At 40.4% G+C, this 57,671-nt stretch carries 54 protein-coding genes, 3 pseudogenes and 1 riboswitch (1 of these 58 running past the window's edge); of the genes and pseudogenes, 15 read left to right on the top strand and 42 right to left on the bottom strand.

Features of this window, described 5'->3' with window-relative positions:
• From OVN23_RS01870 to OVN23_RS01840, 7 genes are all read right to left on the bottom strand, one after another.
• Window positions 1-308 carry the 5' end (the start) of a phosphatase PAP2 family protein gene (locus tag OVN23_RS01870; RefSeq protein WP_173276056.1) on the bottom strand. Its footprint begins 343 nt before the window's first position, so 308 of the gene's 651 nt are visible here — the first part of the coding sequence; its start codon is at window positions 306-308; its stop codon lies off the left edge, out of view.
• Window positions 298-861, bottom strand: coding sequence for an ECF transporter S component (locus OVN23_RS01865; RefSeq protein WP_084861966.1), 564 nt, complete (start codon window positions 859-861; stop codon window positions 298-300). The genes OVN23_RS01870 and OVN23_RS01865 overlap by 11 nt, the downstream gene beginning before the upstream one ends.
• A 163-nt stretch (window positions 862-1,024) precedes the next feature.
• A riboswitch (FMN riboswitch) is annotated at window positions 1,025-1,243 on the bottom strand.
• 59 nt (window positions 1,244-1,302) lie between these two features.
• Window positions 1,303-1,806, bottom strand: coding sequence for a tRNA (cytidine(34)-2'-O)-methyltransferase (locus OVN23_RS01860; RefSeq protein ID WP_000181382.1), 504 nt, complete (start codon window positions 1,804-1,806; stop codon window positions 1,303-1,305).
• 192 nt (window positions 1,807-1,998) lie between these two features.
• Window positions 1,999-2,829 (bottom strand): energy-coupling factor transporter transmembrane component T family protein, encoded by an 831-nt coding sequence (locus OVN23_RS01855; protein ID WP_267240293.1) that lies wholly within the window; start codon window positions 2,827-2,829, stop codon window positions 1,999-2,001.
• Entirely contained in the window at window positions 2,814-4,496 is a 1,683-nt protein-coding gene (locus tag OVN23_RS01850; protein ID WP_267240292.1) for an ABC transporter ATP-binding protein, read from the bottom strand. The genes OVN23_RS01855 and OVN23_RS01850 overlap by 16 nt, the downstream gene beginning before the upstream one ends.
• Before the next feature lie 168 nt (window positions 4,497-4,664).
• Window positions 4,665-5,213, bottom strand: a complete 549-nt coding sequence (locus OVN23_RS01845; RefSeq protein WP_000403162.1) for an ECF-type riboflavin transporter substrate-binding protein — start codon at window positions 5,211-5,213, stop codon at window positions 4,665-4,667.
• Window positions 5,214-5,231: 18 nt separating this feature from the next.
• Window positions 5,232-6,080 (bottom strand): S-adenosyl-l-methionine hydroxide adenosyltransferase family protein, encoded by an 849-nt coding sequence (locus tag OVN23_RS01840; protein ID WP_173217902.1) that lies wholly within the window; start codon window positions 6,078-6,080, stop codon window positions 5,232-5,234.
• A 188-nt stretch (window positions 6,081-6,268) separates the two neighbouring features.
• Between OVN23_RS01840 and trkA the strand changes: the two genes are divergently transcribed.
• Both trkA and OVN23_RS01830 read left to right on the top strand, forming a co-directional pair.
• Window positions 6,269-7,618 (top strand): Trk system potassium transporter TrkA, encoded by a 1,350-nt coding sequence (gene trkA / locus OVN23_RS01835; RefSeq protein ID WP_173217904.1) that lies wholly within the window; start codon window positions 6,269-6,271, stop codon window positions 7,616-7,618.
• Between the two features lie 3 nt (window positions 7,619-7,621).
• Window positions 7,622-9,061 carry a TrkH family potassium uptake protein gene (locus OVN23_RS01830; RefSeq protein WP_173217906.1) on the top strand — a complete coding sequence of 480 codons (1,440 nt, stop codon included), beginning with the start codon at window positions 7,622-7,624 and terminating at the stop codon, window positions 9,059-9,061.
• Window positions 9,062-9,185: 124 nt separating this feature from the next.
• Here the strand turns inward: OVN23_RS01830 and OVN23_RS01825 are convergent, their stop codons facing one another.
• The 5 genes and pseudogenes from OVN23_RS01825 to OVN23_RS01805 form a co-directional block, all read right to left on the bottom strand.
• The gene (locus tag OVN23_RS01825) at window positions 9,186-10,865 is read right to left on the bottom strand and encodes a PTS lactose transporter subunit IIBC (protein ID WP_173217907.1); all 1,680 of its coding nucleotides are present in this window, start codon (window positions 10,863-10,865) and stop codon (window positions 9,186-9,188) included.
• Window positions 10,866-10,933: 68 nt separating this feature from the next.
• Window positions 10,934-12,344 (bottom strand): annotated as a pseudogene (lacG, locus tag OVN23_RS01820) (6-phospho-beta-galactosidase).
• A 9-nt stretch (window positions 12,345-12,353) separates the two neighbouring features.
• Window positions 12,354-12,698, bottom strand: coding sequence for a PTS lactose/cellobiose transporter subunit IIA (locus OVN23_RS01815; protein WP_000836780.1), 345 nt, complete (start codon window positions 12,696-12,698; stop codon window positions 12,354-12,356).
• A 167-nt stretch (window positions 12,699-12,865) separates the two neighbouring features.
• Window positions 12,866-14,752 carry a DUF4838 domain-containing protein gene (locus OVN23_RS01810; RefSeq protein WP_173217911.1) on the bottom strand — a complete coding sequence of 629 codons (1,887 nt, stop codon included), beginning with the start codon at window positions 14,750-14,752 and terminating at the stop codon, window positions 12,866-12,868.
• Between the two features lies 1 nt (window position 14,753).
• Window positions 14,754-16,076 (bottom strand): PTS sugar transporter subunit IIC, encoded by a 1,323-nt coding sequence (locus OVN23_RS01805; protein WP_050090535.1) that lies wholly within the window; start codon window positions 16,074-16,076, stop codon window positions 14,754-14,756.
• Window positions 16,077-16,243: 167 nt separating this feature from the next.
• Between OVN23_RS01805 and OVN23_RS01800 the strand changes: the two genes are divergently transcribed.
• From OVN23_RS01800 to OVN23_RS01790, 3 genes are all read left to right on the top strand, one after another.
• Window positions 16,244-17,467: an ROK family transcriptional regulator gene (locus OVN23_RS01800; RefSeq protein WP_173217913.1), complete on the top strand. Its 1,224-nt coding sequence runs from the start codon at window positions 16,244-16,246 to the stop codon at window positions 17,465-17,467.
• A 1,009-nt stretch (window positions 17,468-18,476) separates the two neighbouring features.
• Window positions 18,477-18,761 (top strand): hypothetical protein, encoded by a 285-nt coding sequence (locus tag OVN23_RS01795; RefSeq protein WP_050259685.1) that lies wholly within the window; start codon window positions 18,477-18,479, stop codon window positions 18,759-18,761.
• Window positions 18,754-19,311, top strand: coding sequence for a DUF6036 family nucleotidyltransferase (locus tag OVN23_RS01790; protein ID WP_173217915.1), 558 nt, complete (start codon window positions 18,754-18,756; stop codon window positions 19,309-19,311). The genes OVN23_RS01795 and OVN23_RS01790 overlap by 8 nt, the downstream gene beginning before the upstream one ends.
• 366 nt (window positions 19,312-19,677) lie before the next feature.
• Here OVN23_RS01790 and pflB read toward each other — a convergent pair whose 3' ends face one another.
• Window positions 19,678-22,002: a formate C-acetyltransferase gene (gene pflB, locus OVN23_RS01785; RefSeq protein WP_267240291.1), complete on the bottom strand. Its 2,325-nt coding sequence runs from the start codon at window positions 22,000-22,002 to the stop codon at window positions 19,678-19,680.
• A 237-nt stretch (window positions 22,003-22,239) separates the two neighbouring features.
• Here pflB and dinB point away from each other — a divergent pair, with 237 nt between their 5' ends.
• Complete coding sequence (gene dinB, locus OVN23_RS01780) at window positions 22,240-23,301, top strand: DNA polymerase IV (protein ID WP_173217917.1); 1,062 nt, start codon at window positions 22,240-22,242, stop codon at window positions 23,299-23,301.
• A gap of 32 nt (window positions 23,302-23,333) precedes the next feature.
• Here the strand turns inward: dinB and OVN23_RS01775 are convergent, their stop codons facing one another.
• Together OVN23_RS01775 and OVN23_RS01770 are read right to left on the bottom strand one after the other, a co-directional pair.
• Window positions 23,334-24,179 (bottom strand): undecaprenyl-diphosphate phosphatase, encoded by an 846-nt coding sequence (locus tag OVN23_RS01775; protein WP_023945368.1) that lies wholly within the window; start codon window positions 24,177-24,179, stop codon window positions 23,334-23,336.
• Window positions 24,180-24,239: 60 nt separating this feature from the next.
• Window positions 24,240-26,129 carry a DUF2207 domain-containing protein gene (locus tag OVN23_RS01770; protein ID WP_261040369.1) on the bottom strand — a complete coding sequence of 630 codons (1,890 nt, stop codon included), beginning with the start codon at window positions 26,127-26,129 and terminating at the stop codon, window positions 24,240-24,242.
• 138 nt (window positions 26,130-26,267) lie between these two features.
• Between OVN23_RS01770 and OVN23_RS01765 the strand changes: the two genes are divergently transcribed.
• Entirely contained in the window at window positions 26,268-27,833 is a 1,566-nt protein-coding gene (locus OVN23_RS01765) for an ABC transporter substrate-binding protein/permease (RefSeq protein ID WP_173253079.1), read from the top strand.
• Complete coding sequence (locus OVN23_RS01760) at window positions 27,833-28,597, top strand: amino acid ABC transporter ATP-binding protein (protein WP_000189476.1); 765 nt, start codon at window positions 27,833-27,835, stop codon at window positions 28,595-28,597. The genes OVN23_RS01765 and OVN23_RS01760 overlap by 1 nt, the downstream gene beginning before the upstream one ends.
• Before the next feature lie 188 nt (window positions 28,598-28,785).
• On the opposite strand, the gene OVN23_RS01755 is transcribed toward OVN23_RS01760, so the two are convergent.
• From OVN23_RS01755 to rpmB, 10 genes and pseudogenes are all read right to left on the bottom strand, one after another.
• Window positions 28,786-29,001: a hypothetical protein gene (locus tag OVN23_RS01755; protein WP_001130036.1), complete on the bottom strand. Its 216-nt coding sequence runs from the start codon at window positions 28,999-29,001 to the stop codon at window positions 28,786-28,788.
• A 106-nt stretch (window positions 29,002-29,107) separates the two neighbouring features.
• Window positions 29,108-29,221 (bottom strand): annotated as a pseudogene (locus tag OVN23_RS01750) (SPFH domain-containing protein); the annotation flags it as partial.
• Window positions 29,222-29,759: 538 nt separating this feature from the next.
• Complete coding sequence (gene ilvA / locus OVN23_RS01745; RefSeq protein WP_000952975.1) at window positions 29,760-31,010, bottom strand: threonine ammonia-lyase IlvA; 1,251 nt, start codon at window positions 31,008-31,010, stop codon at window positions 29,760-29,762.
• 50 nt (window positions 31,011-31,060) lie between these two features.
• Window positions 31,061-31,417 (bottom strand): hypothetical protein, encoded by a 357-nt coding sequence (locus OVN23_RS01740; protein ID WP_001027897.1) that lies wholly within the window; start codon window positions 31,415-31,417, stop codon window positions 31,061-31,063.
• An 83-nt stretch (window positions 31,418-31,500) separates the two neighbouring features.
• Window positions 31,501-32,523, bottom strand: coding sequence for a ketol-acid reductoisomerase (gene ilvC, locus OVN23_RS01735; protein WP_000290683.1), 1,023 nt, complete (start codon window positions 32,521-32,523; stop codon window positions 31,501-31,503).
• 65 nt (window positions 32,524-32,588) lie between these two features.
• Complete coding sequence (gene ilvN, locus OVN23_RS01730) at window positions 32,589-33,065, bottom strand: acetolactate synthase small subunit (RefSeq protein WP_001253803.1); 477 nt, start codon at window positions 33,063-33,065, stop codon at window positions 32,589-32,591.
• The gene (locus OVN23_RS01725; RefSeq protein WP_060805182.1) at window positions 33,058-34,758 is read right to left on the bottom strand and encodes an acetolactate synthase large subunit; all 1,701 of its coding nucleotides are present in this window, start codon (window positions 34,756-34,758) and stop codon (window positions 33,058-33,060) included. The genes ilvN and OVN23_RS01725 overlap by 8 nt, the downstream gene beginning before the upstream one ends.
• A 200-nt stretch (window positions 34,759-34,958) precedes the next feature.
• Complete coding sequence (locus OVN23_RS01720; RefSeq protein ID WP_173217927.1) at window positions 34,959-36,626, bottom strand: DAK2 domain-containing protein; 1,668 nt, start codon at window positions 36,624-36,626, stop codon at window positions 34,959-34,961.
• Between the two features lie 2 nt (window positions 36,627-36,628).
• The gene (locus tag OVN23_RS01715) at window positions 36,629-36,994 is read right to left on the bottom strand and encodes an Asp23/Gls24 family envelope stress response protein (RefSeq protein WP_050089938.1); all 366 of its coding nucleotides are present in this window, start codon (window positions 36,992-36,994) and stop codon (window positions 36,629-36,631) included.
• Window positions 36,995-37,148: 154 nt separating this feature from the next.
• Entirely contained in the window at window positions 37,149-37,337 is a 189-nt protein-coding gene (gene rpmB / locus OVN23_RS01710) for a 50S ribosomal protein L28 (RefSeq protein WP_001140948.1), read from the bottom strand.
• A 203-nt stretch (window positions 37,338-37,540) separates the two neighbouring features.
• Between rpmB and OVN23_RS01705 the strand changes: the two are divergent.
• A pseudogene (locus tag OVN23_RS01705) lies at window positions 37,541-37,702 on the top strand (helix-turn-helix domain-containing protein); the annotation flags it as partial.
• Between the two features lie 130 nt (window positions 37,703-37,832).
• Here the strand turns inward: OVN23_RS01705 and OVN23_RS01700 are convergent.
• On the bottom strand, window positions 37,833-38,099 hold the full coding sequence (locus OVN23_RS01700; RefSeq protein WP_240147164.1) for a glycosyltransferase: 267 nt from the start codon (window positions 38,097-38,099) through the stop codon (window positions 37,833-37,835).
• Window positions 38,100-38,601: 502 nt separating this feature from the next.
• Window positions 38,602-40,146 (bottom strand): peptide chain release factor 3, encoded by a 1,545-nt coding sequence (locus OVN23_RS01695; RefSeq protein ID WP_173218060.1) that lies wholly within the window; start codon window positions 40,144-40,146, stop codon window positions 38,602-38,604.
• A 213-nt stretch (window positions 40,147-40,359) separates the two neighbouring features.
• On the opposite strand from OVN23_RS01695, the gene gatC reads away from it, so the two are divergent.
• From gatC to nusB, 6 genes are all read left to right on the top strand, one after another.
• A complete protein-coding gene (gatC, locus tag OVN23_RS01690) occupies window positions 40,360-40,662 on the top strand; it encodes an Asp-tRNA(Asn)/Glu-tRNA(Gln) amidotransferase subunit GatC (RefSeq protein WP_000705419.1) in 303 nt (100 codons plus the stop codon).
• The gene (gene gatA / locus OVN23_RS01685; protein WP_173253078.1) at window positions 40,662-42,128 is read left to right on the top strand and encodes an Asp-tRNA(Asn)/Glu-tRNA(Gln) amidotransferase subunit GatA; all 1,467 of its coding nucleotides are present in this window, start codon (window positions 40,662-40,664) and stop codon (window positions 42,126-42,128) included. Before gatC ends, gatA begins: the two co-directional genes overlap by 1 nt.
• Window positions 42,128-43,570 carry an Asp-tRNA(Asn)/Glu-tRNA(Gln) amidotransferase subunit GatB gene (gatB, locus tag OVN23_RS01680; RefSeq protein WP_267240271.1) on the top strand — a complete coding sequence of 481 codons (1,443 nt, stop codon included), beginning with the start codon at window positions 42,128-42,130 and terminating at the stop codon, window positions 43,568-43,570. Before gatA ends, gatB begins: the two co-directional genes overlap by 1 nt.
• A gap of 130 nt (window positions 43,571-43,700) precedes the next feature.
• Window positions 43,701-44,261 (top strand): elongation factor P, encoded by a 561-nt coding sequence (gene efp / locus OVN23_RS01675; protein ID WP_173253076.1) that lies wholly within the window; start codon window positions 43,701-43,703, stop codon window positions 44,259-44,261.
• Window positions 44,262-44,282: 21 nt separating this feature from the next.
• Window positions 44,283-44,672 carry an Asp23/Gls24 family envelope stress response protein gene (locus tag OVN23_RS01670; protein WP_000510575.1) on the top strand — a complete coding sequence of 130 codons (390 nt, stop codon included), beginning with the start codon at window positions 44,283-44,285 and terminating at the stop codon, window positions 44,670-44,672.
• Window positions 44,665-45,090: a transcription antitermination factor NusB gene (gene nusB, locus OVN23_RS01665; RefSeq protein WP_173253075.1), complete on the top strand. Its 426-nt coding sequence runs from the start codon at window positions 44,665-44,667 to the stop codon at window positions 45,088-45,090. Before OVN23_RS01670 ends, nusB begins: the two co-directional genes overlap by 8 nt.
• Before the next feature lie 101 nt (window positions 45,091-45,191).
• Here the strand turns inward: nusB and OVN23_RS01660 are convergent, their stop codons facing one another.
• From OVN23_RS01660 to OVN23_RS01590, 15 genes are all read right to left on the bottom strand, one after another.
• The gene (locus OVN23_RS01660; RefSeq protein ID WP_173253074.1) at window positions 45,192-45,959 is read right to left on the bottom strand and encodes an acetyl-CoA carboxylase carboxyl transferase subunit alpha; all 768 of its coding nucleotides are present in this window, start codon (window positions 45,957-45,959) and stop codon (window positions 45,192-45,194) included.
• Complete coding sequence (accD, locus tag OVN23_RS01655; RefSeq protein WP_173253073.1) at window positions 45,956-46,822, bottom strand: acetyl-CoA carboxylase, carboxyltransferase subunit beta; 867 nt, start codon at window positions 46,820-46,822, stop codon at window positions 45,956-45,958. Before accD ends, OVN23_RS01660 begins: the two co-directional genes overlap by 4 nt.
• Window positions 46,823-46,858: 36 nt before the next feature.
• The gene (accC, locus tag OVN23_RS01650; RefSeq protein ID WP_173253072.1) at window positions 46,859-48,226 is read right to left on the bottom strand and encodes an acetyl-CoA carboxylase biotin carboxylase subunit; all 1,368 of its coding nucleotides are present in this window, start codon (window positions 48,224-48,226) and stop codon (window positions 46,859-46,861) included.
• 11 nt (window positions 48,227-48,237) lie between these two features.
• Complete coding sequence (fabZ, locus tag OVN23_RS01645; protein WP_000565515.1) at window positions 48,238-48,660, bottom strand: 3-hydroxyacyl-ACP dehydratase FabZ; 423 nt, start codon at window positions 48,658-48,660, stop codon at window positions 48,238-48,240.
• Window positions 48,657-49,142, bottom strand: coding sequence for an acetyl-CoA carboxylase biotin carboxyl carrier protein (accB, locus tag OVN23_RS01640; protein ID WP_173253071.1), 486 nt, complete (start codon window positions 49,140-49,142; stop codon window positions 48,657-48,659). The genes fabZ and accB overlap by 4 nt, the downstream gene beginning before the upstream one ends.
• A 2-nt stretch (window positions 49,143-49,144) precedes the next feature.
• Window positions 49,145-50,380 carry a beta-ketoacyl-ACP synthase II gene (gene fabF / locus OVN23_RS01635; protein ID WP_173253070.1) on the bottom strand — a complete coding sequence of 412 codons (1,236 nt, stop codon included), beginning with the start codon at window positions 50,378-50,380 and terminating at the stop codon, window positions 49,145-49,147.
• 21 nt (window positions 50,381-50,401) lie between these two features.
• Window positions 50,402-51,133, bottom strand: a complete 732-nt coding sequence (gene fabG / locus OVN23_RS01630; RefSeq protein WP_173217945.1) for a 3-oxoacyl-[acyl-carrier-protein] reductase — start codon at window positions 51,131-51,133, stop codon at window positions 50,402-50,404.
• A gap of 40 nt (window positions 51,134-51,173) precedes the next feature.
• The gene (gene fabD, locus OVN23_RS01625) at window positions 51,174-52,097 is read right to left on the bottom strand and encodes an ACP S-malonyltransferase (RefSeq protein WP_267240269.1); all 924 of its coding nucleotides are present in this window, start codon (window positions 52,095-52,097) and stop codon (window positions 51,174-51,176) included.
• On the bottom strand, window positions 52,090-53,064 hold the full coding sequence (gene fabK / locus OVN23_RS01620; RefSeq protein ID WP_112444397.1) for an enoyl-[acyl-carrier-protein] reductase FabK: 975 nt from the start codon (window positions 53,062-53,064) through the stop codon (window positions 52,090-52,092). The genes fabD and fabK overlap by 8 nt, the downstream gene beginning before the upstream one ends.
• A gap of 116 nt (window positions 53,065-53,180) precedes the next feature.
• On the bottom strand, window positions 53,181-53,405 hold the full coding sequence (locus tag OVN23_RS01615) for an acyl carrier protein (RefSeq protein WP_000257838.1): 225 nt from the start codon (window positions 53,403-53,405) through the stop codon (window positions 53,181-53,183).
• Between the two features lie 58 nt (window positions 53,406-53,463).
• Complete coding sequence (locus OVN23_RS01610) at window positions 53,464-54,438, bottom strand: beta-ketoacyl-ACP synthase III (protein ID WP_173214265.1); 975 nt, start codon at window positions 54,436-54,438, stop codon at window positions 53,464-53,466.
• Window positions 54,438-54,872, bottom strand: a complete 435-nt coding sequence (locus OVN23_RS01605; protein ID WP_173214264.1) for a MarR family winged helix-turn-helix transcriptional regulator — start codon at window positions 54,870-54,872, stop codon at window positions 54,438-54,440. Before OVN23_RS01605 ends, OVN23_RS01610 begins: the two co-directional genes overlap by 1 nt.
• A 93-nt stretch (window positions 54,873-54,965) precedes the next feature.
• Window positions 54,966-55,751, bottom strand: coding sequence for an enoyl-CoA hydratase (locus OVN23_RS01600; RefSeq protein WP_173214263.1), 786 nt, complete (start codon window positions 55,749-55,751; stop codon window positions 54,966-54,968).
• A gap of 59 nt (window positions 55,752-55,810) precedes the next feature.
• Entirely contained in the window at window positions 55,811-55,933 is a 123-nt protein-coding gene (locus OVN23_RS01595; protein WP_001839798.1) for a hypothetical protein, read from the bottom strand.
• 455 nt (window positions 55,934-56,388) lie between these two features.
• A partial coding sequence (locus tag OVN23_RS01590; RefSeq protein ID WP_267240268.1) for a DUF1542 domain-containing protein occupies window positions 56,389-57,671 on the bottom strand: 1,283 nt, incomplete at its 5' end.

Raw genomic sequence — 57,671 nt, 5'->3', positions numbered from 1 at the left:
GTCACGATTAAAAAACCTGCCAAAGCCAAATTTCCCAGCATGAAGAAACTTTCTATCTTCCATCGCTTACGATAAAAGATAAAAGCTGTAATGACAACCCAAGTGATAATCACTGGAATATCAATCAAGCGTGTGATGGTCCTGAAAAGAATAGTCAAGTAATCTGGCAAGTCTCCTCGAACAACAGTCTGTATCGGTTGGTCAAAACCGACCAGCGTGTCAGGGTAAAATTTGACCATGTAGCCAAGAATAACGAAAAGTAAAAGGGCAAAACTGCCCTTCATTAAAAATGTTTGTTTATCTCTCATAATGTTTTAAGGTTGGTTTCAAGAGAACATACAACAACCAGAATGAAACGGCAAAGATTACACCCTCAATCAAGTTAAAAGGTAATACCATGGTCATTAGGTAGTTGGAAAGTCCCAAAATTTTTCCAATATCAAAGTTAGCAAACTTAGCGTACAAAGGAACAGCATAAACATAGTTGAGAACCAACATTGCCACGGTTAAACCAATAGTCCCAGCTAGAGAGCCTAGCAGGAAACGAAGAGTTGTCCGTTCCTTTTTCCAAATCAAAGCAAATACGATGACAAAAACTCCCAAAGCTACGATATTCATTGGCAAACCAATGTAAGTATTCACTCCCTGGCTGTTAAGAAGCAGTTTCAAGAGTGAGCGAAGCAAGAGAACTCCTAGAGCAGCAGGCAAATCCATGACCACCAGACCCACAAGGACTGGCAAGATACTAAATTCGATCTTGAGGAAGGATGCCGCTGGCAAGAGCGGAAAGTCAAAGTACATCAGCACAAATGAGATGGCTGATAGAATTGCAATGGTCGAAAGTCGACGTGTGTTTGTCATAACAGGTTCCTCCAATTTTCTATAAAATCAGAAGAAGTTAGAAAGGATTCCTCTATCTATTCTCACTTTTTATATCCCAAATCTTCCCTCTCACTCTATTAAGAAAATTCAAGCAAGCGGTTACAGTTTAGCTATAAATCTATCAGAACAGACAAAGCTATTCTTTCGTCTTCTCCCATCCAGACTATACTGTCGGTTGTGGAATCTCACCACATCAGCTTACGCTCGCGGACTTATTTGGCTAAGATATTTTATATTTATCTAGGCGTCGCAGTCGAAGATAATACTTAAAGTATATCGAGACAAGACAACGACGAGAAAGCTAAAATAGCTAGTCAAATTTACCGCCGGTCGGGAATTTCACCCTGCCCTGAAGACTCTTTTATCATAACAAAAAACGCTTGCAAGCGCAAGCATTTTGTTCATTTTCATTTTCATTTTTTATTTCAATTTATCCACTTCATAGGTATGAACAAGCTCAAGACCTGCAAAGTTCTGCTGGCGGAGGGCTTCGTAGACAATCATGCAGACGGTATTAGACACATTGAGACTGCGGACATGTTCATCATTCATAGGAATACGGAGAGCTTTCTCAGGATGTTCGCGCATAAAGTCCTCAGGCAAGCCCTTGTCTTCGCGTCCAAAGAGAAAATAATGGTCTTCGTCAGTCGATAAATCCACATCAGAATACACTTTCTCAGCAAATTTTGAGATCAGATAGAGTTTGCCCTTCATCTGAGACATGAAATCCTCCAAACTCTCGTAAAAATAAATCTCTAGTTTATCCCAATAATCCAATCCAGCTCGCTTCATCTTGCGGTCATCAATAGGAAAGCCCATAGGCTTGATGATGTGGAGGGGAGAATTGGTCGCAGCGCAAGTACGCGCGATATTGCCTGTATTTTGTGGAATTTGAGGTTCAAATAATACAATGTGATTTGTCATGACTTGCTTCCTTTCACCATTGCAAAAAAATAGCCACACTGCCCGGAGTCAAGCTCAGCAAACAGCGTGGTTAAGGCATCGTTAACTTACCTCACAACAGGTTTGAAGTAAATCAGCGAAACTACTTTCTTAGTATAACACTTTCAGAATCATTGTCAATAGAAACGACTTGATTTTTTCAATTTTTTCAAGCTATTTCCAAGGGTTGTAAAATCGTCCCTGATTCTGCAAGATAAGTAGTAAACTAGCTACTAAAAACAAGGCTGCCAAGAGCAAGGTAAGATAGTCTCCTTTTTTCAAGGCCTGATAACTATACCAAGTGCGTTTTTTCTCTTTCCCAAAGCGACGAAGCTCCATGGCGGTCGCGATAGTATCAATGCGTTCTAGCGAGCTAAAAATCAAGGGTGTAATAATGCGCAGATTGCCTTTGATTCGTTGCATAAGAGAAGCTTTCTTGGATAATTCCATCCCACGCGCTTCCTGAGACATCTTAATGTTAAAGAATTCTTCCTGCAAATCTGGAATATAGCGTAAGGTCAGGCTGACAGAATAGGCAATCTTATAGGGCACACCAATTTGATTTAAACTGGAAGCAAACTGACTAGGGTGGGTTGTCATCAAAAAGATAATAGCCAGAGGAATGGTGCAAAGGTACTTAATGGCCAGATTTAGCAGATAAAAGAGCTCTTGGCTGGTCAGAGTGTAGGCACCGATTCCCTGCCAAATCACACTTCTCTCTCCATAAAGTCCAACCCCATACTCGGGAGAAAAGAGATAGACCATCAAAACGTTTAAAACGGCAAATACCGTCGCAAAAACGGCCACAAAGGAAACATCTTTAAAGCGGATTTCTGACAAATAGAGGAGAAAGACCGAAAAGATGGCAATCAGAACAAGCAGTCTGGTATCATAGCTAATCATAGCCGCCAATGACACGAGGATGAAAAAAAGGAGTTTCCCAGCTCCTGACAAGCGATGAATCACAGTATCTCTATGCTGGTAACCGATTAATTTAGCTTGCATCCTTCTCTCCTTTCTTTGTAAAATGCCGTTAAAGCAAGTGGATCCACGTCTAGTTTCTTGGCCAAGTTGAAGATTGAAGTTTCTTTTAGGTTGGCTTTTACTAACAGTTCAGGATTGCTCAACAGACTAGCTGGATCAGTATCGGCAATCAATTCCCCATCCACCATGACAAGAGCCCGATCCGAATAATCCAGCATCAATTGCATATCATGCGTAATCATGACAATGGTATGACCTTTTTGATGCAGTTTTTCAAGAAATTCCATAATCTCAGTATAGTTCTTCTGGTCTTGACCTGCAGTCGGTTCATCTAAGAGGATAATTTCAGCTCCTAAGACCAAAATTGATGCAATAGTCACACGTTTTTTCTGACCAAATGACAGGGCAGAAATAGGCCAATTACGGAATTCATAGAGGCCACAGATTTTCAAAGTTTCATAGACTCTCGTTTCAATTTCCTGCTCGTCCACACCTCGCAAACGAAGTCCCAGAGCCACCTCATCAAAAATCATATTGGTTGAAATCATTTGATTAGGATTTTGTAGCACATAGCCTACTCGTTCCGCCCGCTCTGCAACAGAATCGCCTTTTATATCCTGTCCTTCCCAAAGATAGCGGCCTTCCGTCTGAATAAAGCTACTTAAGGCCTTGGCAAGGGTTGATTTCCCTGCTCCATTTTTTCCGACAATGGCAATCTTTTCGCCCTTTTTAATATCCAGATGAATGGATTTCAAAATCGGTCTATCATCATAAGAAAAAGACACATCATCTAGTCTAAAAAGTGACTGCAAATCTGGTATCTCTTTTACCAATTCAGTCTGCAACTGAACCTGGCCTTTTGAGATGGACAAGTTGTCCAAATTTGCTAATTGTTCTTCTTTAGCTAAATCCACACCTAATTGACGTAAAGTGGTTAGATAAAGGGGTTCTCGAATTCCATTTTGGGTCAACAGGTCAGTCGCCAATAACTGATCAGGACTCCCATTAAAGAGGATACGGCCATCGTTTATCAAGACAATCCGATCCACAGGACGATGCAGAACGTCCTCCAAACGGTGCTCGATAATAAGAGTCGTCGTCCCCTCCTCCTTATGAATCTGATCAATCAATTCGATAATATCCTGACCTGACTTGGGATCCAGATTGGCGAGTGGCTCATCAAACAAGAGAATCGGACTCTCATCAATCAAGACACCAGCCAGACTGACTCGCTGCTTTTGTCCACCTGACAAATCCTGGGGACGCTGAGACAGTAAAGAAAGAAGGTCCAGCTTTTCAGCCCATTTATGAACACGGCTTTTCATCTCTTCTAGGGCTGTCACATCATTTTCCAGAGCAAAAGCCAAATCTTCTGCCACGGACAAGCCGATAAACTGCCCATCTGTATCCTGTAAAACTGTGCTGACTAAATGAGATTTATCATAGATGCTCATACCAAAGGCTGCTTGACTCTTGATCAAAAATTCTCCAGACATCTGACCCTTGTAAATATTGGGAATAATACCATTCAAACACTGACCCAAGGTAGATTTACCTGACCCAGATGGTCCAACAATTAAGACTTTCTCTCCCTTGTAAATGGTCAAGTCTACCCCTTGCAAGGTCGGTTCTTGTTGTGTTTCATACCGGAAAGAGAAATCCTTCCACTCAATTATAGCTTCTTTCATCTTACTCTCTTCATTCGCTTCTTAGACTTCTATTTTATCATAAATCGAACCCTTCTTGCAGTCTCTTCTCTTAAAATCTTAGCGCCAAAAAGATTCCTATCCTAGCTTACTTTCCTAACTAATCTATAAACATCGAAAAAGACTGGTTGTCCAGCCTTCCCCATCATTTTAGTCCTTTTTCAAACTTCCTGCACGAGTTTGAGTTCCCGCATAGGCAAGCAAGAGAAGAGTTCCTGCAATAGCTACAGATACACCATTAGCAATTCCCGCAACAATCCCTTGGGCAAATACTTTTTCTGCCGCTTCTTGATAAATCACAACATCTCCAAGTGGCGCCAAGACACCCCAAACAAGGGCATTTGCAAGTAGTTGAATGAGGTTAAAAATAAGAATATCTTTCCAGTCAAAGACACCATTGATCACTCGAACGTACTTTCTAAAAAGTCCCACAACTAAACCAAAGAGGCCGCTAGCGATAATCCAAGTCCACCATAGACCATAGCCAGCAAGAGAGTCCTTGATTGCATGACCAATCAACCCGACAAGCAAACCGATAATCGGTCCAAAAATAATAGAAAGTAGCGCTTGTACCGCATACTGAAGCTGGATGCTTGTATTTGGAACAGGGGTCGGAATGTTGATCATCCCGATGACGACAAAGAGGGCAGCGCCAATTCCGACAGCAACAACTTGTTTAATTGTAAATTTGATTTCCATACTATTTATTCTCCTATTTTATGATTCTATTTTCTTTATTTCAATAGTCCAAGATGAACCGACACCCACATTATAGGCCTTGGCAAAGGAACCTTGATTGATAGCCAAACCTAAACGATAGAGAGAGTTGATGTAAAGGATGGGTTGCCCAATTCTCACATCTGCAAATGATTTACCATAGACAACCTGATTTTGATAGACCAGCATATCAGCGTGATAGATAGTCACTTCAAAACGGTCACCGAATGCTGGTTCCAGCTTGTAAAACTCTTCTCGCGTGATAGAGGTCCAAAGCGAACCAAAACGCACATCCAGAATATCAATAGCTCCCTTCACCCGATGATCTTCAATGATGGTCTCTACGACTGGAAGTTCCACAATCTGATCCACACTGAGCTCTGGCCCCACTTCCTCAAAAGTAATGTGACCGCTGGCTAGTTTAGCACCAGTATAAGCATAAACATCACGACCGTGGAAGGTATAAGAATGCTCTGTGTTTTGACGCCTATTAGCTACCTCAGAAATTTCACGAATGGCTACAATACCAACGTGTTTCTTGATAAAAGAAAGAGTCCCATTATCTGGCGTGACAATATATTGATTTTTTGCAGTCTTGGCAACCACACTCTTACGTTTCGAGCCAACACCTGGATCGACCACCGATACAAATGTCGTTCCCTCAGGCCAGTAATCCACCGTCTGAAAGAGACGGTAACTCCCCTCAAAAATATTATAAGGCGTGATATCGTGCGTCAAGTGATGAATTTTTAAGGTTGGAGATTCTTCTAAAGCCACTCCAATCATAGCCGATACCGCACCATCAACCAGACCAAAGTCTGATTGTAATACCAGTAAATTATTATTCATTTTATCTCCTTGTATATCCTTTATCATACCATATTTCAGAGAAAGGTGCTAATAGCTATTTCAATTGATTAGGGTATAGTTTTACCTTATAGCAAATTTCCTACTAAAAACTCTGGTTATTAGCTAGTAGGTGCATTTTTTCTTGAAAAAAGGTATGATAGTTACATAATGAAGAAGTAGGTTTTATTATGAAAATTATCCTTGTCGGAGGGGGAAAAGTTGGTTCTGCCCTCTGTCGCTCCTTGGTTGCAGAAAAGCATGATGTTTTGCTGATTGAGCAAGACGAAGCTGTCCTCAATCATATTGTCAATCGCTTTGATATCATGGGTATCCTTGGTAACGGGGCCGATTTTACCATCCTTGAGCAAGCCAGTGTCCAGGATTGTGATATCTTTATCGCCCTGACTGAATACGATGAAGTCAACATGATTGCAGCCGTTTTAGCCAAAAAAATGGGAGCTAAAGAGACCATCGTTCGGGTGCGGAACCCTGAATATTCTAACTCTTATTTCAAGGAAAAGAATATTCTCGGTTTTTCTCTTATCGTTAACCCTGAGCTCTTGGCTGCCCGCGCTATCGCCAACATCATTGACTTTCCCAACGCTCTATCTGTCGAACGCTTTGCTGGTGGACGCGTTAGCCTCATGGAATTTGTCGTCAAATCCACTAGCGGTCTTTGCCAAATGCCCATTTCTGATTTTCGGAAAAAATTTGGCAACGTCATTGTCTGCGCCATAGAGAGGGATCATCAAATTATCATCCCAAGTGGTGATATGACCATACATGATAAAGATAGAATCTTTGTCACTGGTAACCGTGTTGATATGATGCTCTTCCATAATTATTTCAAATCTCGTGCTGTGAAGAGCCTTCTCATCGTTGGAGCAGGTAGAATTGCCTATTATCTACTAGGTATTCTCAAAGACAGTCGTATCGATACCAAAGTCATCGAGATTAACTCTGAAAGGGCACGTTTCTTTAGTGAGAAATTCCCTAATCTCTACATCGTTCAAGGAGATGGTACCGCAAAAGATATTCTGCTAGAAGAAAGTGCTCAAAACTATGATGCCGTTGCGACTCTAACAGGAGTCGATGAGGAAAATCTGATTACTTCGATGTTCCTTGACAGGGTAGGTGTACAGAAAAATATTACCAAGGTCAATCGTACCAGTCTCCTCGAAATTATCAATGCGCCTGATTTTTCAAGTATCATCACACCTAAAAGCATCGCTGTAGATACGATTATGCACTTTATTCGTGGTCGTGTTAATGCCCAGTATTCAGACCTTCAAGCCATGCACCATCTAGCCAATGGCCAAATCGAAACCCTGCAATTCCATATCAAGGAAGCCAATAAAATGACTGCCAAACCTCTTTCTCAACTGAAACTAAAAAAAGGAGTTCTTATTGCAGCCATCATTCGAAAGGGCAAGACTATTTTCCCTACTGGGGAGGATATGTTGGAAGTTGGAGACAAGCTCCTAGTAACAACCTTGTTGCCAAACATCACCAAGATTTATGACTTAATCGCGAGGTAAGAAATGAATAAAAGTATGATTCGTTACCTCCTTTCAAAGTTACTTTTGATTGAAGCTGTTCTCCTCTTGGTTCCTGTGTCTGTCGCTGTCTATTACCGTGAATCGAGCCAAGTCTTTACAGCCCTCTTTTCGACCATTGGGATTCTCGTATTACTAGGCGGTTCAGGAATTTTACAAAAGCCAAAAAATCAACGGATTTATGCCAAGGAGGGAGTCTTAATTGTGGCCCTCTGTTGGATCCTTTGGTCTTTCTTTGGCGGTCTCCCCTTTGTCTTTGCTAGACAAATTCCCAGTGTTATAGATGCCTTTTTTGAGATCAGTTCTGGCTTTACAACTACCGGAGCAACTATTCTGAACGACGTTTCGGTCCTCAGTCGTTCCCTCCTCTTCTGGCGAAGTTTTACCCACTTGATTGGAGGGATGGGAGTGCTTGTTTTTGCACTTGCTATTATGGACAATGCCAAAAATAGCCACCTAGAAGTGATGAAGGCTGAGGTTCCTGGTCCCGTCTTCGGTAAGGTTGTATCCAAACTCAAAAATACTGCCCAGATTCTCTATCTCCTTTATCTAGCTCTCTTCTCCCTCTTTGTCATCATCTATTATCTAGCTGGTATGCCCCTATTTGATAGTTTTGTCATTGCCATGGGAACAGCAGGTACAGGAGGATTTACCGTCTATAACGACGGAATTGCTCACTATGGCAGCTCATTGATTACCTATCTGGTTAGTATCGGAGTTCTGGTGTTTGGGGTGAATTTCAACCTCTACTACTACCTCATGCTCCGTCGCGTCAAAGCCTTCTTTGGTGACGAGGAACTTCGTGCTTACTTGGTCATTGTACTGCTTTCTACAGGATTGATTAGCCTCAATACCCTCTATCTCTACCCAGGATTTTCAAAGAGCTTTGAAATGGCCTTCTTCCAGGTTTCCAACATCATTACAACAACTGGTTTTGGATACGGAGATATTACCAACTGGCCCCTCTTCTCCCAGTTTATCCTCCTCTTCCTCATGGTAATCGGTGGCTCTGCTGGATCAACTGCAGGTGGACTCAAGATTATTCGAGGCCTCATCCTTTCAAAAATTGCCAAAAACCAAATTTTGTCAATCCTATCGCCCCACCGTGTTTTGACCCTCCATGTTAATAAAACGGTGATTGACAAAGATACCCAGCATAAGATTCTCAAGTACTTTGTCATCTATTCTATGATTTTGCTAGCGCTTATCTTCATTGTCAGCCTAGATAGCAATGATTTTCTGGTTGTGACCAGCGCTGTCTTTAGCTGTTTCAATAATATCGGACCTATCCTAGGAACCACTTCTAGTTTCTCAATCTTTAGCCCTATCTCAAAAATCCTCCTCTCCTTTGCAATGATTGCAGGGCGCTTGGAGATTTATCCTATCTTACTTCTCTTTATGAAGAGAACTTGGTCTAAGAGATAAAATACAAAATCCCTCTTTTTACAATTGTGAAAGAGGGATTTTTATATTAAAAAGGGGGAACGTTTTTAAATCCAAGCCTGTCTGTAAGCAAAGTCCTTACTCAAATAAAAGATGGAAAAACTTACTACACAGCTTGGTAATGCTCCAATACAAATTGTAAGGCTTTACTTGGATTCTTTGTTAAATGAATATATTCCATTCCTCTGGTAGCAACTATCTGAATACCTAATCTTTCTGCATCCACCTTCATCTCTCTATAATAACTCCGAACTTGTGGAGCCAGAATGATCAAATCATAAACACCCATAATATCATAGTGAGCTCCGTACGCTCCTGAATTCGCAATCACTCTAACTTCTGCTAATTGAGCGCCCTCGTTAATTGCATTGGCTAATTGCGCACTTGTTCCAGATCCTGCACAAAGAACCAGTACTTTCAACTCCTTACTTTTTATTTCATCTAACTCACCAGGCATTATTTCACTTGTATCCTCCTCTAAAATAATATCATTTGAACTTGCAACATCTTCTTTCATCAGTAACTGTCTATCATACGCTCTACAGAATGGCAAATAAATCAATATGTCGACAACTAAAATCAAAAATAAAAATACAAAGGAGATAGGTTGAAAATTCGTTCCAATTAACAATCCCAAGGGTCCAGGAAAGGCCCAAGGTAACTGGATATAAAATCCATTCATTCCAAAGAAATCAATAAAGACCTTTCCTAGAAATACATTCACTGGTGGAGTCATCAAAAAAGGGACAAAAAGATAGGGATTCAAAATAACAGGCATACCAAATAGAAGAGGTTCATTTACCGCAAATAAAACAGGAGTAATTGTAGCTTTACCTACCGATTTTAATTGTTTAGACCGCATAAAGAAAATCAAAATAAATGGTACAACAAAGGTAGCCCCCGTTCCTCCGATAGCAGCGATATAATTCCCGAAATTAGGTGTTAAAGAATGATAAGGGAACTGCCCATTTGCAAGGAGTTGAGCATTCTCTTCCATATTGCTTAGTTGTAAAGCTGTAACAGCAGGTAAGACAATAGATGGTCCATGAATTCCAACAAACCAAAGCAAAGCACACATAAACCAAATCAACATCATAGCAGGATATGATTCTGCTCCCTTAAAAATAGGGGTCAATAGTTGTTGAAATACTTGGGCAAAAGGAACATCTAAACTAAACCGAGATACAATATCTAACAAACCACTAATAAGTAAAATAAAAGAAAAAGGAAAAATATCTCTAAAAGCTTGTGATATAGCCCCAGGAACTTCCTTAGGTAAATAAATAGTAATGTCTCGCTTAATACAGAATCGGTAAACATTTACAGTAATAAAGGCACTGACAAACGAAGTTATCAATCCTTGAGATCCTAAATAGTTTGTCGACAAACTTGTAGATCCCGTCTTCTCATCAACTACAAGCGTTACAGTTAATACCAGATAACTACATATGGCCGCCAACATTGCAGAAGTATCATTTATTACCTTTCCAGGAGGCATTTTTCTATTAACATTTCCAGCCAATGACTTTGCAACTGTCCCTGAAACAATAACACCCAAAACTCCCATGGTTAGCATATATACTTTCCTCATCCAGGCAATAGCTGGACTCGGTAACTCTACTCCGAAATTTTTAGGAATCATAATAATAATCATCAAAAAGCTTGAAAACATAATTAAAGGCATAGTAGCAATGAATCCATCTTTAATAGCCATCATATAATTATTAGTAGAAATTTTTTCAAATTTCCCTTGTTGTTTTTCAATGGCAGCGACTAGCTTATCCATAAAACTCCTCCTATAAAAAATTCAACCTCATATTTAAAACATATTAAACATCATTCAAATCGCTAACCTTAATTCCGTTTTAGCCCTTTTACCCAAAGAGCACTTTTCTTAATATATCTCTTCTGTGTTTCATAATCAACAAAGAAAAGACCATATCGCTTATTGTAGCCATTCGCCCAAGAAAATTGATCTTGCAAAGACCATATAAAATAGCCTTGAATATTGACTCCCCTATTTCGAGCCTCTAAAACTTTGTGTAAATGTTGCTCAATATAACGGATTCTCTTACTGTCATCAATAATATCATTCTCGCCCTCTGGCTTAACCTCTTTAAGGGCTGTACCATTTTCAGTTAAATAAATGACCGGATGTTGAGGATATTCTTCTTTGATACGAAGCAACATATCAAATAACCCTTGAGGATAAATATTCCAATCCCAATCTGTTGTCGGAATACCAGGCTTTTTTACAAATTCACCTAGAGCATTTAATTTAAAAGAAGACTGTCCTTTTATTCCTGTTGAATTAAATTCTTGTCTATTTTTACCTTCGTATTCACGAATAAATTCTGAACGATAATAATTCATCCCAAACATCGTATTAAGAGGTGCAGCTCTTTTCATAATTTCTAAATCACCATCTTCAATAATAAAGCTAGAATTATTAGCTTTATTATTGAAGATGGTGGAAAAGCGTGTCATCACTGTAGTACCCCAAAAAAGTTCCATCTAATAGAAACTTATTATTATAAACATCATACCGTTTAGCTGCTAAAATATTTTCTTTTTTCCCATCAATAGAATAGCCTGGTTTTAAAGCATGAATACAACCTATCTCTCCCTCAATTCCTAATTGATGAAATTCGAGGACTGCACGAGCATGCGCCAACAACATATTATGATTCGCTTGAATTGCTTCAGATAATTGAAAATGGTGATTTGGAGGAAACTGACCTCCTATATATTGACCTGCAGCAAGAGACATCAGTTCATTGATTGTAAACCAATGTTTGATTTCTGTAAATTCTTGAAAACAAAAGCGAGCATATCGTATGAAACGATCAATATTCCCTCTATTCAACCAATCCCCTGTTTCTAACATTTTCTGAGGCGAATCAAAATGATGTAAAGAAACAAACGGAATCACATTATGTTTTAAGCAGGACTGAAATACTCTATGGTAATACTGAACAGCCAATATATTAGGCTCCCCATCTATATCAGGAAATATGCGAACCCAAGAAATAGATAAGCGCAAAGCCTGTAAACCATGTTCTGCCGCCAAGGCTATATCTTCTTCGTAACGATGATAAAAATCACTAGCTGGATCTGGTAAGAACGGACTATTTTCTTGCAAATAAACATCCCACATATTTATTCCTTTGCCATCTACCCTAGTTGCACCCTCTACTTGGTAAGCAGCGGTGGCTGCTCCTAATAAAAACTCTTTTGGTAGGGCATTAACCTGTAAATTTTCCATAACCGATCCTCATTGCAAGCCAATGTGTTCTTCAATCTTTCGAATTCGTTCATATTCATCAATAAAAAACTTGACCTGATCATACAATAGCATCGTTGTCATCAAGGTATCTTGACCATGAATCATGATAAAACTCACTTCAAAATTATCTCCAGATGCCTCCTCCGCTAATAAATTAGTCTGTTCTCGATGGGCAGACACTATTGAGTCGTTTGCAGACTCAACCAATTCTCTTGCCTGTTCAAAATATCCATCTCTCGCAAACGCCAAAGCATCCATCAAATCTGACCTTGCATCTCCTGCGTAAGCGACAATTGTAAAACCAAGCATATTTATTTCTTCTTTTGATTTCATCTTTCTTCCTCCTCAATCTTGATCCATCTTTTACACATCATTATTAAAATGACTTCGCTACGATACAAATAGAAAGTTGACCCTAAATATCTTAAAAATCCTTAAATTTCATAATATTTAGGATCAATCTTCTCTGAATACCTTAGTTCATTTTCTATACTTATGATTTATAAGTGGAAACCAGCGTAATTTTTTGCTACTTCAATTACACGATAAACATCCAAATTAGATTGGAATAGTAATTCGTGCCCACGGATATAATTCAACACATTTCTCCATTCATCTTGAGCTTGCCTTGTTTTTCCAGTTGCTTGAAGATATAAAGCCTTCGCCATCTTAACAACATATTCACGATGATAACTGAGCTGTTTCCATTCATCCTTTTGACTATTTAATAACTTAGAAATATTTTCCTCAATAATTGGTAAAAAATTATCAGCTAGATTGTAAGCTATATAATAATGATTCGCTAAAACATCATTTTGACGGCTGCCAATTGCATTAAAATAATCACATGAGGAATAACTAGATAATTTTTCTAAATATTCAACAACAGACTGCCAATTTGACCCATACAAAGCAGAAAAGTATTCTTCAATCAATTCTTCATAACTTCTTGTCTTCTTCCAGAGCATTTGCCCCATAACATAATTAGGAAAATTATGAGGGAATCCGGCACGTAATTCTTGACACGAAATGTACCCGTTCAAATGTAGGTTTGAAAGATAAGATACATCTTTGTAAATAGTTTGACTAATTTTCATATAGCCTAAATCGCCATAATGAGCACGCCCTAAAGGATAGTCATATACGAAACTATCTCCTTTAAATGTTTTTTGCCACTCAAAAAGATAAGATAAATTTTCCTCAAGAGAATTCGGAAGTATAATTTTATTACGCAGATAAGGTTTAGGCGTAGGTATGGAATTGTCAAAATATACATCTGCATAACTCATTTCAAATGTTCTTGTAATCGGTGCAAACATCATGGTAAAGCGTTCAGGATTATCTAATTTTTCTTTCTGAGGTGCCCATAACAACTCATGGTAAAGCAGAAAACAAATCTTTGTATCTAATCCCTCACTCGTTAAAGCCCTATCCAATTGATTGAGAATACGAATATACTGATCCGAAACCAATTCTTGTCTACAGTTTTCGCATTCACAAATATTATTACGAGCATCCGACAACCATACATGTAAGTAGTTCACATCAGGTCTTTTCTTGGCATAATCCTTGATAATTTCTACCATCTTATCAGCTACATCTGGATTTGAAAAATCCAGGCTGGTTAAAATCGGAGCCGTATTAAACAATTCTCGTTTCCCGTTTATTTCAGCGACATAGGGTTTCTTCTCCTCTGAAATACTAAGACCTGATTCCCAGCCAAATTTTGAAGAGTAACCTAAAACTTCACCTGTCCATCCATGACCAACACGATGATGAATAAGACCTCTTTTTTGCAATTCTTTATCCAACCTATCACTCAATTCTTGTACTAATTCATTTGAAAATTGTTCTTTATTTAGATATGGATTAAACTCATGTTCATACCAACGTTTCAAAAAAGAGTAAGGATTTTCAAACTGGATGAAAAAACTGTTCATCCCAATCTTAGGTAGCCAATCAATGAAATCTAGTATATTTTCAAATGAATCCGCTCCCTCTATACATACTCCCCTATGATAGTAACTGGCTGTTTCATCTATAGATAGCTCTTTATCTAAAAAATCTTCAAATCGTAGCTCTGGAACAAAGTCATGTCCGCGCCCTGGTCTAGTATACACAACCCCAAATTCATGAAACATTCGGTAAATTCCAATAAGTAAACCTACAATTGTATTGGACTCAATTCTCCCCTTACCCTTATTTAATGAGATGAAAATATGGTCTTTTCCATCCTCTTTATTGACTAATCCTACAAAAATATCCGCTTCCTTCTCCTCGACAAGTTCTATGTCAGTCTTAAAGACCCGATTCATATAGTAACTTAATTCCTCTAAGGCAAAGCTAGAATAAGTATTTTTCTGTTGATCAAATACTCTGATAACCATCTTATTTCCCTCCAACAGTAGCTTTTTCTTTTTCAAGATTGCGTTTATCTGCAATTTTGAAGAATGGATAATAAATTGCCACAGAAACCAAAATCAAAACAACTTGTAATAGAGCTCCTCGCCAACTAGCCCCTGTCGCAAGGAATCCTCCTATGATCGGTGGCATTGTCCACGGAAGGATTACACCTGTTGTATAAGGTACTAATCCTACAGCCATTGATACATAGGTAATTAAGGCATTGATTGTAGGAGTAGCAATAAACGGAATCAGCATAATCGGATTTAAAACCGTTGGAAACGTAAATAGAATAGCTGTATTGATATTAAAGATAGACGGTATAATAGCTAGCTTACCTAATGTTTTATTCGCACGACTCTTACTAAATAGGAAGAGACAAATTGCAAGACCAATAGTCGCTCCACCGCCACCAATAAATACAAATAAATCTTTAAACGGTAATGTAATAATGTGTTGTAGGGTTTGTCCTGCAGCCACAGCTTCTTGGTTTTCTGTAGTAAATTGTAACCAAACTGGGTCTACAAAAGCATTTAAAACTTGTCCCCCATTAACTCCACAGAACCAAAAGAATGAGTTTACAATAACACATAGAATCATACCTGGAAGCGTTCCTGCAATTAACTTAAGCGGTGTTCCAACAATTGCACCTAAAAGTCCGTTGAGACCTCCTGCAACTCCTGCCGCTTCAAGACCTTTTAAGACCAGAGCCCACAAAACAAAAGTAGTAAAACCAGGTAAAAGAGCTGAAAATGATTTACTTACTACATCTGGGACACCACTTGGCATTTTTATCGTAATTCCGCGCTGGATAAACATACGATAAATCTCCGCTGTAACCAATCCAATAGTAATCGCCATAAACAACGAAGATGCATTCAGGCTAGAAAATGGTATTGCGCCGCCAAATAACTGCTTGACCTGCTCCCCATTTTTATCATAAACCATACTTGAAAAACGAGGTGCCATCAATACAAAACTAGATAAGGCTATAATCCCTGCAGACGGACCATCTGTACCATATCCTTCCGACAACCTGTAGGCAATACCGAAACAAGCGACCAAGGAAATAATCGCTACTGTTGACTGATTCATAGTTGTCAAGATACTTAGCAATCCAACACTATTCAGCCAATTTGTAAAAGCCTCTTGAGGCCAACTGATTAGAATAAGAAATAAAGAGCCGACTAAAATCAAAGGCATTGCCATCATAAATCCTTCACGAATAGCTTTCAAATGCCGTTGGTTGCCAACTTTTTCACCAAACGGAGCGACTTTCGTTTCTAAAAACGTTAAAATATTGTTCATCACCAGAACTCCTTTTTTTATTTTTTATAAATTAAATATACCGCTAATAGAAAGCGTTGTCAATATGTTTTTTTGCTGTTTTTACAATATTTTTTCTTTGTATAGAATAATAATTTTAATTGATTTTTTCTTATGTTTAATATAAAATAAACCAAAGGAGGAAACAAATGATTACAAAACAATCAGCCTTTTTACAAAATAGAGCCACTATACTGGAGTTTCTATATCGAAATCCAGCAACATCTCGTACAGATATTGTTAATGAAACAGGACTTACTCCAGCAACAACGACTAACATCATCAAAGAGCTAAGTGAACAGTCCCTCATATACGAAACTGGTGATGAATTTAGCGAGTTTTCCGGATCTGGAAGACGGAGAAAAACTATTTCTATTACAGATAATATCCCATATGTTGTTGGAGGTATTGAAATAAACGTCCTAGGTATCTTTCTCAGTCTATGTGACTTACAAGGGAAAAATCTTTTCGAGACAGAAATTTTGAATGAAGATTATCCTATTTCAGAAATCAATTCCACCATTACCAATATGATAAAAACAGCTACAAAGTATGTCCCTTTGGAAACAAAATTACTTGGATTTGGCTTATCAATACCTGGACATTATAACAAAGACTCCGGAAGCATCATTACAAACAACCCCATATGGGAATCTTTTAATTTATTAAATGTAATTAAAGATTTCAATTTTCCTTTTATTGTAAAAAATAATATCGATTGTATGGCTATAGGACAATACCTTTTTAATCCACACAATACCCCCGATAACTTTATTTTCCTACACGCTGGATTAGGTATTTACACTTCCTTTTTCACAAAAGAAAAAATAGGAGCCTCTAAAAATCCTTATATCGGAGAAATTGGACACACCATTGTCGAATTGAATGGGCAATATTGTGAATGCGGAAAAAAAGGTTGTTTACAAACATATATTTCGGATGCTTGGTTAATCAAACATGCCCAATTATTATTTAAAAATTCTCAACTAACTGTACTAAAAAGCCTTGTAAAGACTGAAAAAGACATTCATTTAGATACCCTTTTAACAGCTTACAACTTAGGCGACTCCGCTTTACGTCAACAAATTGATAAAGGAGTCAATTTATTGGCCACTTCTATTGCAAATCTTCTCCTCATCAATCCTGCTGATAAAATCTATATCAACAGTCAATTGCTTAATTATCAACCTTTCACTCATGAAGTCAGGGATAAAATCCAAGATCAACTCCACTTTGTTCCCTTTACTCGTAATATAGAAATTGAAATTTTACCTTACAACAAACATCGTGGAAGTATAGGAGCTTGTGCATTAGCTATCGTCGCTTTTTTCATAGAACATAGCAATGTATTACAAGATATTATTTCACCTTAATATATTAGAAATCTATAGACCTGTTTAAATCAACTATAACCTGTAGTAAATATCTCGTTTTAGACAATATGAAAACAAGACGACTTCCATATAGGAAACCGCCTTCTCGCTATGTTGCATGAAACTGTAAAAATAGATGAAATTGATAGCGGTAGTCAGATCAAGAAACATCGTAACTCTAAAAAGTCACAATATATAAGTTCATCCTCGGAAAAATATCATTCTAATTATTGAAATGCCTACATGAAAAGAAACGTTAAATGCTCATAAAACAACGAATACAGGTATCAAAACTGTGACAAAACAAGTCCCTAAATTTACTAAAGACACTGCTCAACTTTACACCTGTAAATGGTTGTTGTATAATAAAGTTACAAAGATGTACGACCACACTGTTATAAATCATAGTGTTCGCGAATATATTACTGATAGCATTTCTACAAATACAAGTAAAGGGATCGGATGAGATTCAAACGAAATATGTCAGTGTTTTGGCATTCCTAGCCTTCATATCATTTAAAGAATTGTATAGATAAAATTTTTCCCAATACAGACACTCGTAACAACTGCTTCATTTTTCTACCAACATATTTAGGAACAGGATAAGATACAAGAGGATCAATCCATAAATCAGTTCTATACCATTCTAAGACAAATAAGCTAAAAAAACGATTGATAATAAGCAAATGGATTCCAAATTTTCTCTATCTCCTCATTTTAATAAACAATACTAGTGTAACTATCCTTCCAGTCAGAAGCTTGTCAAATCACACCGAAAATTCTTCTAAAATTTATCTCGTTAGGCAATCAAGCAAAAACTCGACGATAGTACAAACATTATCATACAGAATTGACTTCCTAAATTATATACTTTAGTAAGGTTTTTGGATAAGAAAAAAGGTTCATTTTGCATTCTAAACACTCTTTTCTAATACGAGCTAATTAAGAAAAACTACATTTTTAAATATAAACTACAATAAGATAAACTAAATTTCATAGGAGGAAGACAATGGATTGGTACGATTATATGATACAGGCATCCAAACAATCACAATTCAACGCAAGCCATTGGTTTCGCTATTTGCGAAAAGTTATTTTTGAAGACTATTCTTATTTAACAAACCAAGATGTAGAAAAGTTGCTAGACTCCAAAGAACTAACTCATTTTCAAAAAATTAGCTTGAAGTATGCCTTTCAAGAGCATACTCCAACTCATAAATATGTGATTTCATTAAATAAACCTGCTAAGTTAACCAATGTTCAAAAATTGATGGAGAAATACAAGCATGGATAAAATGAAACCGGTCTTCCAAGCCCTAAATAAGGAATTAATTCGGGAAAATCTGACTTTAACAATTATCTGTGTCGGTGGTTATGTCTTAGAATATCATGGTTTACGTGCCACACAAGATGTTGATGCTTTTTATGACCAAAATCAGAAAATCAATGAAATTATTGCTCGTGTAGGAAAACAGTTTAATCTTAACACCCACGAAGAGTTATGGCTCAACAATCATGTTGCAAATATGAACAAACAACCTCCCTTAAGTTTATGTGAATCCTTGTACTCATTTGAGAATCTGACTGTTTTAGTAGTCCCTATTGAGTATGTGTTAGGAATGAAGATGATGAGTATCAGAGAGCAGGATTTGAAAGATATTGGTGCAATTATTAAATACAAAAACTTTCATTCACCATTCGATACCTTTAAATATTTAAAAGACATGGGATTTGATACTATTGACCTCTCTGTTCTATTAGAAGGCTTTAGTTATGCTTATGGTATGGATTGGTTAGAAAAATTTTTTAAAGAAAATCAAGATAAACTTCGCGAATTTTATTAACAGTATAAAACAAGATGATTGTCAATTAGCCAGTCGTCTTGTTTTTATGATGAAATGAAATAAAATCTGAACAAATCGCTTAGAGAATTCCAGTCAATTTCTAGCACTGTTTGAGCCGTTTCAGCGGACTATAGTAAAATAAAATAAGAATAGGACCAATCGATCAGGACAGTCAAATCGATTTCTAACAATGTTTTAGAAATAAAGGTGTACTATTCTAGTTTCAATCTATTATATTTCAGATTCGGTCCACTATTCCTTCCCAAAAACATTGCATATTGCGCCGAAGGAATTGCTCACACTATCCCAAGCACAAAACCCTCAGTCGATTGACCGAGGGTTCCTTTTCATTATTCAAAAACTTGATTAGCTCAATGCATCCAAGGCATCATCCATTGAAAGAACTTCGTGGAAGACACGTTGTGTCAATTCAGTTTTTTGTTCTGGAGTGAGGTATTTAGTGTTTACACAGTATCCAGAGATACGTACGATAACGTCTTCGCCTGACATGATCTTTTCGTAAACATCGTTCAAGTCCATAACGTTCAAGTTAACGTGTTGTCCACCGTTTTCGAAGTAACCATCAAGGATTGTTACCAAGTTATCAACTTGTTCGTCACGAGTCTTACCAAGAGCGCGAGGTGATACTTGTGTAGTCAATGAGATACCATCAGCTGCATAACTAAAGTCAAGGCTAGAAAGTGAGTTCAAGTTTTGCAACCATCCACCTTTAGCTTTGTTAGATGGGTTAGCACCTGGTGAGAAGAATTCAAGTTTAGACAAGTTCACAGAACCATCTTCGTTGAGGTATACACCTTTGTGGACTGGTGAGTTACCAGTTTGTTTAGAGTAAGCAACGTTAGATGTGATTGTCAAAAGTGATACAGTAGCTTCTGCGTCTTTATAAAGTTTGTGGCTACGTAGACGAGTAGTGTAAGCTTCGATCAACCATTCTGCCAATTCGTTTGAACGTGGGTCATCTTCACCCCAACGTGGGTATTCACCGATTGTTTCGTAATCGTAGATGTAGCCATTTTCATCACGGATTGGTTTAACTGTAGCGTATTTGATAGCTGACAATGTATCAACAGTGTTAGCAAATCCACAGATACCGAATCCCATGTTTGCACGTTGTTTAGTTGGCAAGAAGGCCATTTGAACAGCTTCGTAGTTGTACTTATCAGTCATGTAGTGGATGATGTTCAAAGCATCTACGTAAGTGTCAGTCAACCAGTCAAGAGATTTTTCAAAGTTAGCTTTAACTGATTCAAATTCAAGAACTTCGTCACGGATTGGTTCAATGTCAAATACTTTGTAGTCTTTGTGAACATCGTCGTAACCACCGTTCAAACCAGTAAGAAGGGCTTTCAATACGTTTACACGCGCACCGAAGTACTGGATGTTGTGGCGTTGCTCTTCATTTTCTGGGTCAAGTGGAGACACACAGCATGAAATACAGCTCATTTCACCATATCCGTCTTTAGCCATTGTTGTTACACCTTCGTATTGGATAGAAGAGTGTTTGTGGCTCATGTGCATACAGTAGCGACGGAAGTTGTATGGCAATTTATCAGTCCAAAGAACTGTCAAGTTTGGTTCTGGAGAGTTACCGATGTTGTCAAGTGTGTTCAAGAAACGGTAGTCCATCTTAGTAACACGGTGACGACCGTCGTTACCCATACCAGCCATAGAAGTTGTAATGAATGTTGGGTCACCTGAGTACAATTGATCATAAGCTTTTGTACGAGCAAATTTAACTGTACGAAGTTTCATAACGAAATCATCAACGAATTCTTGGATTTCTGATTCAGTAAATGTACCACGAGCAAGGTCACGTTCTGCAAAGATGTCCAATACGATTGGCACACGTCCAAGAGATGTTGCAGCACCGTTGATAACACGGCAGACAGACATGAAGGCGATGTTAACCCATTGGATTGCTTCTTTAACGTTCATCGCTGGTTTGCGAACATCAACTCCGTAAAGGTCACCCAAGCGAACAACTTGTTGCAATGCTTGGTATTGAAGGTTGATTTCTTCACGAAGACGGATTGTTTCTTCATCGATTTCTTCGATTGCATTCCAGTCGTTTACTTTTTCTTGCATCAAGTAGTCTGCACCGTAAAGAGCAAGACGTGCGTAAACACCAATGATACGTCCGCGTGAGTATGCATCTGGAAGACCAGTTACAGTGTGAGCGTGACGAGCGCGACGGATGTTTGAAGTGTAGGCACGGAAGATACCGTCGTTAACTGTTGTTACGTATTTAGTAAAGATTTCGTGAACAGCTGGATCTGGTTCGTATCCATTTTCTTTCAAAGTAGTTTCAGCCATACGGATACCACCTTTTGGCATGAAGTTCAATTTGAAGAGTTCATCGTTTTGGATACCGAAGATAACTTCGTTTTCTTTATCGATAAATCCTGCTGGAATGTCAGCAGTAGATGTTGGACGAGTGTCCATTGGGAAACGAGTTTCTTCGTAGTGAGCCTTAGTTTCTTCTACAATTTTTTTGATGTGAAGTGAACGTTCTGTTGGTCCTGCGAGGAAGCTTTCATCTCCATCGTAAGGTGTGTAGTTAGCTTGTACGAAGCGTGATACACTTGCTTTTTCTTTCCAATCTACGCCTTTGAAGCCTTCCCAAGCTTTGTCAAAAATATCTTGTGCTTCAACAACTGTTTTAACAACCATGTTAATGTCCTCTTTTTTCTTTCTAGTAACAACCATCTGTTACATTCATGAGTCAAGTATACCATACAGTAACCGATTTCAACAAGCGAAAAATCCCTATTTTTACACTTTCTTTTCTAAAACAGTCTATATTTTACTCCAAACTGTATTATATTTTTGAAAAAATTATACCCTTTTTTCCTTTTTTCAGAAAAAAGGGTATAATAAAAGAAAATAAGCTGTAAAAAGGTGCTAGGCATGTTGATTTTCCCCTTATTAAATGATTTGTCAAGAAAAATCATCCATATTGACATGGATGCCTTTTTTGCTGCGGTAGAAATCAGGGATAATCCTAAACTCAGAGGAAAACCTGTCATTATCGGAAGCGACCCTCGGCAAACAGGTGGACGTGGTGTCGTTTCCACTTGTAGCTATGAGGCTCGAGTTTTTGGTGTCCATTCAGCCATGAGCTCCAAGGAAGCCTACGAACGTTGTCCCCAGGCCGTCTTTATCTCAGGAAATTATGAGAAATACAAATCTGTGGGACTCCAGATTCGATCTATCTTTAAGCGCTATACAGATTTGATTGAACCTATGAGCATTGACGAAGCCTATTTGGATGTGACAGAAAATAAACTCGGGATCAAGTCAGCGGTCAAAATTGCTCGCCTCATTCAAGAGGATATCTGGCAAGAACTCCATCTAACTGCTTCTGCTGGCGTTTCTTACAACAAATTCTTGGCTAAAATGGCCAGTGATTATCAAAAACCACATGGTTTGACAGTGATTCTACCTGACCAAGCTGAGGATTTTCTCAAACAAATGGATATTTCCAAATTTCATGGAGTAGGAAAAAAGACAGTCGAACGTCTTCATCACATGGGTGTTTTTACTGGCGCTGACCTACTTGAAGTTCCTGAAGTGACCCTAATAGACCGATTTGGCAGACTGGGCTATGACCTTTATCGAAAGGCTCGTGGCATTCACAACTCTCCAGTTAAATCAAATCGCATCCGTAAATCAATCGGCAAGGAGAAAACCTACGGGAAGATTCTCCGTGCCGAGGAAGACATTAAAAAAGAGCTGACTCTTCTATCAGAAAGAGTCGCTCTCAATCTCAGTCAACAAGAAAAAGCTGGAAAAATTGTCATTCTGAAAATTCGCTACGAGGACTTTTCAACTCTTACTAAACGAAAAAGTCTGGCTCAAAAAACACAGGATGCTAGTCAGATAAGCCAAATCGCCCTGCAACTCTATGAAGAGTTAAGCGAGAAAGAAAGAGGTGTCCGCCTGCTGGGGATTACCCTGACTGGATTTTAAAACCTTGAAGAGCTGCCCCTTCAAGGTTTTTCTTATACAAATAAACGGACAAAACTGTAAAGTAGCAAAACACTACCAAGCACGATGCGGTATTTACCAAAAAGGGTAAAATCGTGTTTTTTCACATAGCTGGTCAAAAAGCGAATAGCCACCATACTAACTGCAAAAGCGACTCCCATCGCAACCAAGAGCAAGAACAATTGCCCAAAGCTCAGGAGCTGTCCTGCTTTTACAAATTTGAAAATCTTTAAGGCGCTAGCTCCAAACATAACAGGAATCCCTAGATAGAAGGTAAATTCTGTCACAACAGAACGACTGGTTCCATTTAACAAACCACCGACAATCGTTGCTCCAGAACGGCTTGTCCCTGGTAAAAGGGCAAGAACTTGGAAGAGGCCGATATAGAAGGCTGTCGTATAAGGAAGCTTGTCCAACTCTGTTACACTTGGCTCGATAGCACGCGCTTTATTGCGCTTTTCCAAATAGATAAAGGCAATCCCATAGATAATCAACATGAGAGCAACAGAAACCATGTTATGGAAGTGGGTGTCAAACCAATCATCAAATTTAAAGACGCCAAGCAAAGGCAAGGTCGCAATCAAGACCTTCAACCATAGTCTCCAAGTCTTACGAACTTCCTGCTTATCCTTAGTCGGTTTGAAAGGATTGAGCTTGTTAAAATAAATGACCATGACTGCTAAAATAGCGCCAAGCTGAATCACGACATTAAACATAGACATAAAGGCCTCATTCTGATTTTGGTATTGGATAAATTCCTCTGCTAAAATCAAGTGACCTGTACTGGAAATCGGCAACCATTCCGTAATTCCTTCAACAATACCGAAGAAGATAGATTTTAAAATTTCAATAAGATACATAGATTACTCCTTTTTCTATCTTCCATTATAGCATATTTTTTCAGCCAGTGATAGCTCTCTTTAAAAGGCGCCGATACTGCCGCCACCTCCGCCTCCAGAGAAGCCACCGCCAGAACTTCCACTTCCAGAAGATACGGAGTAGGTACTTGCTGTATTTGCGACACTAGCATAATGGCTCATTTGCGCGCTTGAATGATAAAACATACTATGCCAGCCATAAGCTACATAGAGGTTAATATCTGGATTTTCCACTTGAATCTGATGAACTTTCATCAAATGACTGACCTTGTCCGCATAGCCAAATAGGGTCGCATAAACCAAGAGGCGATTCCAGACCACAATACTTTCCAATTCAGCCTGATCCAATCGTGCAATCTCACGCAACATATTTTCAAAACTGGTCCAGAGATAGTAGACTTCTGCTCCTGCTTTATTTAGGACACCATCACGATTATCTAATCGAAGCTTCCAATAATAGAAAACAGCCAAAACCAAACCCAGAAAACCAAGTATTGGCAAGAGGAGGTAAAGATAGCCATAAACATCCAAACTGTACAAGAACAAACCAAATCCGATAAATAGGGGCAGGATAGTCAAGACCCCCATACCCACTTGCAAGGCCTTTTCCCCACCAGTTAAAGGACGATAATAATCTGGGAGTCCCCAGAAGGAAACTCGATTTCTCACTCCTTCTTGCATCTCTTTCAATACTTCTTCAAAAGAAGATTTGAGCTGACGCCCCTTTGCTTGAATCCGTTTTTCATCAGAGACTTTTGCTCTACGATAAAGACTATCAGATACCTTGTAATCCGCAAACAAATTGGAAAGAGTTTCTTCTTTTTTGCCTGAAAAAGCCAGATTTAGGCAGTCTTTCTCAAAGCTTGACAAACCATCTTCTTTTACTAGCCTCAAACCAACTGCATCTCCTTCTGAAATGATAGAGACATTCCCACGGTCTATCACATCTAGCAAGGTAGCTTGAATAAGTTGATCAAAGGTGAATTTTCCAACTCCCTTGACCAAGGGACTCACTTCCTCCAAGGAGGTAGAGTAGACAGCCTCTGATAAAACCATAGGCTCTAATTCCATTGGTGGTTCATAGAGACGATGATTTTTGGCATATTTGACTGAAGGAGTGGTCTTTCTTCTATAGATAAAATAGAAGCAGACACTCAATAACAAGGAGATAGAAAGTATGGCAGGAAACACCCACGTAAGGAGTTGTTTACTTTTCTCTTTTTCTTTAACAATCGAGTCTTCTATCTTATTAAACTCGTCTAAACGATTCCCTTTCAAACCCTGATCCCTAGCGCTAGCAAAATCAGTTCGAGGCCAGTATGCATGCAATTCAACTCCACGCTTAGCTGGAAGATTGTCCAAACGAATAGTATAATCAAGGCTACTCTTTTCAATCGTTCCCTCTCTAAAAAGTTTGCCTGTATGGAAATAGAGTTTTTCCGCCCCCTTGTCTCCCCTTACATGAAATTCAAACTTTCCAATAGCCCCTGAACTATCTGTCAGAGGTTGCCAATTTAATTCAGCGATGTCATCATATAGGAAAAGCAAATTTTTTAAGTTCCATGTAAGGTCAACTTCAACTATGTCGCCCTCCTGACCCGGATTGTAGACTTTCACAGTATAACCATCTGCTCCTTCTGTCACTTCGCTAGTAACGTCTGCTAGCTCAGCACCGTTTTTCGCAGCCTGAACCTTTGGATGAGGGTCAATGTCAAATCCACTAGGCATCTTGCCAGCACGTCCAAGTCCCACGATTTGGCCCTTAAAGTCCTCCTCAAACTGGTAAACTATCTTCTGTCTAAATTCTGCTGTATTGTCTGCATGAATATACAAATCCCCTTGGTAAGAGTTTATCTTGAAATCAATGGCAAAAACAGAGAGTGGCAGAAAGCAAAACAAGCCTAACACCAGTAATAAAAAAATTTTTTTCATCAACTAAGCCCCCTTTTTATCTTTCTTATCATTATAGCATTTTTTCGTAAGTAAAGGCTTACTTATGTTGAAAAATTACGCATTTTTCGATAAAATAGGAGACAGTTATTTTTTAATAGATTAGAAATAGGAGAAATCATGAGAAAAATATACTTATCTATTTTCACAAGTCTCTTGCTGATGCTGGGACTTGTCAATGTTGCCCAAGCCGATGAATATTTACGCATCGGGATGGAAGCAGCATATGCTCCCTTTAACTGGACTCAGGACGATGATAGCAATGGAGCTGTCAAAATCGATGGGACTAACCAGTATGCTAACGGATACGATGTTCAAATCGCCAAGAAAATCGCTAAGGACTTAGGTAAAGAACCTTTGGTTGTTAAAACCAAGTGGGAGGGTCTAGTTCCTGCCCTTACTTCTGGTAAGATTGACATGATTATCGCAGGTATGAGTCCTACTGCCGAGCGTAAACAAGAAATTGCCTTTTCAAGCAGTTACTACACTAGCGAACCAGTTCTACTAGTCAAAAAAGATTCTGCCTACGCAAATGCTAAATCTTTAGATAACTTTAATGGTGCGAAAATCACTTCTCAACAAGGTGTCTACCTTTATGACTTGATTGCACAAATCCCAGGTGCTAAAAAAGAAACAGCCATGGGAGACTTCGCTCAAATGCGCCAAGCTCTTGAGGCTGGTGTTATCGATGCTTATGTTTCTGAACGCCCAGAAGCTCTGACCGCTGAAGCTGCGAACTCTAAGTTTAAGATGGTCCAAGTAGAACCTGGTTTCAAAACTGGGGAAGAAGATACAGCTATCGCTATTGGACTTCGTAAAGATGACAATCGTATTAGCCAAATCAATGCCAGCATTGAAACCATTTCAAAAGACGACCAAGTTGCCTTGATGGATCGTATGATCAAGGAACAACCTGCCGAAGCTACAACAACTGAAGAGACTAGCAGTAGTTTCTTTAGCCAAGTCACTAAAATTCTTTCTGAAAACTGGCAACAACTCTTGCGTGGTGCTGGTATCACTCTTTTAATCTCTATCGTCGGAACCATCATCGGTCTCATCATCGGTCTTGCCATTGGTGTTTTCCGTACTGCTCCTCTCTCTGAAAATAAAGCCATTTACGGCCTACAAAAACTAATCGGCTGGATCCTCAATGTCTACATTGAAATTTTCCGTGGTACCCCAATGATCGTTCAATCGATGGTTATCTACTATGGAACTGCCCAAGCTTTCGGGATCAACCTTGACCGTACACTAGCTGCTATCTTCATCGTTTCAATCAATACCGGTGCCTACATGACTGAAATCGTCCGTGGTGGTATCCTGGCAGTTGACAAGGGACAATTTGAAGCCGCAACTGCACTCGGTATGACTCATAACCAAACCATGCGTAAGATTGTCCTACCTCAAGTGGTCCGTAACATCCTACCAGCAACTGGTAATGAATTTGTCATCAATATCAAAGATACATCTGTATTGAACGTTATCTCGGTTGTCGAACTTTATTTCTCAGGAAATACCGTGGCAACACAAACCTATCAATACTTCCAGACATTTACAATCATCGCCGTGATTTACTTTGTCCTCACCTTCACCGTAACACGTATCCTACGCTTCATCGAGCGCCGAATGGACATGGATACCTATACTACAGGTGCTAACCAAATGCAAACGGAGGATTTAAAATAATGACACAAGCAATCCTTGAAATTAAACACCTCAAAAAATCCTATGGACAAAACGAAGTGCTAAAAGACATTTCTCTGACTGTCCACAAGGGAGAAGTCATCTCTATCATCGGAAGCTCTGGAAGCGGAAAATCAACCTTCCTACGCTCCATTAACCTACTTGAAACGCCAACTGATGGACAAATCCTTTATCATGGACAAAACGTCCTCGAAAAAGGCTATGACCTCACGCAATACCGTGAAAAACTAGGGATGGTGTTCCAATCCTTTAACCTCTTTGAAAATCTTAACGTTCTCGAAAACACAATCGTCGCTCAGACAACAGTCCTTAAACGCGAACGCACAGAAGCTGAAAAAATTGCCAAAGAAAACCTAGAAAAAGTCGGCATGGGAGAACGCTACTGGCAAGCCAAACCAAAACAACTCTCAGGTGGTCAAAAACAACGTGTGGCCATCGCTCGCGCCCTTTCAATGAATCCTGACGCTATTCTCTTTGATGAACCAACATCAGCTCTCGATCCAGAAATGGTTGGAGAAGTCCTCAAAATCATGCAGGACCTGGCTCAAGAAGGCTTGACCATGATTGTTGTAACTCACGAAATGGAATTCGCCCGTGATGTCTCTCACCGTGTTATCTTCATGGATAAGGGTGTAATCGCTGAAGAAGGCAAACCAGAAGACCTCTTCACCAATCCTAAAGAAGACCGTACAAAAGAGTTCCTTCAACGCTATCTCATACTCAATGAAAATCAAAGAGCAAACTAGGAAGCTAGCCGCAGGCTGTACTTGAGTACGGCAAGGTTAAGCTGACGTGGTTTGAATTTGATTTTCGAAGAGTATCAAATAAAAAGAAAAGGCTGCATCAACCGTGCAGTCTTTTTGCTGTCCAAAATGAAAAGGCAGATTCTCTATCTCTACTACTTGAGGGTCAGGAATCCGCCGTTATCCAAAGATTAATCTTCAAATTTTTCATGATTTTTTTCATAGAAATCAATTAGGCCTAGGGCTGTTTCAAATGAAATATTTTTTACTTTTGCACGACCCTGCGCCAGAGCAATGATAGACATTTCACGCGCATTCGTTTCTTTAGAGATACGGTAGCCTGTGATTTTCTTATCACGAACCCAGCCAACAACTGATTCTACTTTTTCAAAGTTTGACTTAGCCATGTTTTTCTCCTATTTTCTTCTTTACAATATTTAATTGTATACGTTTTTACTACTTTTGTCAATAAAAAAACATATATTCAACGAAAATAATTAGTTCATAATTTTCTTACTTCCTTTTTAAAGCCGATAATATATAGGTTTTGCTAGCCTCTACACCATAAATATTTGCTAATAAAAATATTGTATTATTACCCTCTTGAGGTGCAAAATTATTCAAGCTTTTAAAAAAATGCTTCTCTATTTCCGTAAGATAGCTTATTTCTTCGATTTAAGAACTGAAGATGACAGTTCTAACCTTTAGAAATCCAAGCCTTCACTAGCTCAAAAACTCCTATCTTTCTTCCTCAAAAAATCATCTGATAGATAGCTATTCCTTATATCCTTCAAATTCATCACTCATTTGGATATTGAGGTGCTAGCCTAAAACCAAACACCCGATTCTCTAAACCATCCTTAATAAAGATGACAAGACAGATAAGCTCAGTCAGTTGCTCATATATCCTTTTAATATGATATATTTGTCAGCAAAAAGAAAGCAAATCACATCTTAAAGACCGTGTGAGTTTACTTTTCAAAATAGACGGGAAATCAAAATGAAGGATGGAAATCTGAGCCAAACATCATAAGTGCTATAATGAACAGAAGTAAGAATTGCACGATAAGTTTCCTAAAACCATAGGAATCGCCCCCTTTCTTCATCTTCATTATAGCACCTATACATCAGTTGTGCAAATAATATGATATTTTTTTATTAGCCCTCAGACAAGCATATTATAAAGCGTTTCATTCCCATTTAAGTTAATATAAGCCGGATCAAAACCTTCCATTCGACGAATCAATCCTGCATAATCATGCTTATCTGCCAAAGCGATCCCAATCAATACAGGCCCTGTTCCCTTGCTAGCTCGTTTGATATACTCAAAACGTGTGATATCATCATTTGGTCCCAGGATATCATTTACAAACTCACGCAGAGCACCTGGACGCTGTGGAAAATTGACCACAAAGTAATGCTTGATACCATCATAAATCAAGGCACGTTCTTCCATTTCTGGCATACGGTTGATATCATTATTTCCTCCAGAAATGATACAACAAATGGTTTTCCCCTTGATATATTCAGCTAAAACTTCTAAAGAAGCGATACTAGCCGCTCCAGCAGGTTCTGCAACAATCCCTTGCTTGGAGTAGAGGTCAATCAAGGTTTCAGAAATCAATCCCTCATCAACACCTACTAAGGTTTGAACATGTTGACGGGTTGCTTCATAGGTCAACTGTCCTACCTTTTGCACAGCAATCCCATCCGCAAATTTGTCAATTTCCTTGAGCTTAACAGGTCCACCAGCTTCAAAGGCAGCCTTCATAGAACGCGCTCCATTCGCCTCTACTCCGATAACCTCAATCTCTGGACTTGTTTCCTTAATATAAGTAGAAACCCCAGCAATGAGACCACCACCTCCAACAGGAACTAAGACAGCATCAAAATCAATCGATTCTTTTCGAGCTTCTTCTAAAATCTCATAAGCAACAGTCCCTTGACCTGCTTGGACATGAGCATCATCAAAGGGATCAATAAAGGTACGATTTTCAGAGACTGTAAATTCTTGAGCTGCTTTAGCTGAGGCATCAAAGGTATCTCCAACTAGTTTAATGGTCACGAAATCCCCACCAAAAAAGCGAACCTGCCCAATTTTTTGTTGCGGAGTAGTAATGGGCATAAAAATAGTAGCAGGAATTTTCATCTCATTACAAGTATAGGCAACTCCCTGCGCATGATTTCCCGCAGAAGCGCAGACTACTCCACGCTCACGCTCTTCCTTGCTGAGCTGAGAAATAGCATAATAGGCACCACGAATTTTAAAAGAGCGAACACGCTGGGCATTTTCCTTTTTCAAATAAATCTTAGCACCATACTTCTCCGATAAATAATGGTCATAATCAAGCGGTGTATTCACAACCACACCGTTCAAGACCTTGTGAGCCTTGATTATATCTTTTGAACTTAACATATAAAACCTCTTTTTCTATAAAAAACAGTCACTAATGACTGTTTTTTTAGTTATTCATCTCCAAAAACTTCAGCAACACTTTCATGATATTTATGAGCCATACGAATTGAAAACTCTTTAGGAAGTTCATAACGATTTGTAGAAATCCAATCATATAACCATTCTGCCAAACTTTCTTCACTATCATTACGATGGAAGATAAAATAGTTTAAAATTTCTTTATATTCTACATCATTCAAATCCAGCGTGTCTACAAATTGACTACGAGGAACAAAATTAGAATCTAATTTTCTTAGTTGATCTGTCAATTCTCCCAATTGTAAATCCAACTGAAAAAATAATTTTTGCAGTTGCCTATCAGTTTCATCACATCCTGTCTTGATAGAAAACAAATTGGTAATATTCATATGATTTCAACCCCTAAATAAGTACATCTAATATCCCACGAATAGCTGAAGCTACTATTTTAGCAAAATTCTTTGCTTTCTAATTAGTTATAGATTTTGAATGCATCATCGTCGTTTTTACCAACGAAAGGCATTGCTTTACGCAATTCTGCACCAACTTTTTCAATTTCAAGGTTAGCTGCTTGTTCACGGTAAGCAGTCAATTTTGGACGTCCAGCTTTATAGTCATTGACAAAGTCATTTGCAAATTTACCATTTTGGATGTCTGCCAAGACAGCTTTCATGTTTTCTTTAACTTGTTCAGTGATTACACGTGGACCTGATACATAGTCACCGTACTCAGCAGTGTTTGAAATTGATTGACGCATTTTCTTGAATCCACCTTCATAGATCAAATCAACGATCAATTTCATTTCGTGAAGAACTTCAAAGTAAGCCAATTCTGGAGCGTAACCTGCTTCTGTCAAGACTTCGAAACCTGCTTCGATAAGGGCAGTCAAACCACCACAAAGTACAGCTTGTTCACCAAACAAATCTTCTTCAGTTTCTTCTTTGTATGTTGTTTCAAGAAGACCTACACGAGCTGCTCCAACACCTTTACACCAGTCCATAGCAATGTTTTTCGCATTTCCTGTTGCATCTTGGTATACGGCGTAAAGAGCTGGAACACCAAATCCTTCTTCATAAGTACGGCGTACCAAGTGTCCTGGTCCTTTAGGAGCACACATGAAGACATCTACATCTGCAGGAACTTTGATAAACTCAAAGTGAATGTTGAAACCATGGGCAAATCCAACTGCATTTCCAGCTTCCAAGTTTGGAGCGATTTCTGCTTCGTACAATTCTTGTTGGATTTCGTCTGGTGCCAAAATCATGATAACATCAGCCAATTTAGTTGCTTCTGCTACTGTATAAGTGTCAAATCCGTCTTCTTTTGCTTTGTCAAAAGATTTACCTGGACGTACACCGATGATGACATCGCGACCTGAATCACGCAAATTTTGCGCATGCGCATGTCCTTGTGAACCATAACCGATAACGGCAATTTTTTTACCGTCAAGTGCTGCTACTTTAACATCTTTTTCGTATTCCATTTGAACTGCCATAGTTTTTCTCTCTTTTCTATTATTTATTGCCTTTTAGGCTGGTTTAACAAATTTAAGTTGGATTTTTAATCACGGGTAAATCCTGTTGCACCCGTACGAGCGATATTGCGAATACCGTATGGTCGAATGACTCGCAATAGAGCTTCACTCTTTTCGGCATTTCCTGTCATTTGAATGGTAATCGAGCTTGGCGCTACGTCTACCACTGTTGCACGGAAAGGTTGAATAATCGCTAGAATCTCAGCTCGCTTCTCAGCTGGCGCTGACATCTTAACCAAAATCACCTCGCGTTCCAAGTGTGGTTTATCCGTAATATCTCGAATGCGAATCACATCAATCTGACGATTGAGCTGCTTGATGATTTGCTCCACTTCATCATGTGAAGCTACATCAATAATAATGGTGATACGCGATACATTCGGATCTTCTGTTGCTCCAACAGAGATGCTTTCGATATTAACCTGACGGCGAGACAGGACACCGGTAAAGCGATTGAGGACTCCCGAACGATTTTGTAGTTTTGCTGTTAACATTCTACGCATGGAACTTCACCCCCAACATCTCATGATTGCTCTTACCAGCTGGCACCATTGGTAACACCTGCTCCTTACGAGAAATATCTACCTCGATTAGCATAGGAACATCCTCAGTGATGACTTCAAGGTCTTGAGCCAAGGTCTCAGGATTGTCAAATTTATAGTTTTTAATACCGTAAGCTTGTGCCATCAATTGGAAATCAGGAAGGGTATCAAAGACTGACTCAGATGTTCTACCTTCATAGAAGGATTCCTGCCACTGACGAACCATTCCAAGTGAGTGGTTGTTCAGCATAACCACCTTGATTGGCACCTTGTAAATGTTCAAAATCGCCAATTCCTGATTAGTCATTTGGAAACCGCCATCCCCAACAAACAAGACTACTTCCTTATCTGGGTTAGCAATTTTAGCCCCGATTGCTGCTGGAATTCCAAATCCCATGGTTCCTAAACCACCTGAAGTCACTAACTGACGTTCATTTTGGTAGGGATAATACTGGGCTGTCCACATTTGGTGTTGACCTACGTCTGTGACCACAATGGCATCTCCGTTAGTTAATTCACCAATTCGTTCAATAACAGCTTGCGGTTGAACTACACGCTCTTTCTTATCATAAGAACGAACGCGGTTCTTGTCTTTGGTAACTTTTTCAATCCATTTCTCAGTATTGTTATGAACTGTTGGTTCTGCTAGCAACATTTGCAAGGCTTTCTTAGCATCTCCAACTACAGGAATATCTGCACTGATAATCTTACCAATCTCAGCTGGGTCAATATCAATGTGAGCAACCTTAGCATTCTTAGCAAAAGTCTTTGGATTCCCCGTCAAACGGTCATCGAAACGGCAACCAATACTAATCATAAAGTCCGCTTCCGTCATGGCAATATTAGCTGCGAATGACCCGTGCATGCCTCCCATTCCAAGGAAGAGTGGATGACTCGTTGCAATCGTTCCTTGTCCCAAAAGACTGGTTACCACCGGAATTTGATAGCGTTCTGCAAATTCATTTAATTCTGCAGCAGCTTCAGCATAACTAATTCCACCACCAGCTAGCAAGACTGGCTTTTTAGCCTTGGATAATTGCTTCAAGATTTTCTTGATTTGCATATCATTTGGCTCAAGAGTCGGCTGATAGCTTGGTAGGTTCACTTCTGATGAATAGATGAAGTCTGTTTCTAAAGCAGATACGTCTTTAGGTAGGTCAATTACAACTGGCCCTGGACGGCCTGTAGTTGCGATATGGACAGCTTCCGTAATGATACGAGGAATATCAGCTGTCTCACGAACTTGGTAATTGTACTTAGTGATTGGCATGGTAATTCCCACGATGTCTGCCTCCTGAAAGGCATCCTTCCCAATCCCTGCTCGCGCCACCTGACCTGTAAAGACCAAAAGGGGAACACTATCGCTCATGGCATCCGCAATCCCTGTAATGGCATTTGTTGCTCCCGGTCCGCTAGTAACGACGGCAACACCCAACTTTCCAGTTGATTTAGCATAACCTTCAGCTTCATGCAGACAGCCTTGCTCATGGCGTCCTAGAATGTGGCGAATGCCTTTAAAATTATATATCGCATCATAAAAAGGCAAGACTGCACCACCAGGATAGCCAAAGATGGTATCAATTCCTAAATCACGAAGTGTTTCCAAAACTAGGTCAGACCCCGTCTTAGGAGATTCTAAACTGATTTTCTCCATTGTTCCCCTTTCTTTCCTCTTAAAAATAACTTGTTACTATCATACCACTTTTTCAAAATTTTTCAAGACAAAAGAAGAAATTTTCTGAATTTTCTATTTTAACGTTTATTTATGAATGTTATTTTGGTTTTTATTTAAAAGATACCGATTTCATTATTTAAAAAGAAAAAAAGAACTGATTTCTCAGTCCTTCATTAATCTTATTCTACACTAAATAGGTATGGGTAAACAGGTTGTTGACCTTGGTGAATCTCGACTTCAACGTCTTCGAATTCTTCTGCGATTTCTTGAGCAATTTCATTGGCAAGTTCTTCGCTTCCGTCTTCACCGACATAGAAGGTTACGATTTCACTATCTTCATCCAACATATGTTTCAAAGTTTCTGTCAAGGTTTGGTGCATGTCAGGGTTTGACACGAGAATTTTCCCATCCACCATACCTAGATTATCATTTTCATGGATTTCTAAGCCATCAATGGTTGTATCACGCACAGCTGTTGTGACGCTTCCGCTAACGACATCGCTAAGAGCAGCTGTCATACGCTCTTGGTTTTCTTCGATGGACTTACTTGGATCAAAAGCAAGAAGACTTGTCAAACCTTGAGGAAGAGTGCGAGCTTCCACCACTACTGCTGGTTGCTCCAAAACTTCTGCTGCAGATTGAGCTGCCATGAAGATGTTTTTGTTGTTTGGCAGGAAGATAATGTTACGAGCGTTGACCTGTTCAACAGCCTTGATAAAGTCTTCTGTTGAAGGGTTCATGGTTTGACCGCCTTCGATAACATAATCCACACCTTGAGAACGGAAGATATCTGCTAGACCTTTACCAGCCACCACGGCAATCAAAGCATACTCTTTTTCTTCAGCTGGCTTGCTAACTTGAGCAGCTTCTTTCTCAACCTGTGCTTCGTGTTGGTTACGCATATTGTCAACTTTTACCTTGACCAAGCTACCATATTTGAGACCTTCTTGCATGACAAGTCCTGGATCTTCTGTATGGACATGGACTTTGACGATTTCATCATCATTGACAACGAGGAGAGAATCTCCAAGTTCATTCAAGTAGTTACGGAATTCATCGTAGTCAAAATCTTTGGCATAGGTTGGACCTTGCTTAAGAGCTACCATGATTTCAGTACAGTAACCAAAGTTGATGTCCTCAGTCGCCACATGACCAGCCACAGACTTGTGGTGCTCTGCATTGATCATTTCACTCATGTTGGCAGGAGTGGCTACAAAGTCCTCAGATGCAATATATTCGCCAGTAAGGGCTGAAAGGAAACCTTCGTAGATGAAAACCAATCCTTGACCACCCGAGTCCACAACGCCAACTTCCTTCAAGACTGGAAGCATGTCTGGTGTTTTAGCTAGAGCTGTTTTAGCACCTTCTAAAGCTGCGCGCATGACTTCAACAGCGTCATCTGTTTGCTCAGCTTTTTTCTTAGCACCGATAGCAGCACCACGAGAAACTGTCAAAATCGTTCCTTCAACTGGCTTCATCACTGCCTTATAGGCAACTTCCACACCTGATTGGAAGGCAAGGGCCAAGTCTTGACCTGTTAACTCGTCTTTATCCTTGATCGCTTGTGAAAATCCACGGAAAAGCTGAGACGTAATAACTCCTGAGTTCCCCCGCGCACCCATCAAAAGACCTTTGGCAAGAATGCTCGCTACCTCGCCAACTGTAGAAGCTGGCTTGTCTGCAACTTCTTTAGCACCATTTTCAATGGTCATTCCCATATTTGTCCCAGTATCTCCATCTGGAACAGGGAAGACGTTTAATGAATTGACATATTCAGCTTGCTTATTCAAGCGAGTTGATGCAGCCTGCACCATTTCTTGAAATAAGCTAGTAGTAATTTTTGACACGGTTATTCTCCTACAACTTTGATATTTTGAATGTAGACATTTACAGTCTGAGCAGTAATTCCAAGCTGGTTTTCCAAGCTAAAGGCAACACGCTCTTGAATGTTTTTTGACACTTCACTAATCTTTGTTCCGTAGCTCAACACGGTATACACATCAACTGCAATGCTTCCATCTTCGGCTGCCTTTACGACGACACCTTTGGAATAATTTTCCTTACCTAGAAGGGCTTGGAAATTATCTTTGAGGGCATTTTTACTAGCCATACCGACCACACCAAAAATCTCAGTTGTTGCACCGCCTACGACAGTTGCAATCACTTCATCTGTTAGTTCGATTTGACCATCTTTTGTATTAATTTTTACAGTCATCCTTTTTACCTCAACTAGTTGATACTCTATTTTATCATATTTCAGCCCAAGTGTAAAAGCAGAATACTGTATCAGCGGATATTTACTCTGCTTTTAAAATGATTTTTTCGCTATGACAAAAGAAAAAGACCCTGAGGTCTCCTTGCTTTTATTATTAAACGCGTTCAACTTTACCTGATTTCAAAGCACGAGCTGAAGCCCAAACTTTTTTAGGTTTACCATCGATAAGAACAGTAACTTTTTGAAGGTTTGGTTTTACGGCACGTTTTGTTTGGTTCATCGCGTGTGAACGGTTGTTTCCTGATACAGTCTTACGACCTGTAAAGTAACATACTTTAGCCATTGTGTTTTCCTCCTATTAGATCTAATATAGCGGATGTGCTAGCACCACATACCGTACTATGTTATCACACTTTCTTCATTTTTGCAAGGGAATTGGAAGATTTTTTTATTTATTGTGATTCGAATGCGATAATGTCTTTAGTAAATCGAACGTGAAAATGTCCCATTTGGTAGAATAGTCATATGAAAAGGATCCAACTGAATATGAATGAAACGAAAAAATATCTTGTGATAAAAGCTATAGACCAAGGAAAGAAAACAAAGAATCGAGCCTGTGTCGAACTCAATCTTTCTGAAAGACAAATCAATCGTCTGCTACTAGTCTATCAACAGAAAGGAAAAGAAGCCTTCAGACACGGAAACAGAGAATTGGAAGATTTTTTATTTGTGTCTTAAATCAGATTTTACGTGACATTTTCTGCTCTTCACATGTCATTGTTGATTAACAAAAAACAACATTGAAAATAGGTGTATAAAAATCATCTCTAACTACTACTCAGGAGATGCCTGTTAAGTCTAAGTACCACAGCTCATCTATCGGTTTTCTCACTATAATATCCAAGTCTAAATACAATACACGAACCTCACTTACATACTTAGGGATAAAATACCTAAATAAGGTAGCGTAAGAAAGTCCCTCAAAGGGTAAACGATAATCTTTCAGAATACTACTGTCAATCGGAAAATCATCATTAAAAATATAAAACTTCCGATTATCATAACGAATACACAGGGACTTTATTGTTGTTTCAACTTTATTCATACTGAGCATTACCTGCGCCTAAGACAATCGCTTTTTTCTCGTCTCTCATTCTCTATCTCATTTCTTTTTTATTCCCATCATATGTTTGGGGAGCTTACTTTCCATTATGACGGCAAAGCGTTTAGATAAGGCTATTTTTTACACCACGACACGGGGCTTGGCAAATCGATTCCATTTGCCAAACGTAGTTAGTAAAGCAGTTAGCTAGACCACTCACTACCAGTTACGACGGAAAGTTTTACGAATCTATACCATTCGTGGACTTTGCCTAGTGAAGCGTTTAGGTAAGGCTATTTTTTACATTACGACACGGAGTTTTACAAATCGATCCTATTTGCCAAACGTAGTTAGTGAGGCAGTTACCGCTTGCTAACTGTTACGACGTAAAGTTTTACGAATCGATATTATTCGTAAAACTTTACTAGTGGAGCGCCTAGCCAAGTTCCATAGAAACTTGGCGTTAGTTACTTAGATTGTTACACAATCAAGTAACTTTGGCGATCTACATTTTTTCTTCCAACTCTACATCTGGATACTTGTCCGCAAACCAACGGAGGGCAAAGTCGTTTTCAAAGAGGAAGACTGGTTGGTCAAAGCGGTCTTTAGCCAAGATATTGCGACTTGACGACATGCGTTCATCCAAGTCCTCAGGCTTGATCCAACGAACGGTCTTTTTCCCCATTGGGCTCATGACGACTTCCGCATTGTACTCGCCCTCCATACGGTGCTTAAAGACTTCAAACTGGAGTTGACCTACAGCTCCCAGCATATACTCGCCTGTTTGGTAATTCTTATAAAGCTGAATAGCCCCCTCTTGCACCAGTTGCTCAATCCCCTTGTGGAAGGATTTTTGCTTCATGACATTCTTGGCAGAAACTTTCATGAAAATCTCAGGTGTAAAGGTTGGCAGTGGTTCAAATTCAAATTTGTTTTTCCCAACTGTCAAGGTATCCCCAACTTGATAAGTACCTGTATCGTATACACCGATAATATCACCCGCCACGGCATTGGTTACATTCTCACGACTTTCCGCCATAAACTGAGTAACATTTGACAGCTTAGCTCCCTTACCAGTACGAGGCAGGTTGACACTCATACCACGCTCAAATTCGCCTGATACGATACGGACAAAGGCAATACGGTCACGGTGACGAGGGTCCATGTTGGCTTGGATTTTAAAGACAAATCCTGAGAAATCCTTGTCGTACGGATCCACAACTTCACCGTCTGTTTTCTTGTGTCCATGTGGTTCTGGAGCAAACTTGAGGAAGGTCTCAAGGAAGGTCTGCACACCAAAGTTTGTCAAAGCTGAACCAAAGAAGACAGGTGTCAATTCTCCAGCAAGGATAGCTTCCTCTGAAAACTCATTTCCAGCTTCATTTAAAAGTTCAATATCATCTTTGACTTGCTCGTAGAAAGGATTGCTACCAAAAAGCTTATCCCCATCTTCTAAACTAGCAAAACGCTCATCCCCCTTGTAGAGCTCCAAGCGTTGATTATAGAGGTCATACAAGCCTTCAAAAGCTTTCCCCATCCCGATTGGCCAGTTCATCGGATAGCTCGCAATGCCCAATACTTCTTCCAATTCTTGCAAGAGGTCCAGTGGCTCACGACCGTCACGGTCCAGCTTGTTCATAAAGGTAAAGACTGGAATGCCACGGTGTTTCACAACCTCAAACAATTTCTTGGTTTGCGCCTCGATACCCTTGGCAGAGTCCACAACCATGACCGCAGCATCCACCGCCATCAAGGTACGATAGGTATCTTCTGAAAAGTCCTCGTGCCCTGGGGTGTCTAGGATGTTGACGCGCTTGCCATCGTAATCAAACTGCATAACAGATGAAGTCACCGAAATCCCACGTTGCTTCTCGATATCCATCCAGTCAGACTTGGCAAAAGTCCCTGTTTTCTTTCCTTTTACGGTACCAGCCTCACGAATCTCACCCCCAAAGTAGAGCAACTGCTCCGTTATGGTTGTTTTCCCCGCGTCCGGGTGGGAGATGATGGCAAAGGTACGACGTTTCTTAATTTCTTCTTGAATATTCATAAGTTCTCTTTCTTTAGATTCTCTATTTTCCTTGTTTCGATAGCTAAGAATGATTTTTACATTGGATTTTACCATTCCTTTCAACACTCCATTATATCGGATTTTAGCATTTTTTTCAATTTCTATTTCTTTTCACTTATCCCTCCCTTATTTATAGGAAAATATGGTAAAATAGAACAGACTAAAAATCATCATTTCACGAAAGGATGCAAGATGAAAATTACGCAAGAAGAGGTAACACACGTTGCCAATCTTTCAAAATTAAGATTCTCTGAAGAAGAAACTGCTGCCTTTGCGACTACCTTGTCTAAGATTGTTGACATGGTTGAATTGCTGGGCGAAGTTGACACAACTGGTGTCGCACCTACTACGACTATGGCTGACCGCAAGACTGTACTCCGCCCTGATGTGGCCGAAGAAGGAACAGACCGTGATCGCTTGTTTAAAAACGTACCTGAAAAAGACAACTACTATATCAAGGTACCAGCTATCCTAGACGATGGAGGAGATGCCTAATGACTTTTAACAATAAAACCATTGAAGACTTGCACAATCTCCTTGTTTCTAAGGAAATTTCAGCAACGGAATTGACCCAAGCTACGCTTGAAGATATCAAGTCTCGCGAGACAGCTATCAACGCTTTTGTTACCATCGCTGAGGAGCAAGCCCTTGCTCAAGCCAAGGCTATTGACCAAGCTGGAATCGATGCTGATAATGTCCTTTCAGGAATTCCGCTTGCAGTAAAGGATAACATCTCTACAGACGGTATTCTCACAACTGCCGCCTCAAAAATGCTCTACAACTACGAGCCTATCTTTGATGCGACAGCCGTTGCTAATGCCAAAGCTAAAGGTATGATTGTTGTTGGAAAGACTAACATGGACGAGTTTGCCATGGGTGGTTCAGGTGAAACTTCTCACTACGGTGCCACTAAAAATGCTTGGGATCGGACCAAGGTTCCTGGTGGTTCTTCAAGTGGTTCAGCCGCAGCTGTAGCCTCAGGACAAGTCCGCTTGTCACTTGGTTCTGATACCGGTGGTTCTATCCGCCAACCTGCTGCCTTCAACGGGATTGTTGGTCTCAAACCAACCTACGGAACGGTTTCTCGTTTCGGTCTCATTGCCTTTGGTAGCTCATTAGACCAGATTGGACCTTTCGCACCAACTGTTAAGGAAAACGCCCTCTTGCTCAACGCTATTGCCAGCGAAGATGCCAAAGACTCTACTTCTGCTCCTGTCCGCATCGCCGACTTTACTTCAAAAATCGGTCAAGACATCAAGGACATGAAAATTGCTTTACCTAAGGAATACCTAGGAGAAGGAATTGACCCAGAGGTTAAGGAAACCATTCTGAATGCTGCTAAGCACTTTGAAAAATTGGGCGCTATCGTCGAAGAAGTCAGCCTTCCTCACTCTAAATACGGTGTTGCCGTTTACTACATCATCGCTTCATCAGAAGCTTCATCAAACTTGCAACGTTTTGACGGTATCCGTTACGGCTACCGCGCAGAAGATGCAAGCAACCTTAATGAAATCTATGTAAACAGCCGTAGCCAAGGTTTCGGTGAAGAAGTGAAACGCCGTATCATGCTAGGTACTTTCAGCCTTTCATCAGGTTACTACGATGCTTACTACAAGAAAGCTGGTCAAGTCCGTACCCTCATCATTCAAGATTTCGAAAACGTCTTCGCGGATTATGACTTGATTTTGGGTCCAACTGCTCCAAGTGTTGCTTATGACTTGGACTCACTCAACCATGACCCAGTTGCCATGTACTTGGCTGACCTTTTGACTATACCTGTAAACTTGGCAGGACTGCCTGGAATTTCGATTCCAGCTGGATTCTCTCAAGGTCTACCAGTCGGTCTGCAATTGATTGGTCCTAAGTACTCTGAAGAAACCATTTACCAAGTTGCTGCTGCCTTTGAAGCAACAACAGACTACCATAAACAACAACCCGTGATTTTTGGAGGTGACAACTAATGAACTTTGAAACAGTCATTGGACTTGAAGTCCACGTAGAGCTCAACACCAATTCAAAAATCTTCTCACCTACTTCTGCCCACTTCGGAAATGACCAAAATGCCAACACCAACGTGATTGACTGGTCTTTCCCAGGAGTTCTGCCAGTTCTCAATAAGGGTGTAGTCGATGCTGGTATCAAGGCGGCTCTTGCCCTCAACATGGACATCCACAAAAAAATGCACTTTGACCGCAAGAACTACTTCTACCCTGATAATCCCAAAGCCTACCAAATTTCTCAGTTTGATGAGCCAATCGGTTACAACGGCTGGATTGAAGTGGAGCTAGAAGACGGTACAACTAAGAAAATCGGTATCGAACGCGCCCACCTAGAGGAAGATGCTGGTAAGAACACCCACGGTACAGATGGCTACTCTTATGTTGACCTCAACCGTCAAGGGGTACCATTGATTGAGATTGTATCTGAAGCCGACATGCGCTCGCCAGAAGAAGCCTACGCTTACCTAACTGCCCTCAAGGAAGTCATCCAGTACGCTGGCATTTCTGACGTTAAGATGGAAGAAGGTTCTATGCGTGTGGATGCCAATATCTCTCTTCGTCCGTATGGTCAAGAAAAATTCGGTACCAAGACAGAGTTGAAGAACCTCAATTCCTTCTCAAACGTTCGCAAAGGTCTTGAATACGAAGTCCAACGTCAAGCTGAAATCCTACGCTCAGGTGGTCAAATCCGTCAAGAAACACGCCGTTACGACGAAGCTAACAAGGCAACCATCCTCATGCGTGTCAAAGAAGGTGCTGCAGACTACCGCTACTTCCCAGAACCAGACCTACCTCTCTTTGAAATTTCAGATGAGTGGATTGAGGAAATGCATACAGAGTTACCAGAATTTCCAAAAGAACGCCGTGCTCGCTACGTCTCTGACCTTGGCTTGTCAGACTACGATGCTAGCCAGTTGACTGCTAACAAAGTCACCTCTGACTTCTTTGAAAAAGCTGTCGCCCTAGGTGGTGATGCCAAACAAGTCTCTAACTGGCTCCAAGGTGAAGTCGCTCAGTTCTTGAATGCCGAAGGCAAGACACTTGAACAAATCAAATTGACACCAGAAAACTTGGTTGAAATGATTGCCATCATCGAAGACGGTACTATCTCTTCTAAGATTGCCAAGAAAGTCTTTGTCCACCTGGCTAAAAATGGCGGTGGCGCGCGTGAATACGTGGAAAAAGCAGGTATGGTTCAAATCTCAGATCCTGAAATCCTGATCCCAATTATCCACCAAGTCTTTGCGGATAATGAAGCAGCAGTTGCTGACTTCAAGTCAGGCAAACGTAACGCAGACAAGGCCTTTACAGGATTCCTTATGAAGGCAACCAAAGGTCAAGCCAACCCACAAGTTGCTCTTAAACTCCTTGCCCAAGAATTGGCCAAGTTGAAAGAAGATTAATATGTAAAAGAAACCAGCCCTGAGGTTGGTTTTTTCGCTCCCATCATCTCCCAATAACTATTTTGGCTTTATTTTCAGAAGATTTTATGGTAAAATGAAGAGTAATAATATTTATTAAAGAGGTAAAAACATGATTGAAGCAAGCAAATTGAAAGCTGGTATGACATTTGAAACTGCAGACGGAAAATTGATCCGCGTTTTGGAAGCTAGCCACCACAAACCAGGTAAAGGGAACACGATCATGCGTATGAAATTGCGTGATGTCCGTACTGGTTCTACATTTGACACAAGCTACCGTCCAGAAGAAAAATTCGAACAAGCTATTATCGAAACTGTTCCAGCTCAATACTTGTACAAAATGGATGAAACTGCCTACTTCATGAACACTGAAACTTACGACCAATATGAAATTCCAGTCATAAACGTTGAAAATGAATTGCTTTACATCCTTGAAAACTCTGATGTGAAAATCCAATTCTACGGAACTGAAGTGATCGGTGTAACTGTACCAACTACTGTTGAATTGACAGTCGCTGAAACACAACCATCTATCAAAGGTGCTACTGTTACAGGTTCTGGTAAACCAGCAACTATGGAAACTGGACTTGTTGTCAACGTTCCTGACTTCATCGAAGCTGGACAAAAATTGATCATCAACACTGCAGAAGGAACTTACGTTTCTCGTGCCTAATCTCTAGAAAGAGGTCATTCTATGGGAATTGAAGAACAATTTGGCGAAATCGTTATCGCTCCACGTGTACTTGAAAAAATCATTGCCATCGCAACTGCTAAAGTTGATGGTGTCCATTCATTTTCAAATAAATCCGTATCTGACACCCTATCAAAACTCTCTCTTGGTCGTGGTGTCTACTTAAAAGAAAGCAACGAAGAACTAACTGCTGACATCTACCTCTATCTTGAGTACGGTGTGAAAGTACCAAAAGTTGCTCTTGCTATTCAAAAAGCGGTCAAAGATGCTGTTCGTGATATGGCTGATGTGGAACTTGCTGCTGTCAACATCCATGTTGCGGGAATCGTTCCAGATAAAACACCAAAACCTGAGTTGAAAGATCTATTTAACGAGGACTTCCTCAATGACTAGTCCATTATTAGAATCTAGACGCGAACTTCGTAAATGCGCTTTTCAAGCTCTTATGAGCCTTGAATTCGACACAGATATGGAAACAGCTTGTCACTTTGCCTACACGCATGACCGTGAAGATGCAGATGTGCAAATCCCTGCCTTTCTTCTAAACTTGGTTTCTGGTATCCAAGCTCAAAAAGAAGAGTTGGATAAACAAATCAACCAGCACCTCAAGTCAGGCTGGACAGTTGAACGCTTGACCTTGGTCGAAAAAAACTTACTACGCTTGGGTATCTTTGAAATTACATCATTTGATACACCTCAGCTTGTAGCAGTCAATGAAGCCATTGAACTCGCTAAGAATTTTTCAGATCAAAAATCAGCCCGTTTTATCAACGGACTGCTTAGTCAATTTGTGACAGAAGAAAATGAATAATCGAAAAGGTGTTTGGTCTTCCAAGCACCTTTTGACTTTCCCCTCTGCACAGAGTAAGAACCTCAAAAAACTAGAACTGACTGCCAGTTCTAGTTTTTGTATTAGTATTTTCTAAATCGTTGGTAACGCTCTTCCAACAACTCTTCTAACGTTTTTTTTGAAAGTAGGGCTAGCTCCGTTTGGAGTTCTTTCTTTACACTCTTAATCAGTTCTTTACTAGAAAGTCCTGCTTCAGAAATCACCTTATCCACCACGTCCATTTCTAGCAGCTCATGTGAAGTGATTTTCATCAGTTCTGCTGCTTCCATGGCACGACTGCCGTCCTTCCATAAAATGGAAGCAAAGCCTTCTGGGCTGAGAATAGCATAGATAGAATTTTCCAGCATCCAAACACGGTCTGCGACTGCTAGAGCCAGAGCACCACCTGAACCACCTTCACCGATAATGATAGCGATAATAGGAACTCTCAGATCACTCATTTCCATGAGATTGCGAGCAATGGCTTCTCCCTGTCCACGTTCTTCCGCTCCCACACCAGGATAGGCACCTGCTGTATTGATAAAGGTCACAACTGGACGGCCAAATTTTTCAGCCTGTTTCATCAACCGTAGGGCCTTGCGGTAGCCTTCTGGATGCGGTTGACCAAAATTCCGCTTGAGGTTATCTTGTAAACTCTTGCCTTTTTGGATACCAACCACTGTTACAGCTTGATCTCCAAGCCAGCCGATACCACCAACAACTGCACCATCATCACGAAAAGAACGGTCACCATGTAATTGGATAAATTCATCAAAAATGCCTGTCGCAAAGTCCAAAGTTGTCAAGCGACTCTGCTCACGCGCTTCTCTGACTATTTTTGCAATATTCATCTGGGACCCCCTCCGTGCAATCTGACTAGACTAGCAATCGTATCTGGTAAGTCTCTTCTTTTGACAATAGCATCCACAAATCCATGCTCCAATAGGAATTCTGCCTTTTGGAACCCCTCAGGCAAGCTTTCACGAACCGTATTTTCAATGACACGACGCCCAGCAAAACCGACTAAACTCTGTGGTTCTGCTAGAATGATATCGCCTTCCATAGCGAAAGAAGCTGTCACACCACCTGTCGTTGGATCTGTCAAAATGGTCAGGTAAAAGAGACCTGCATTTGAATGGCGTTTAACCGCTGCAGAAATCTTGGCCATCTGCATGAGACTCATGATTCCTTCCTGCATACGGGCTCCACCAGAGGCTGTGAAGAGAACAACTGGCAATTGTTCGACAGTCGCATACTCAAACAAACGAGTGATTTTCTCACCTACAACTGTACCCATAGAAGCCATGATAAAGTTAGAATCCATTATCCCAAGAGCCACAGTCTGACCTTTAATAAGAGCTGTTCCTGTCACAACGGCTTCATCCAGACCTGTTTTTTCACGCATAGTTGCTAGTTTCTTTTGATAACCAGGGAAATGCAAGGGATCCTTGCTTTCAATCCCTGTAAACAATTCCTTGAAGGTTCCCATATCAATCGTCAAAGCCAAGCGTTCTTGGGCAGAAATACGAAAGGTATAGCTACAGTGCGGACAGATACGCTCACTTCCCAGATCCTTCTGATAAATGGTATGCTTGCAGCCTGGACACTGGGAGAATAATTCATCTGGAACCTCTGGCTTAGCTTGAGGTTTTTCCCTAACCGAACGATTGGGATTGATTCGAATATACTTATCTTTTTTACTAAATAGAGCCATTGATTCCCCTTTTCGGTTTAAACTCTTGAAGTCATTTTATTCTTTTTCTTGATATTTAGGTAAGAAGGTTTCCATCAAGAAGGAAGTATCATAATCCCCAGCAATGACATTGCGATCTGAAATGAGGTCAAGCTGGAAATCTGCATTGGTCTGCACTCCTTCAATCTCTAATTCATAGAGGGCACGTTGCATTTTCATCAAGGCGTCAAAACGATTTTCACCGTGAACGATGATTTTGGCAATCATACTATCATAATAAGGCGGAATGGTATAACCTGGATAAACTGCTGAATCCACGCGCAAGCCAACTCCCCCACTTGGCAGATAGAGATTGGAAATCTTACCTGGACTTGGGGCAAAGTTAAAGGCTGGATTTTCTGCATTGATCCGACACTCGATGGCATGACCGCGTAGGACAATATCTTCTTGCTTAACAGATAAAGGCTGACCTGCCGCAATGCGAATCTGTTCCTTAACGATATCCACACCTGAAACAAATTCTGTTACTGGATGTTCTACTTGTACACGAGTATTCATTTCCATGAAGTAGAAATTGCTACTTGCTTCATCAAGAAGAAACTCAATGGTCCCTGCATTCTCATAACCAACAGACTCTGCCGCTCGAACAGCCGCAGCACCGATTTCATGACGCAACGTTTTTCCGATTGCAATCGAAGGACTTTCTTCTAAAACCTTTTGATTATTCCGTTGAAGAGAACAATCCCGTTCACCCAAGTGAATCACATTTCCGTGTTCATCTCCTAGGATTTGAACCTCGATGTGACGAGCTGGGTAGATAACCCGTTCTATGTACATAGCACCATTGCCATAATTGGCCTTAGCTTCACTAGAGGCCGTTTCAAAGGCTGAAACGAGGTCTTCCGGTTTTTCAACCTTACGAATTCCTTTACCACCTCCACCTGCTGAAGCCTTGAGCATAACAGGATAGCCAATTTTTTCAGCAACAATCAAAGCTTCCTCAGAGTTATGCACTTCTCCATCTGAACCTGGAATGACTGGAACACCAGCTTTGATCATCTGAGCACGCGCATTGATTTTATCTCCCATCATATCCATAACATGACCAGATGGACCGATAAACTTGATTCCCACCTCTTCACACATGGTTGCAAATTTGGAATTTTCACTGAGAAATCCGAAACCGGGGTGAATAGCTTCTGCCTCAGTCAAGACTGCAGCTGATAGAACCGCATTGATATTGAGATAAGACTCTGTTGCTTTGCCAGGGCCGATACAAACTGCTTCATCTGCCAAAAGTGTATGAAGAGCTTCCTTATCGGCAGTTGAATAGACCGCCACCGTCGCAATCCCCAATTCACGCGCCGCACGGATAATACGAACCGCAATTTCACCACGATTGGCAATTAAAATTTTTCGAAACATGGAGAACCTCCTTAGTTCCCAATTGCAAAGGTAAGAGTACCACTAGCTGCAAGCTTGCCATCCACTTCAGCCTTTGCTTCAACCACAGCGATTGTGCCACGACGTTTTACAAAAGTCGCTGTCATAACCAATTGGTCGCCTGGTACAACTTGCTTCTTAAATTTAACCTTGTCCATACCAGCGTAAAAGACCAGTTTTCCTTTATTTTCAGGTTTTGATAACTCCAACACACCAGCAGTTTGCGCCAAGGCTTCCATAATCAGAACACCTGGCATAACTGGATATTGAGGAAAATGACCGTTGAAGAAAGGCTCGTTAATGGTCACATTTTTGATGGCAACGATGGTATCCTCGCTCACTTCCAAGACACGGTCTACGAGGAGCATAGGATAACGGTGGGGAAGAGCTTCTTTGATTCCTTGAATATCGATCATTTGATACGTACCAATCCTTTACCAAACTCAACCATTTCTTCATTTGAAACGAGAATTTCTGTTACCACACCATCCTTAGGAGCTGGGATTTCATTCATGACTTTCATGGCTTCGATGATCACCAATGTTTGACCCTTTTTAACACTATCACCAACTGTTACAAAGGCAGGTTTATCTGGACCGGCAGCCAAGTAAGCCACCCCAACAAGTGGGCTCTCTACAAGATTTCCCTCAGCAGCCACACTTGTTTCAGCTGGAGCTGGAAGCTCTTCTGTTACAGTCTCTGCTGGAGTAGATGTAGGAGCTACTAGACTCGGTGTTGCTAGAACGGGTGCTGGAGCGACTTGAGCTGCAACTTCAGGCACAGGTTTCGCTTCATTCTTGCTAAACTGTAACTCATCCGTCCCATTTTTATAAGAAAATTCTCTCAAACTTGATTGGTCAAATTGGGCCATCAAGTCTTTAATATCGTTTAAATTCATAGTTATTTATTCTCCCAACGTTTGAAAGCAAGAACTGCATTGTGGCCACCAAAACCAAAAGTATTTGAAATAGCGTATGGAATTTCTTGCTCCAAGCCTTGTCCATAAACGACATTGGCTTCGATATAATCTGATACTTCACTTGTTCCAGCTGTCATTGGTACAAAGTTATGACGCATAGCCTCGATTGTTACGATAGCTTCTACCGCGCCTGCAGCACCCAGCAAATGTCCTGTGAATGATTTGGTTGATGATACAGGTACTTCCTTACCAAGCATAGCCACGATCGCACCACTTTCTCCTTTTTCATTAGCAGGAGTTGACGTTCCGTGAGCATTGACATAGGCTACTTGTTCTGGAGAAATCTCAGCTTCTTCCAAGGCTAGTTTGATGGCCTTGATAGCTCCCTGACCTTCTGGATGAGGAGAAGTCATGTGGTAGGCATCACAGGTATTTCCGTAACCAACCACTTCAGCAAGGATAGTAGCCCCACGTTTTTCAGCGTGTTCAAGACTTTCAAGAACCAACATCCCAGAACCCTCACCCATGACAAAACCATTGCGATCCTTATCAAATGGGATAGAAGCACGAGTTGGATCCTCTGTAGTAGAGAGAGCTGTCAAGGCTTGGAAACCAGCAATAGCAAAAGGTGTGATAGAGGCTTCTGAACCGCCTACCAACATAACGTCTTGGAAACCAAACTTAATCGAGCGGAAGGCATCCCCAATCGCATCATTTGATGAAGCGCAGGCAGTGTTAATGGATTTACAAACACCGTTTGCTCCAAAACGCATGGCAACATTTCCTGAAGCCATATTTGGCAAGGCTTTTGGAAGGGTCAATGGTTTCACACGTTTTGGTCCTTTTTCGTTGAGACGAAGCACTTGATCTTCAATTTCCTTGATTCCACCAATACCAGAGGCCACAATAACACCAAAACGATCCTTGTCAAGAGTCTCTACATCAAGACCTGCATGATTAACAGCCTCTTGAGCTGCATACAAGGCATATAAAGAATAGTTATCAAAACGGTTGGTATCTTTCTTTACAAAGTATTTATCAAAAGGAAAATCTTGGATTTCTGCCGCATTATGCACATCAAAGTCACTGTGATCAAATTTTGTTATTTGACCAATTCCGATTTTTCCAGTTGTCAAACTGTTCCAAAATTCTTCTGGTGTATTTCCGATTGGAGATGTTACTCCATAACCTGTTACTACTACGCGATTTAGTTTCATCTTTTTCACCTCTAGCTTCTGCTACATACTTAAGCCACCATCAATGGCAACCACTTGACCAGTTAGATAATCTTGGCCTGCTAAAAATACCGTCAAATCTGCAACCTGCTCTGCCTGCCCAAATGCTTTCATAGGAATTTGCGCCAGCATGGCATCTTTGACCTTGTCTGATAGGACAGCTGTCATATCGGACTCAATCATTCCAGGTGCAATAGCATTAACTCTGATATTGCGATTAGCCACTTCACGCGCCACAGACTTGGTAAAACCAATCAAACCAGCCTTAGAAGCAGCATAGTTAGCTTGACCAATATTTCCCATCAAACCAACAACACTAGACATATTAATGATAGCACCTTCTCTGGCTTTTATCATCGGTTTCAAGACTGATTGTGTCATGTTAAAGGCACCAGTCAGATTCACTTTAAGCACTTTTTCAAAATCTACTTCTGTCATCTTGAGCATCAGGGTATCTTGAGTAATTCCTGCATTGTTGACCAAAACATCTACTGAACCCAGATCTGCAATAGCTTGCTCAACCATACGCTTAGCGTCTGCAAAATCTGATACATCTCCTGAAATGGGAACCACCTTGACACCATAGTTTGAAAACTCAGCGAGCAATTCTTCTGAGATAGACCCACGACTGTTTAAAACAATATTGGCTCCTGCTTGAGCAAACTTGTGGGCGATAGCAAGACCAATACCACGACTAGAACCTGTAATAAAGATATTTTTATTTTTTAATTGCATTCTTTTCTCCTGTTTCCTCTTGTCTTTATGGGAGAAGGGATTACTTGTTTTCTAGCAAGGCTTCCAAGCTAGCCTGATCTTCAACATTGGCTAGTTTAGCCGTTTTATCAATTTTTTTCACAAAGCCTGACAAAACTTTTCCCGGGCCAATCTCGATAAAGTTGGTTATGCCTGCTTCTTGCATAACCGCAATACTTTCATAGAAACGAACTGGTTCCTTGACCTGACGCATCAAGAGTTGAGCAATGTCTTCTTTTTTCATGACCTTAGCTTCTGTATTACCAACTAGGGGACAGGTGAAATCTGAGAAACTTACTTGAGCTAGAGTTTCAGCTAGTTTCTGGCTAGCAGGCTCAAGGAGAGTGGTATGAAAAGGTCCTGACACCTTGAGAGGAATCAAGCGTTTGGCACCTGCTTCCTGCAAGAGTTCGACAGCTCGGTCAACTGCAGCCACTTCTCCACCAATCACGATTTGTGCAGGTGTATTATAGTTGGCTGGAGTAACCACTCCAAGTTCAGAAGCTTTTTGACAGGCTTCTTCAATGACCTCTACTGGCGTATTGAGAACTGCGACCATCTTACCAGAGCCAGCAGGAGCTGCTTCTTCCATATAAGCTCCACGCTTAGCTACCAAGGCAACCGCATCTTCAAAATCCAAAGCACCACTGGCCACCAAAGCAGAATATTCTCCAAGGGATAAACCAGCAACCATATCAGGCTGATAGCCCTTTTCTTGCAATAAACGGTAGATAGCAACCGAAGTCGCTAAAATAGCTGGTTGCGTATAGCGGGTATGATTGAGTTTGTCTTCTTCCCTATCGATGAGATGACGCAAATCATAACCGAGTACCTGACTAGCTTGATCAATCGTTTCTTTGACAATCGGATACTGATCATAGAGATCCCGTCCCATACCTAGATACTGGGCACCTTGGCCAGCAAATAAAAAGGCTGTTTTAGTCATTTCTTACAACTCCTGCCCAACGAGAGGCTTCTTCTTGAATTTTCTTAGCTGCTCCATAGTACAAATCTTTTAGGATTTCTTCAACGGTTTCTTCTTTGGAAACAAGCCCTGCAATCTGACCTGCCATGACAGATCCGCCATCCACATCTCCGTGAACAACTGCTTTGGCTAGGGCACCTGCTCCCATTTGTTCAAAAATTTCCAAATCTGGATTTTCTTGTTTAAAGGCATCTTTTTCAGCTTTTTCAAAATCACGAGTCAACTGGTTTTTAATAGCTCGAACAGCATGTCCAAAGTGTTGAGCTGAAATCGTAGTATCAATATCTCTAGCTTTTAAAATTTTCGCCTTATAATTTGGATGGGCATTAGACTCTTTTGCAACGACAAAACGCGTTCCAACCTGAACAGCCTCTGCACCTAGCATAAAGCCAGCCGCAGCACCTTCACCATCCGCAATCCCTCCTGCAGCAATAACAGGAATAGATACAGCAGCAGCCACTTGACGCACCAAGGTCATGGTTGTTAATTTACCGATATGCCCCCCAGCTTCCATTCCTTCTGCAATAACAGCATCCGCACCGATTTTTTCCATGCGTTTAGCTAGGGCAACGCTTGGTACAACAGGAATAACTGTAATCCCCGCTTCATGGAAACGTTCCATGTATTTACCAGGATTTCCTGCGCCTGTTGTCACTACCTTAACCCCTTCCTCGATAACAAGGTCTACAATATCTTCCACAAAGGGAGACAAGAGCATGATGTTGACACCAAAGGGTTTATCCGTTAACGATTTAATCTTGTCAATATTTGCCTTGACGACTTCTTTCGGGGCATTTCCCCCACCAATAATCCCTAGTCCTCCAGCCTTGGAAACAGCCCCTGCCAAATCACCATCAGCAACCCAAGCCATTCCTCCTTGGAAAATAGGATACTCAATATTCAATAATTCTGTAATACGCGTTTTCATAGTGCCTCCATCGTTTCTTGCTTACGTAATAGTTCGATACCGTCATAATTTGACAATCAAACTATTGCCTAAACAAGAGGGAGCGGGTTTCCCTACTCCTTCTATCTATATTCTGTTTATTTTGTTTGCTCTTCAACGTAGGCAACCAAGTCACCAACTGTTTTCAAGTCATCTTCTGCTTCGATTTGGATATCAAAAGCATCTTCGATTTCTGAGATTACTTGGAACAAGTCCAATGAATCTGCGTCCAAATCATCAAAAGTTGATTCAAGTGTTACTTCTGATGCGTCTTTTCCAAGTTCTTCAACGATAATTTCTTGTACTTTTTCAAATACTGCCATGATAGGACTCCTTTAAAATAAATAGTTTTTTATAACAATGTGTTCACCACATGATTACCTAAATTGTAAGAATGAGCGTGCCCCAGGTCAAGCCTCCACCGAAGCCTGATAACAGAACAGTCTGGCTACCATCTAAAGGGATGAGTCCCTGTTCTACACACTCTGAAAGTAAAATCGGGATACTGGCTGCACTGGTATTGCCATACTCCATCATATTGGCTGGAAGTTTGTCTCGGTCAACACCAATTTTTCTAGCCATCTTATCCAAAATACGGACATTAGCCTGATGCAGTAGCAGATAATCCAAGTCTGTCACCTCTATAGGAGCTTCATCAATAGTCTGCTTGATAGACTTGGCTACATCTCGAATGGCAAAATCAAAGACTGCGCGCCCATCCATCTTCAAAAATGAATCTGCATTTTCTTTATCTGAAAACGGAGAATCTAGGCCTGAATGTCCATAAGTTAGACACTCGCTTCGTGAACCATCGCTATTGAGACTCTCCGCTAGGAAATGTTGCTTATCGCTAGCTTCTAACAAGACGCCACCAGCACCATCTCCAAACAATACAGCTGTTGATCGGTCCGACCAATCGACTGCCTTAGAGAGGGTTTCACTACCAATCACCAAGCCTTTTTGAAAGCGACCAGAAGCGATAAACTTTTCAGCAGTTGAAAGAGCAAATACAAATCCACTGCAGGCAGCTGTTAGGTCAAAAGCAAAGGCCTTATTAGCACCAATATTAGCTTGGACACGAGCAGCTGTAGAGGGCATCATCGAATCTGGAGTGATGGTAGCTAGGATGATAAAATCCAGCTCCTCTCCTGTGATTCCAGCTTTTTCCATCAGTTTCTTAGCAACCTCTGTAGCCAAATCACTGGTAGATTCTGTTCTTGAAATATGCCTTTGTCGTATTCCCGTCCGACTTGAAATCCACTCATCATTGGTATCCATAATCTGAGCCAAGTCATGATTTGTAACCACTTGCTCTGGCACATAATGAGCAACCTGGCTTATTTTTGCAAAAGCCATTATTTCAAATCCTCCAAAAATTGATAAAGATTGGTCAACCCTTTGCTCATAACATCAATTTCTTCCTTACTCATACCATCAATGATTTTTTCAACCATGGCCTTGTGGAAGCGTTTATGTAACCTATGAACCAAGCGACCCTTCTTTGTCAAATGTAGATGCACCACACGACGATCCTGCTCTGAGCGAATGCGTTCAATGTAACCCTTGCGTTCGAGATTATTCAAACTAGTCGTAACGGTCCCAAGAGTCACCATCAACTCTTTTGACACTTTACTTGGTGTCACGTCTGGGAATTTCCCAATCACATCAATCGTATGCATTTCTTTGATGGAGATATCCTTGAAACGACTACCTCTCAAGCTCACTTCCTCAATGACAAGGACATTGTTAAATATAGATGTTAAATATTCATTAATTCGTTGGTAGTCCAATCTTTCTTTCCCTCCTTCTCAAAAAAACTTTTACAATCAAAACATTTGACAAGAGAATTATATCAAAGTTCAAAGAATGATGCAAGTATTTTTTTATTTTCCTGTAAATTTAGGCCGTCTTCTCTCCGAATGAGCTCGCACTCCTTCTTTGAAATCCTCTGTTTGAGCCAAGGATTCCTGTAAGTTCAGTTCTAAAGTAGCGTAATCCTGCCAGTCTTTAAATTGGCTCTCCCAAACCAACTTCTTAATGGCTGCATAGGAATTACTTGAACCACGTCTTAATTTTTTAAGAAGCTGTTCTCTGGTTTTTTCTAACTTATCAGCTTCAGAAACGCGGTAAACTAGCCCCCATTCTAGGGCTTTTTCTGCGGTTAAAGCCTCACCTGTCATGGCTAATTGAGCAGCACGCGTCACACCGATACTGCGGCTCAAGAGGTGAATCCCCCCTGCATCTGGAGCCAAACCAACGCCAACAAAGGCTTGAATAAACTTCGCCTTATTCGTCGCCAGACAGAAATCTGCCGCAACAGCCATATTCGCTGCGGCACCTGCAACAGCACCGTCAACTTCCATTAAAACAGGTTTGGCTATTTGTTTGATTTTATAGGAAATCGTATTGACCAACTCTGCGATTTTTGTCAATGATGGAATATCATCCTCATCCACTGCCCGCTTCATCTCTACCAAATCTCCCCCAACTGAAAAGACTTTGCCATTGGCATTGATTAATATAAAATGCACAGCTGGATTTTCTTCTGCCAGAGTCAAGGCTTCTAAAATTTCTTCACACATAGGAATATGAAAGCCATTTGCAACCTCAGGACGATTCAAGGTAAGGATTGCCAAGTCCTCTTCAAGCTGATAAATAATGTGTTCCATCTGGACTCCTTTTTATTTTATAAGCGGTTTATACTCTTCGAAAATCTCTTCAAACCACGTCAGCTTCCATCTGCAACCTCAAAACAGTATTTTGAGCTGACTTCGTCAGTTCTATCCACAACCTCAAAGCAGTGCTTTGAGCTGACTACGGCTAGCTTCCTAGTTTGCTCTTTGATTTTCATTGATTGTTAAATCATTTTATTTTCAAAGTATATCTTTTTTAGGAACAGAAAGCAAGGAAAAATCAACTGAAAGTGTCTCAGCCGATTGGAAAGGCTCGCTCTAGAACAGAAAACGCTTACATATACTCCCAAAGAAAGATGGATAGAAAGACGCTTTTCAACTTCTTTCTATCCATTACTTCCTTTAAGAGTCCACACCAGCAATTTTCAGTTCCATTTCATGAACTATCTTACTTGTTTCGTGTTTCTTCTTTATCTTACTCTACCATCAAAGACTTCTACTTGTACTAGAGAAGGAAGTATTCCCATCCAAAAGATGGTGTCCTGTTCCCAGAACCACTTCCCCGCTAGAAACTGGTATATTCCCACTACAGGTTTGCGCCTAACTTTTCCTATAGTTATTATCCAGCAATGTAGTAACTTCTATGGTCGCCTGCGATATTTCAACATGTCGCTTATCTTAACTGAGCAAGAATAGCTTTGAGTTTCTCAATCAACTCATCTTCTGTGTGGTCAGACTCTTTCTCATTGGCTAGGAAGGCAACCGCTTGAGCGAGAGCTTCTCGTGCTTTGTCGAGAACTTTCGCATCTACACTTGTAGAATCCAATTCTGCTTCAAGCTTGCTTAGTTCCTTGACTAATTTCTTGAGTTCTGACTCTTTCTTACGACGAGCGATGAGGAAGAGAAGGAGACCAAGAAGGGCGAGCAAACTTCCGACTATTGCCACATACGGAAGGTCCGTATCTGTCTGACTCTTGTCTTTTACCTGATCTTTGTCTTGGTTTTGCTGGTCTTCTCTCACATCTTTTAAGGAGTCTAACACCTCTTTTACTCTTCTAACAATATCACGCAATTCCGCCTCTGTCAAACTTTCGTCATTAAGAGCTTGTTTAATATCTGCAAGAAGAACTTTAGCAGACTCAACCACTGTACTGTCTACACTATCCAAAGCCTTCAAGCGAGTTTCCAATTCTTCAACCAATCGTGCAAGTTCAGACTTATCAACAGGACGAGTCTCACTAGGAGTCACTGTATTACCTGTATTTCCTGTATTTCCTGAATTGTTTGGAGTCAAAGTAGAAACTGGTGTTTCTTGAGCTGGAATATTACCGCTGTTATCTGGTGTCACACTGTCACTATTATTAGGAGCCGGGTTGGTAGTGCCGCCGTTGTTAGTGTTTCCACCATTGTTAGTGTTAGTACTGTCGTCAGGACGAGGAGCAGGCTGAGAACTGATTTTATCGATTACTTTCTTAACATTGTCCTTAGCACTTGTGACGTCTGCGTCAGTCGTCGCATTGTCAATAGCTTCTTTGGCTTTGTCCGCTGCATCTTTCACTGCCTTCTTAGCTTCTCTACGCTCATCGTCCGTCATGTCTTTATTCTGGTCGATGGCTTTGTTGGCTTCTTCAACTTTGGCATCAATTTCTGCCTTAGCATTTGGTTTTGAATGTGGCGTTGTGTCAACATTGTTAATGTTGGTAGCAGCATCGTTTTGAGCTTTAGTGACGCCGTCGTTCGTAGTTGCTGCATCTACCGCTTGTTTAGCTTTTCCTGCTTCTGCATCTACTTTATCTTTGGCGGCTTTCTTCTCTTCATTTGTCAACTGATTGTCGCCATCAATAGCATCTTTCTTAGCTTTCGCTTTGGCATCAATGTCATCTTTGGCTCTTTGTTTCACAGTTGCTTTATGAGGCTCACCCACCTTAGCAAGTCCATTGTCCTTAGCACTTGTGA

It is taken from the genome of Streptococcus sp. Marseille-Q6488, assembly GCF_946902925.1.
Lineage (GTDB): Bacteria > Bacillota > Bacilli > Lactobacillales > Streptococcaceae > Streptococcus.
This window is presented reverse-complemented; position numbering and strand designations above follow the sequence as displayed.

Coding starts and splice junctions, on each gene's coding strand:
- OVN23_RS01865 (WP_084861966.1), bottom strand. CDS start 861: ATGACAAACACACGTCGACTTTCGACCATTGCAATTCTATCAGCCATC.
- OVN23_RS01860 (WP_000181382.1), bottom strand. CDS start 1,806: ATGACAAATCACATTGTATTATTTGAACCTCAAATTCCACAAAATACA.
- OVN23_RS01855 (WP_267240293.1), bottom strand. CDS start 2,829: ATGCAAGCTAAATTAATCGGTTACCAGCATAGAGATACTGTGATTCAT.
- OVN23_RS01850 (WP_267240292.1), bottom strand. CDS start 4,496: ATGAAAGAAGCTATAATTGAGTGGAAGGATTTCTCTTTCCGGTATGAA.
- OVN23_RS01845 (WP_000403162.1), bottom strand. CDS start 5,213: ATGGAAATCAAATTTACAATTAAACAAGTTGTTGCTGTCGGAATTGGC.
- OVN23_RS01840 (WP_173217902.1), bottom strand. CDS start 6,080: ATGAATAATAATTTACTGGTATTACAATCAGACTTTGGTCTGGTTGAT.
- trkA (WP_173217904.1), top strand. CDS start 6,269: ATGAAAATTATCCTTGTCGGAGGGGGAAAAGTTGGTTCTGCCCTCTGT.
- OVN23_RS01830 (WP_173217906.1), top strand. CDS start 7,622: ATGAATAAAAGTATGATTCGTTACCTCCTTTCAAAGTTACTTTTGATT.
- OVN23_RS01825 (WP_173217907.1), bottom strand. CDS start 10,865: ATGGATAAGCTAGTCGCTGCCATTGAAAAACAACAAGGGAAATTTGAA.
- OVN23_RS01815 (WP_000836780.1), bottom strand. CDS start 12,698: ATGAAATCAAAAGAAGAAATAAATATGCTTGGTTTTACAATTGTCGCT.
- OVN23_RS01810 (WP_173217911.1), bottom strand. CDS start 14,752: ATGGTTATCAGAGTATTTGATCAACAGAAAAATACTTATTCTAGCTTT.
- OVN23_RS01805 (WP_050090535.1), bottom strand. CDS start 16,076: ATGAACAATATTTTAACGTTTTTAGAAACGAAAGTCGCTCCGTTTGGT.
- OVN23_RS01800 (WP_173217913.1), top strand. CDS start 16,244: ATGATTACAAAACAATCAGCCTTTTTACAAAATAGAGCCACTATACTG.
- OVN23_RS01795 (WP_050259685.1), top strand. CDS start 18,477: ATGGATTGGTACGATTATATGATACAGGCATCCAAACAATCACAATTC.
- OVN23_RS01790 (WP_173217915.1), top strand. CDS start 18,754: ATGGATAAAATGAAACCGGTCTTCCAAGCCCTAAATAAGGAATTAATT.
- pflB (WP_267240291.1), bottom strand. CDS start 22,002: ATGGTTGTTAAAACAGTTGTTGAAGCACAAGATATTTTTGACAAAGCT.
- dinB (WP_173217917.1), top strand. CDS start 22,240: ATGTTGATTTTCCCCTTATTAAATGATTTGTCAAGAAAAATCATCCAT.
- OVN23_RS01775 (WP_023945368.1), bottom strand. CDS start 24,179: ATGTATCTTATTGAAATTTTAAAATCTATCTTCTTCGGTATTGTTGAA.
- OVN23_RS01770 (WP_261040369.1), bottom strand. CDS start 26,129: ATGAAAAAAATTTTTTTATTACTGGTGTTAGGCTTGTTTTGCTTTCTG.
- OVN23_RS01765 (WP_173253079.1), top strand. CDS start 26,268: ATGAGAAAAATATACTTATCTATTTTCACAAGTCTCTTGCTGATGCTG.
- OVN23_RS01760 (WP_000189476.1), top strand. CDS start 27,833: ATGACACAAGCAATCCTTGAAATTAAACACCTCAAAAAATCCTATGGA.
- OVN23_RS01755 (WP_001130036.1), bottom strand. CDS start 29,001: ATGGCTAAGTCAAACTTTGAAAAAGTAGAATCAGTTGTTGGCTGGGTT.
- ilvA (WP_000952975.1), bottom strand. CDS start 31,010: ATGTTAAGTTCAAAAGATATAATCAAGGCTCACAAGGTCTTGAACGGT.
- OVN23_RS01740 (WP_001027897.1), bottom strand. CDS start 31,417: ATGAATATTACCAATTTGTTTTCTATCAAGACAGGATGTGATGAAACT.
- ilvC (WP_000290683.1), bottom strand. CDS start 32,523: ATGGCAGTTCAAATGGAATACGAAAAAGATGTTAAAGTAGCAGCACTT.
- ilvN (WP_001253803.1), bottom strand. CDS start 33,065: ATGCGTAGAATGTTAACAGCAAAACTACAAAATCGTTCGGGAGTCCTC.
- OVN23_RS01725 (WP_060805182.1), bottom strand. CDS start 34,758: ATGGAGAAAATCAGTTTAGAATCTCCTAAGACGGGGTCTGACCTAGTT.
- OVN23_RS01715 (WP_050089938.1), bottom strand. CDS start 36,994: ATGACTGTAAAAATTAATACAAAAGATGGTCAAATCGAACTAACAGAT.
- rpmB (WP_001140948.1), bottom strand. CDS start 37,337: ATGGCTAAAGTATGTTACTTTACAGGTCGTAAGACTGTATCAGGAAAC.
- OVN23_RS01700 (WP_240147164.1), bottom strand. CDS start 38,099: ATGAATAAAGTTGAAACAACAATAAAGTCCCTGTGTATTCGTTATGAT.
- OVN23_RS01695 (WP_173218060.1), bottom strand. CDS start 40,146: ATGAATATTCAAGAAGAAATTAAGAAACGTCGTACCTTTGCCATCATC.
- gatC (WP_000705419.1), top strand. CDS start 40,360: ATGAAAATTACGCAAGAAGAGGTAACACACGTTGCCAATCTTTCAAAA.
- gatA (WP_173253078.1), top strand. CDS start 40,662: ATGACTTTTAACAATAAAACCATTGAAGACTTGCACAATCTCCTTGTT.
- gatB (WP_267240271.1), top strand. CDS start 42,128: ATGAACTTTGAAACAGTCATTGGACTTGAAGTCCACGTAGAGCTCAAC.
- efp (WP_173253076.1), top strand. CDS start 43,701: ATGATTGAAGCAAGCAAATTGAAAGCTGGTATGACATTTGAAACTGCA.
- OVN23_RS01670 (WP_000510575.1), top strand. CDS start 44,283: ATGGGAATTGAAGAACAATTTGGCGAAATCGTTATCGCTCCACGTGTA.
- nusB (WP_173253075.1), top strand. CDS start 44,665: ATGACTAGTCCATTATTAGAATCTAGACGCGAACTTCGTAAATGCGCT.
- OVN23_RS01660 (WP_173253074.1), bottom strand. CDS start 45,959: ATGAATATTGCAAAAATAGTCAGAGAAGCGCGTGAGCAGAGTCGCTTG.
- accD (WP_173253073.1), bottom strand. CDS start 46,822: ATGGCTCTATTTAGTAAAAAAGATAAGTATATTCGAATCAATCCCAAT.
- accC (WP_173253072.1), bottom strand. CDS start 48,226: ATGTTTCGAAAAATTTTAATTGCCAATCGTGGTGAAATTGCGGTTCGT.
- fabZ (WP_000565515.1), bottom strand. CDS start 48,660: ATGATCGATATTCAAGGAATCAAAGAAGCTCTTCCCCACCGTTATCCT.
- accB (WP_173253071.1), bottom strand. CDS start 49,142: ATGAATTTAAACGATATTAAAGACTTGATGGCCCAATTTGACCAATCA.
- fabF (WP_173253070.1), bottom strand. CDS start 50,380: ATGAAACTAAATCGCGTAGTAGTAACAGGTTATGGAGTAACATCTCCA.
- fabG (WP_173217945.1), bottom strand. CDS start 51,133: ATGCAATTAAAAAATAAAAATATCTTTATTACAGGTTCTAGTCGTGGT.
- fabD (WP_267240269.1), bottom strand. CDS start 52,097: ATGACTAAAACAGCCTTTTTATTTGCTGGCCAAGGTGCCCAGTATCTA.
- fabK (WP_112444397.1), bottom strand. CDS start 53,064: ATGAAAACGCGTATTACAGAATTATTGAATATTGAGTATCCTATTTTC.
- OVN23_RS01615 (WP_000257838.1), bottom strand. CDS start 53,405: ATGGCAGTATTTGAAAAAGTACAAGAAATTATCGTTGAAGAACTTGGA.
- OVN23_RS01610 (WP_173214265.1), bottom strand. CDS start 54,438: ATGGCTTTTGCAAAAATAAGCCAGGTTGCTCATTATGTGCCAGAGCAA.
- OVN23_RS01600 (WP_173214263.1), bottom strand. CDS start 55,751: ATGGAACACATTATTTATCAGCTTGAAGAGGACTTGGCAATCCTTACC.
- OVN23_RS01595 (WP_001839798.1), bottom strand. CDS start 55,933: ATGAAAATCAAAGAGCAAACTAGGAAGCTAGCCGTAGTCAGCTCAAAG.